Genomic DNA, 54570 nt, shown 5'->3' on the forward strand with positions numbered 1-54570 from the left:
CGTGGACCCGGCCCTCACGCATGAACCGATCAGTACGTGCCGTCGAGCTGGCCGCGCAGCTTGGTCAGCGCCCGGGCCAGCAGCCGGGAGACGTGCATCTGCGAGACGCCGATCTGGTCGGCGATCTGCGACTGGGTCAGGTTGCCGTAGAACCGCAGGGTGAGGATCTTCTGCTCCCGCTCGTCGAGCGTGGCAAGCGCGGGGCCGAGGGCGACGCGCAGCTCGGCCAGCTCGAACTCGCTGTCCTCGCCGCCGAGCATGTCGCCCAGCTCGGTGGCCCGGTCGCCGTCGCCGGTCGGGGTGGACAGGGACACCGCGTTGTACGCGCGGGCACCCTCCAGGCCCTCCAGGACCTCTTCCTCGGTGAGCTTGAGGTGGGCGGCGATGTCGGCAACCGTCGGCGAGCGGCCGAGGGTCTGCAGGAGCGAGCTGTTGGCGTCGGAGATGGCCAGCCGCAGCTCCTGGAGGCGACGCGGCACCCGGATGTCCCAGGTGCGGTCGCGGAAGTGCCGCTTCAGCTCACCGATGATGGTGGGGATCGCGTAGCCGGCGAAGTCGACGCCGCGGGACGGGTCGAACTTGTCGATGGCCTTGATGAGGCCGACGGCGGCGGTCTGCGCCAGGTCGTCGGTCGGCTCGCCCCGCCCGCTGTAGCGGTGGGCGAGGTGGTTGGCCAGTGGCAGCCAGGCCTCGATCGCGCGGTCGCGCAGTGCGGCGCGCGACGGGTGGTTGGCCGGCAGCGCGGCCATGGCGTTGAGCAGATCGGCGGCGCTGTCGGTGAGCGCACGCGGGTCGAGCTTCGTGGTGGTGCTCGTCTGCGCGGCAGCGGTGGTGCTCGGCTGCTCGGTGATCGTTGGCGCGGTCATGGGTGGTCCTCCCTGCACCTCGTCCGCGGATAAAAGACGTGACGCTTTGGTTTAGCTTCGAATGGGCCGTTCGGGACTCACCTTAGCCTGATCGGCTCCCGGAAATCCAGCCGAAAGGCTGATGTACTTAAGGTGTGTTGGACCACAAATCGGGTGCAAGCGGACAAGGGTTTGCACTGCCATGACGTCTCTTACCCCGAAACTCGGAGGATGTGCCGGGGGCTAGCCGTCCCGTTCCTGCCCGCTCGGCCGGTTCGTCGGGTCCGCCGAACGGTCAACATGGAATCCGACATCCGGGCGGGAGTGTCGCCTATCCGTCGTTGTCCCGTCGACGGGACTGGCCGTAGCGTCGGTGTACCTATCCGGTTCGGAGGCACCGTGCTCGATCCAGCCGCTCCCCACCTCGTCGTGAACAGCCGCACGCTCTTCTTCAGCTGGGTGCCGGCGGACCCGGACGCGGTCGCCGCCCTGGTTCCGGCCGGGCTGCGTCCGCGCCCCGACCGCCAGGTGTTCCTCAACCAGTACGTCGTCGACGACGAGACGCAGACCTCAGGCTTCGGTGCCTACTCGCTGACGTACCTCGGTGTCTCGCTGATGGACGTCGACGCCCCCGGCGGGCTCAGCCCGGGCGGCTGGTGGACGCACTACGTGGCCTCCAGCCGGGTGGTCCGGGACTACGCCACCGCGCGCGGCGCCCCGACATTCGCCGGCCAGACCCGGATCGAGGCGGACGGCGAGGCACTGTTCTCCGAGACGGAGATCGACGGGACGCCGCTGGTCCGAGCGCGTTGCCGGGTGGGGCAGACCGGCCACCTCATCAGCAGTGGACATCACCGCTACTTCACCAACCGCAACGGTCAACTCCTCAGCTCCGTCTACCCGTACGTGGCGGAGCCCGTCGCGCCGTTCGAGATCGAGTCGGTGGAGTTCCTGCCCGGGCACCCCATGTACGCGCTGCGCCCGGCCAACCCGCTGATCATCGGCTTCGGTTACTACTCGCCGCGCTCATCGTTCGCCTACCCCGGCGGGCTCACCGTCTACCCGGGCGGCGGCATGCCCGAGCCGGCGCGGCAGGTTCACCAGGTGCCGGCGAGCCTGGCCCGCAGCGGCCTGCCGTCGGGGTCGTAGACCAGGCGGTACACGGGCAACGCCCAGGCGCGGGTGTACCACGGCAGGCGCTCCGGGCGGTGTGGGCGCAGCCGGCCGGGCGGCCGATCGCCCACCTGGCCGTCGTCGTACCACCGTTGAAGCGCGTCGGCAGCGGCCGTGACGGCCGCGACGGCGGCCGCTGGCTCGAGCAGGTCGGCGTCGTCCGCGTCGTCCGCGTCGCGGTCCAGGTGCTCGCGCCACAGGCGCAGCCGCAGGTCCCGGGCGAACACCCGCGCCCCGTCACCTCGGCCCGCCGGGTCGGTGGGCTCCCGTCCGTCGCGCGTGTCGTCGAGCACCGCGCAGGACAGCTCGCTGTCGTGCGTCCAGGACCGCCTGTTGAAGTTGTCGCTGCCGACGCTTGCCCAGACGTCGTCGACCACGCAGACCTTCGCGTGCACGTAGACCGGGCCGCCGTCGTGGTTCTCCACGTCGAACACGTGCACCCGGTCCGGAGCGGCGCGCTCGCACAGCGACAGTGCCTGCTCCCGGCCGACCATGTTCGGTGGCAGCGCCAGGGTGCCGTCCACGTCCGGATGCCGGGGCACCACGGCCACCAGGTGCAACTCGGGGTTGTCCCGCAGTGCCTGTGCGAAGAGGTTCGCCACCTCGGTCGACCAGAGGTACTGATCTTCCAGGTAGATGAGCCGGCGGGCGCGGCGTACCGCCTTGGTGTAGCCCCGGGCCACCGTGCGCTCGCCGTCGGGCGCGAAGGAGTAGCGCGGCCGGACCGCAGGGTAGGTGCGCAGCACCTGGATCTGGTGCGGCCCGCACTCGGGCGGGTCGGGCGGCTGCGCGGGCAGCGGATCCGGGCGCAGGTCCGCGCCGCGCAGCCGGTCCCGCAGGTACGCCATCGGGTTCTCCGAGTCCAGCGGCATCGGGTCGGTCCAGCGCTCCCGGAACAGGGTGTCCAGCGCGCCGACCACCGGGCCGCGCACCGCGAGCTGCACGTCGTGCCAGGGTGGGCGGGGACCGTAGCGGGGGGACATCAGCACCGGCTGCGGATCGCCGTGGTGCGCCGCGTCGTCTCGGCGGCTGTGGCACAGGTCGATGCCACCGGCGAACGCGATGTCGCGCTCCGGGGCGTCCGGGTGCCGCAGCACCACGAGCTTCTGGTGGTGCGAGCCGCCGCGCCGGACCCGCTGGTCAAGCAGGACCTCGCCGCCGGCCGCGGAGACCGCCTCGCTGAGGGTGCGGTTCTCCGCCTCGCTGTAGGCAAGCACGTCGAGGTGCGAACGCCAGATCAGCCCCTTGACCACCACGCCGCGCTGGGCGGCCTGGGCGAAGAGTTGAGCCACAGTCGGGCCGCCCGGACGCAGCAGTTGGTCCGGGTCGCCCCGCCAGTCGGTGAAGAACAGATGGTCACCGGCGGTCAGGGCCTGCACCTCGTCGACGAGCCTGTCGAAGTACGCGACACCGTGAATCAGCGGCTCAGCGAGGTTTCCCGTGGTCCAGACGGGTAACTCAGAGACCGGGTTGGCACGTTCCTGCGCGGTGAGGAACCAGTCCTGCAACGGCACGGTCCAGCCCTCCCCGAGGTCGACAACGTCCTCACGGTAGGACCCCGGCGGTGCGTACGCACGCCGGGCCGACGGACCGGTCCACCGGACCGCGCCGCTATCCGTTGACGCGACAACCGAGGAGGCCACACCATGCCCCGCGAGACGACGAGCCCCGTGACCGAGCACCGCGAGCCGGCGGTGGAGAGCGAAGGGGGTGCGCTGGTAGCGGTGTTGGTGATGGTGATTCTGGGAGTCGCGGGGATCTTCGCGGTCTCCTGAGGTGGCGCCGGCGCCCGGTATGTCCCGGGGCGCCAGCGCCGAACCCAGGAGCCGACCGGGGTCAGGGCCGTGAGCCCTGGCCGTCGGTGTGCGGCACCCGCTCGCTGGGGACAACGCCGAGCCTGCCGGCCTGGAAGTCCTCGAACGCCTGGATCAGCTCGTCCCGGGTGTTCATGACGAACGGGCCGTACTGTGCCACCGGCTCACGGATCGGCTGCCCGCCCATGATGTAGAGGTCCAGCGCCGGGGTGTTGCTGTCCTGCCCGGCGTTCGCGTCGAAGCGCAGCGCGTCACCCGGCCCGTGCACGGCGAGCTGACCGGTGCGGATCGGCCGGCGGTCGGTGCCGACGGTGCCGCGCCCGCCGAGGACGTACACCAGGGCGTTGAAGTCGGGCTGCCAGGGCAGGTCGACCTGCGCCCCGGGCTGCACCGTGACGTGCGTGATGGTGATCGGCGTGAAGGTCGAGCCCGGACCCCGGTGCCCGGCCACCTCACCGGCGATGACCCGGATCAGCGCGCCGCCGTCCGGCGTGGTGAGCAGCGCCGACTCCCGACCCCGGATGTCCTGGTAGCGGGGCGGGTTCATCTTGGCCGCCCGAGGCAGGTTGACCCACAGTTGGGTGCCGTGGAACAGCCCACCGCTGAGCACCAGATGCTCCGGCGGTGCCTCAATGTGCAACAGGCCACTACCGGCTGTCATCCATTGAGTGTCGCCGTTGGTGATGGTGCCGCCGCCACCGTGCGAATCGTGGTGATCGAAGACCCCGTCGATGATGTAGGTGACGGTCTCGAAACCGCGGTGTGGGTGCCACGAGGTGCCCCTCGGCTCGCCCGGCGCGTAGTCCACCTCGCCCATCTGGTCGAGGTGGATGAACGGGTCCAGGTCGGTGGTCGACACCCCGGCGAAGGCCCGGCGGACGGGGAAGCCCTCGCCCTCGAAGCCGCTGGGTGCGGTGGTCACCGTACGGACCTTGCGGAAGGCGGTGGTCTCGTCGAGCCGCGGCAGGCGCGGCAGGACGAGGACGTTGTCAACGGTGATCGCGGGCATCGGTGGCTCCTTGACTCGTGGTGTGGGTGGTCGAGGTGGACCGGGCCGCCCGCAGGCGGTGGCCGAGCCGTTCGAAGACCCGGGTGAGGCAGGCGACCTCGGCGTCGTCGAGGTCGTCCATCAGATGGGTACGCACCGACGCCAGATGGTGAGGCGCGGCTTCGGCGAGGGCGAGCAGCCCGGCGGCGGTGAGCACCGCCTCGCTGCCGCGCCGGTCGTCCGGACACGCCTCCTTGCTGACCAGCCCGCGCCGCTGCATGGAGGAGATCTGGTAGGTGAGGCGGCTGGGGGAGAAGACCAGCCGGCCGGCCAGCTCACCCATCCGGAGCCGCTGCCCCGGCGCCTCGGAGAGCAGGACCAGCACGTGGTAGTCGGCGAAGCTGAGGTCGCTGTCGGCCCGCAGATCGTCTTCCAGTTGGGTGACCAGGCGCTGGCTCGCCTCGATGTAGGCACGCCAGGCGGCCGCTCGGGTGCGGTCCAGGCTCTCTGTCACGACGCCCACGATAGCACTAGTTCAAAATTTAACTAGTCTCGTTCGACGTCGCCCACGTCACCTTGATGCCGGCCTGCGGCGGAGGTCGTGCAGCTTTGAAGGAATCCTGCGGAAATGGGGCGGCGGAGCTGAAGCGGGGTGTGCCAGACTCCCGCCTCGTGGAAAACGTCGAGCTCACCGTCGCCGACCTGCTGCTGCGCCCCTGGTCGGACGAGGACGCCCCGGCGGTGCGCGACGCCCTGAACGATCCGGCCATCGTCCAGTGGAACCCGCAGGGTGGCGGCCCGATCGACGACGGGGCCGCCCTGCTCTGGGTCCGGCGACGGGCCGACTGGTCGGCCGGCGACCACGCTTCCCTGGCGGTGACCGCCGCGAACGGTGGTGAACTGCTGGGCTCGGTCTCGCTGCACCACATCCGCCACGGCGACGCCTCCATCGGCTACTGGACGGTGCCGGCGGCGCGGGGCCGTGGAGTGGCGGTGCGCGCCGTCGGCCGGCTCACCGAATGGGCGTTCGCCGACCTCCGGCTGCACCGGGTGGAGTTGTGCCACGCGGTAGCCAACAGGGCCTCCTGCCGGGTCGCCGACCGGGCCGGCTACCTCGCCGAGGGAACGCTTCGCGAGTCGTACCGGTACGGCGACGGCCGCCGCCACGACGAGCACCTGCACGCCCGCCTGGCGACCGACCGCTAGGCGGCGACCGGCGTCACTCGGTCACCCTGCGCAGGAACGCCGCGAGGTGTCCGGTGGTGCGTTCGACCTTCTCGTCCAGGGTGATGGTCTCGTCGATGCGCCGACCGGCGTCCTTCTTGCCCCGCAGATACAGCGAGCAGCCCAGGTCGGAGCAGATGTACGCGCCCACCGAGTTGCCCTGCCGGCCGCCCGCCCCGGCCTTGCGGGCGGACATCAGCGCGACGCCGTCGCCGGTGTGCGTGGTGAGGCACAGCGAGCACATGCTCCGTCGGGCGCGCCCGGTCTGCTGCACCGCGACCCGCAGCGCCACACCGACGAGCCCACCGTCGGTCTCGGCCACCAGGTAGGCCCGCTGCGTCGCGGCGGGGTCCCGCCAACCGAGGAAGTCCAGATCGGCCCACGGTCGCAAATCAAGATCATTGGGTACGGCCAGCCGCTTCGCCTCGCCCTGAGTGCAGTTGACGAAGGACGCGCGGATGGCGGGCTCGGAAAGGGCTAACATAGGTTGTAGCCTAGCTCTCCTAGGCAAGCGATTAACAAGGCTAGTTTTGGAGGCTGCCGCGTGGCACGTGCAGGGATGACCGCCGAGCGCCTGACGCTTGCCGCCGCCGACCTGGCCGACGAGGTGGGCATGCCCAACGTCACAGTCGCGGCGCTCGCCCGGCACTTCGGCGTCAAGGACGCGAGCCTCTACTTCCACATCAGGAACGCGCAGGAGCTGCGGGTCAGGGTGGCGCTGCTGGCACTCGCGGAGCTGGCCGACCGGGTCGCCGACGCGCTCGCCGGCCGCGCCGGCAAGGACGCGCTCGTGGCCTTCGCCAACGCGTACCGGGCCTACGCCACACAGCACCCCGGCCGGTACGCCGCCATGCAGATCGACCTCGACCCGGACACCGCCGCCGCGAGCGCCGGTGTCCGGCACGCCGCGATGACCCGGGCGATCCTGCGCGGCTACCAGCTCACCGAGCCGGACCAGACCGACGCCGTACGGATGATGCACAGCACCTTCCACGGGTTCGTGAGCCTGGAGAGGACCGGCGGTTTCCGCCACACTCCCCGCAGCGCGGACGACTCCTGGGCGCGTACCCTCGACGCCCTGCACACCGTCCTGAGCAACTGGCCGGCGCGCTCCGACGCCTCGACGCCCACCGCCTAGGCTCGTGGGGTGCGGGATCTGGAGTTGGCCGACTGGCGCGAGCGCGTGGCCCGGCTGTACCTGTCCGACGTCGACCTCGCCGGCTTCCGCGCCGGCCGCGACGACCTCTTCGCCACCCATCCGCAGAGCCCGATCCCGCAGACCGACCGGCCCGGCTTCACAGGGCTGCGCTACTTCCCGCCCAACCCCGAGGCGGTGGTCGAGGCGCCGCTGCGGCCCGCCACCGGCGAGCTGCGCGTCGACACGGCCGGCCCGGACGGGGTCGTGGCCTACCGGCGGGTCGCGGTGGCCGAGACGCCGTGGGGGCCACTGACCCTGTGGTGGATCGAGGCGTACGGGGGCGGGCTGTTCGTGCCCGTACGCGACGGCACCTGCGGGCAGGACACCTACGGCGGGGGCCGGTACCTCACCGACACCGTGAAGGGCACCTTCGGCCGGGGCGTCGAGCTGCTGCCCGGCGACCGGGTCCGGCTGGACGCCAACTACCTCTACAACCCGAGCTGCGCGTACGACGACAGGTGGGCCTGCCCGCTGGCGCCTCCGGAGAACCGCCTCGACGTGCCGCTGCGCGCCGGCGAACTCGCGTACCACGACTGACCGGCCGCCCCGGCGTGCTGCCGGGACGGCCGGTCGACGGCCAGGTGGATCAGTGCGAGTGCGCCGGCTGGGGCATCTGTAGCCGGGACAGCACCTGCCGGGCCTGGTCGGCGAGCTGCGCGTCGACGATCACCGCGTACTGGCCGGCTCGTAGTGAGCTTGCCGAGGTGAAGTCCCGCTGCCCGCCGGTCATGGCGTGCGCGACAGCGCCGAAGACGGCGCCCCAGATCGCACCGATGACCAGGCCCACAAGGATCACCGCGAGCCAGTTGCCGACGGTGAAGATGCCGAACAGCAGGCCGATGAAGAGCCCGAACCAGGCGCCGGTGCCGGCGCCGAGCAGGGCGGCGCGACCGGTGGTCATCCGGCCGAGCACCGTCTCCACGAGCGTGAGGTTGGTGCCGACGATGGCGCTGTGCTCCACCGGGAAGCGGTTGTCGGCCAGATGGTCGACAACCCGCTGCGCGGCCGGATAGTCCGGATACGAGCCGATCGTCACGGTGGGCGGGCCGCTCTCCGGCCCGTGCCCATCACCGGCCAGTGCGGACAGTCGTCCTCCCGGACCGGCCGGAAGCAGGTTGCCGTTCTGTGCGCCGGGCCGCCATGCGGCGGTCGGCCCCGAAGCTGAGGTCATGAGCATCCTCCCTCGTCAGCGAGCCGAATTCCCGCAAGCGTCGAGCGGTAACGCCATCTGGCAGCGGCGATGCCGGCACGCGGTGGGGCATGCGCCAGACCATCCCGGGTAGGTGGCCGGTGTGGAGCGGACAGATCAGCGACCACGGCATCCCCGCCGACGGCCGCTGGGCGGCGCTTGTCGACCGCTCGGGCTCGGTGAACTGGTGCCTGGCTCGCCGACGCGCCCCCGACACGGGAGAATGCCGGAATGCGGTTGGTGCTCACGGCGGACACCCATCTGCCCAAGCGTGCCCGGGACCTGCCCGCGCAGCTCTGGACCGCCATCGAGGCGGTCGACGTGGTCGTACACGCGGGCGACTGGGTCGACGAGTCGCTGCTCGACGCGATGACCGCGCGGTCGCGGCGCCTCGTCGGGGTCTACGGCAACAACGACGGCCCGGCCCTGCGCGCCCGACTGCCGGAGGTGGCGCATGTCGACCTCGACGGGCTGCGGGTCGCCGTGGTGCACGAGACCGGCCCCCGGACCGGCCGCGAACAGCGGTGCGCGGCCCGCTTTCCCGACACCGACCTGCTGGTCTTCGGGCACTCTCACATCCCGTGGGACACGGTGGCCCCCGGCGGGCTGCGTCTGCTCAACCCCGGCTCACCCACCGACCGCCGCGCCCAGCCGCACGCCACGTACCTCACCGCCGAGATCCGTGACGCGCGGCTGACAGCTGTCGAGCTGCACCGGCTGCCCGCCCGCCGCTGAGCCCATCGGCACTACTGGCCGCGACCCGTCTCGGCCTGGAGCTCGTCGATCCGCTTGGAAGCCTCCGCCTTGGTGAGGTCGTCCGGCAGCGCCGCGTCCGCCTCCCGGGCGAGCGTCGCCAGGTACGACTCCTGGGCGGCCGTGGGCGGCTCGTCACCTGTGACCCACTCGTCCGGGTCCTTGATCGCGCCGCGTGGGTCGGCCTGTTCGTTGCTGCGGTCCGTCATCTCATCTCACCCTTTCTTCGAACAGGTGTGCCAGTACCCCGATCGGTCCCGCTTCATGCCGCACCGGACGCCTACGATCGGCCGGTGAGCGTGGACCGGGGTGCGGTGGTGGTCGGTGCAGGCGTCGCGGGGGTGGCCTGCGCGGTGGAGCTGGTCCGGGCCGGCGTGCCGGTGCAGGTCCGCGAGCGGGGGCACGTCTGCGGCGGCCGGATGGCAAGCAAACGCTTCGCGGGGCGACCCGCCGACATCGGCGCCGCGTACTTCACCGTGAGCGACACCGACTTCGCCGCTGTGGTCGACACGTGGCGCGCCGCCGGCCTGGTCCGGGAGTGGACCGACACCTTCCAGTCCTACGACACGAACGGCCGCCACGAGGTGCCCGGCCCGATGCGCTACGCCGCGCCGCGCGGACTGCGGTCGCTCGTCGAACACCTGGCCGCGCCACTGCCGGTGACCGTCGACCGGCTGGTGCTCAGCGTGGGACCCGGGCCGACGGTCGACGGCGAGCGGGTCGGCGCTGTGGCCCTGGCCATGCCCGGCCCGCAGGCCGCCCTGCTGCTCGACCCCGCACTTGCCGACGCCACAAGGGTCGTGCAGGCGCAGACCTGGTCGCCGTCGTTGGCCGCGGTGCTGCGGTTCCGGTCCCGGCACTGGGCCGCCTTCCACGGCGCGTTCGTCAACGACCACCCGGTGCTCAGCCTCGTCTGCGACGACGGCGACCGGCGGGGCGACGACGCGCCAGTGCTTGTCGCGCACACAGTGCCGGAGTTCGCCGCACGACACCTCGCCCAGCCCACCGCGGCCGGCCCGGCGATCGCACAGGCCGTGCGGGACCTGCTCGGCCTGCACGAGGAGGCCGCCGACGTGCACGTGCACCGCTGGACGTACGCGAAGCCGGCCGGCGACACCACCGGCGGCACCTGCCACCTCGACGCCGACGGCATCGGCCTGGCCGGCGACGCGTTCGGCAAGCCCCGGGTGCAGAGCGCGTGGCGGTCCGGCCGCGACCTCGGCCGTGCCCTGGCGGCCCGGCTCGGCTGACTGCTCGCCCGGTCTCAGGCGTGGCCCGCGCCGACGGGTCGGGCGTCGCCGCCACGTTCGGACGGGTCCGCGGTGCGCTCGCCCTCGCGGTCCAACAACTGCATGACCGGGGTCGCCGCGATCCCGTGCACCACCACGGAGACCAGCACCACCAGCCCGACAGTGGCCCACAGCAGCTCCGCCTGCGGAAAGTCCGCCTGCGTGGTGGCGTACGCGAGGTAGTAGAACGAGCCCACCCCGCGGATGCCGAAAAGCGAGATCACCAAGTGCTCGGCCGGCCGGCCCGGCGCGCCGCGCAGCGACAACCAGCCGATGACCGGCCGGATCAGGAAGACCAGCAGCAGCCCGACGGTCGCCGCCTGCCAGGTCAGCGGGGCGAGCAAACCAGTCACGATCGCGCCGCCCAGCAGCAGCAACAACACGAGGGTCAGCAACCGCTCGATCTGCTCGGCGAAGTCGTGCAGCACCGCATGGAACTCGTGGGTCCGCTCGGCGGACCGGATGGCCCGAGCGGCCACGAACACCGCCAGGAAGCCGTACCCGCCGGCCACCTCCACGACCCCGTACGCCAGGAACGTGGCGGCCAGCGCCAGGAAGCCCTCGGCGTGCCGGGCCAGCCGCAACTCGCTTGGCGCCCGGAAGAACAGCTTGCCCAGCAGCCAGCCGATGAGCAGCCCGCCGCCCACCCCGACGCCCACCTTCCAGAGCACGTCGACGGCGAACCAGTGGGCCACCCACTCGCGCGGGGCGAGGCTCGTCGAGGCGATGGCGATGGCCGCGTACACGAAAGGGAACGCCAACCCGTCGTTCAGGCCGGCCTCCGAGGTCAACGCGAAACGGACCTCGTCCTCGGAGTCCTCCACATCGGTCGGCTCGCCGACCTGCACGTCGGCGGCGAGCACCGGATCGGTAGGGGCCAGCGCGGCGGCCAGCAGCAGCGCCGCAGCAGGCACCAGGCCCGCCCACCACCACCCGAGCAGCGCCACCGCCGCGATGCACAGCGGCATCGCGATGGCCAACAACCGCCAGGTCGACGACCAGCGCGCCCAACTCAACGGACGGTCGATCTTCAGGCCGGCGCCCATCAGGGCGACGATCACCCCGATCTCGGTCAGGTGGGTGGCCAGATCCGGATGGGCAAGCGGGTCCGGCGCCGGGAGGTTGATCGGCAGCAGGAACACCACCATGCCCAGGGCGAGGAACGCTATCGGCATGGACAGGGGGCGGCGCTCCAACAGCCGGGGCAGGACGCCCGCCAGCAGAGTTCCCAGACCCACAAGCGCGAACTCGACGTCGACCGGGTCCACGGCAGCACCACCTTTTCGGCGCACCCGCGTGATGCGGGCAGGTGGCGCAGACCTTGCCCCGAACGATTGACGGCTATGCCTGTGTGATGGCCCGATCCGAAAGAGACCTCACCTCGGCCGGGTCAGCGGAGAGTCGGTCAACTCGGCAAGCAGCGCGGCGGGGTCGTCGTACACGGCCACAGCGCCCGCGCCCGCCAGCTCACCCCGGCTGGTGCCACCGCATGTCAACCCCACGCAGGGGATGTCCAGCTTGCCGGCCGCCGCGACGTCCCAGACCGAGTCGCCGACGAAAACGACCCGCTCGGCGGCCAGCCCGGACTGCTCCAGGGCCGCCACCAGGATGTCCGGTGCCGGTTTGCTCTGCTGCGCGTCCGCCGACGAGGTCACGGTGTCGATCACGTCGTCGGCGTTCAGCGCCCGCCGCAACGCACCCACCTCGTGCTCCGCCGCCGAGGTCGCGAGCACCACCCGTAGTCCTCGCTCGGCGCAGGCGCGCAGCAGGTCCGCCGCCCGCGGCAGCGGCGTGAGCCGTTCCCAGTACTCGCCGTACAGGGTGTCGTGCGCGTCGCGCAGCTTCGGGTCCTCGTCGCGGTCCCGCTCCGGGCCGAGCAGGTGATCGAGAAGCTTGTCGGCGCCCATACCGATCGCCCGGTGGACGGTCGCCATCGGCACCTGCTGGTCGGCCTGCCGCAGCGCCTCCCACCAGCTCACAGTGTGCAGGTACGTGGTGTCGACAAGGGTGCCGTCGACGTCGAAGAGGACTCCGGTGGGGCGTTCGGTGGCCATGGGGGCGCTCCTACCCGTTCGTGGCCTGCTGAACCGTGCGAAACCGTGCGGTGCGCGGCGTCAGTGCGGCTCGGATCGTCGGTACGGCTCGGGTCGTCGTGCTGGTCATGGCCGTCAATGCTGCTCGGTGGGGGGAACGAGGATCTCGAACCAGACCGTGTTACCGCGCACCGAAGGATCGGTGCCCCACGCGTCGCTGAGCTCCTCGATCAGGCCCAGGCCACGCCCGCGACTGCTCAACGTGTCGGTGCGTGCCCGGGTCACGGTGCCCCGGGTGCCGGAGTCGGCGACCGAGACCAGCAACCGCTCCGGACTGAGATCGATCTCGACGCGGGCGGCGGTGCCCGCGTGCAGCAACGCGTTCGTGGTCAGCTCGCTCGTGCACAGCACCGCCGCGCCGATCACCGACTCGGCGACCTGCCACTCGGTGAGCTGACCTGTCATCCAGTGCCGGACCCGGCTCGGCGCGGTTGGCTCCGCAGGCACCTCCATGGCCGCCGAACGGCTCGGCTTGAGCGCGTGCTCGACCGCCAGCACGGCAACGTCGTCCTCCGTGCCGCCGGGCACCGAGGCTGTGGCCACCGCGCAGAGCGCGCGGGGATCACTGCTGCCGGCCTTGGCCACGGCATCGCCGAGAGCGTCCAGCCCGGCCGTGAGGCTCTGCCGGCGGCGCTCCACCACACCGTCGCTGAACAGCAGCAGCGTGTCGCCGGGCGGAAACGCGACTGTCGTCGTCGCCGGTCGACCGCCCAGCCCCAGCGGGGGACCGGCCGGCACGTCCACGTACTCGGCGTACGACCGTCCGTCCGGGGTGCAGCGGCGGATCAGCGGAGCGGGGTGACCGGCGCTGGCGAGGGTCAACTCCCGCCGCTGCGCGTCGATGACGCCGAACACCACAGTGACGAACAGTTCGTGCGTGCCGGCCTCCGCGCCGAGGCTCGTCACCAGCCGGTCCAGCCCGGCCAGCACCGCGTCCGGAGCCGGGTCGGACAGGGCCAGCGCCCGCAGTGCCGCCCGCACCTGGCCCATCCGTGCCGCGGCCTGGACGTCGTGCCCGGCGACGTCGCCGAGCACCACCCCGAGGTCGCCGGTGGGCAGTAGGAAGGCGTCGTAGAAGTCGCCGCCGGCCGCGTTGCCGTCCACCCCCGGGTCGTAGCGTGCCGCGACCCGCAGCCGGGGCAGATCCGGGAGGTTCTCCGGCAGCATGCTGCGCTGCAGCAGCTGGGCGGTGCCGTGCTGGGTCTCGAACCGGCGTGCCCGCTCGGCCGCCTGGCCGATCAACTCCGCCGAGGCGGCAAGCAGTGCCCGCTCGGCGGCCGACCAGGCGTGCGGCACCTGGTAGCCGACAGTCAACCCGCCCTGGACCACCGAGGTGCCCAGCGGCAGCACGGCCAGCGAGCGTACCTTCTGGTCATGGCGGTCCGCGGCCGTCTCGCGCAGCGGCTGCCCGTCGCCGGTGAACGACGGCTCGCCGGAGCGGACGGCCTGCGCCACCGTGCCGGACCAGTCCGTCGACGCCCGCCGCCACAGCGGTGGCAACCGCTCGTCGACCTCGTCCAGCAGTTCGCCGCGTACCCGGCGGACCATCCGCCAACCACCGCCGCCCTCGTCGACCACGAACGAGACCCGGTCGGCGTCGAACGTGGTGATCGTGTAGCGCAGGGCGACCCGGGCCACGTCGTCGAGGGTGAGGGTGCCGGCGAGCGCCGCCGCTACCTGGCTGAGGCTCTGCAACTGCTCGGCGACGTGGGTGGTCTCGGCGGCGACGGTCAGGACGCCGATGATCCGGCCGGAGCCGTCACGGACGGCCGAGTGGCCCCTTGTGAAAACCATCTGCTCGGCCACGCCGGACTGGCCACGGACCACGAGAGCCGTGGACTCCTTCTCCAGGAACGACACGCCCTGCCGGTAGACGCGCTCGGCCACCTCACCGAACCCGGGAAGCGTCCAGACCTCGGCGTGCACGTCGCCGGCGGGGCGGCCCAGGGCGGACGGGTGTCGAAGGCCCAGCAACTCGGCGTAGGCGTCGTTGTAGAGCAGGACAAGGTCGTCGCCGTACGCCAGCGCCATCGGCATCGGCGAGGCGAGGATCAGCTCGACCACGGCCCGCAGCGCCGGGTCCCAGCTGTCCCGAGGGCCGAGCGCAGTGGCTGCCCAGTCGTGGGCGAGCACGGCAGCGGTCGCGCCGGGCCCGGTGGCGGCGCCCGGGGCCGGGGTTGCTGGCGTGGGGACTCGCCCGACCGTTCCTGGCATGTTCGCAGCCTAGCCGCCCGCCGGAGAGTCGCATCCGATCATGGCCGCGGGTCGCCAGTGGGCCTGCGGCGATGCCTGTTAAGGCAGGTCAGGGCCACTGTTTATCCACTTGTCGGAAAAATGGCAGCGAGTCGCGCGGACTGCCGCACCGGTGGCCGGGTATGCGCCCGGCGCAGTCCATGCGACAGGAGGGACATCATGCTGAAAACCCTCGCGGTTCGGCAGGCCGACATCGGCGATGCGATCGCCGACACCTGGAGATCGGTGCTGCTCTTCATCCCGAAGGCAGTGGCTTTCATCGTCATCCTCGTGGTCGGCTGGCTGATCGCCAGAGCGGTCCTCAAGATCGTGGACACGGTGCTCGAACGATTGCGCTTCGACGAGGCGGTCGAACGGGGAGGCATCAAACGGGCACTGGAGAGAACGAAGTACGACGCCAGCGACATCCTGGCCAGGTTGGCGTACTACGCCGTCCTGCTGTTCACCCTGCAGTTCGCCTTCGGCGTCTGGGGGCCCAACGCGATCAGTGACCTGATCAGTGGCGTCGTGGCCTGGCTGCCACGGGCGTTCGTCGCGATCATCGTCGTGGTGGTGGCGGCTGCGATCGCCAACGCCGTCCGGGATCTGGTCACCGGGGCGCTGGGCGGTCTCTCGTACGGCAAGGTGCTTGCCGACCTGACGGCGATCTTCATCATCGCGCTCGGCGTGATCGCCGCGCTGAACCAGGTGGGTATCGCCACAACAGTCACCACTCCGGTGCTGATCGCGGTGCTCGCCACGGTGGCCGGCATCCTGATCGTCGGTGTCGGTGGCGGTCTGGTGAAGCCCATGCAGAACCGCTGGGACGGCTGGCTGCACCGGGCAGCCGAGGAAGCCCGGGCGGTTCAGGAGAACCGGCGGGCCAACGCGGCCGGGCGCGGCGACATGGAGCGGCAGATGGCCGACCGTGGCGGCGACCGTACGCAGGCAATGCCCCGGGTCGACGAGCAGTCGACGATGTCCGGTGGGCGCGGCACGTACCAGTCAGGTGCGGCCGACGAGACCCAGCAGTACCGCCCGTAGCGGGGCGAACCAGTACGGCTTGGCAGGGAGGGTGTCCGCGTTGTGGCGCGGGCACCCTCTCGCGCGTACGCCCTCAGGCGCCTGGCAGCGAACGGGCCAGTGCGCACACAGCGACCAGCCGGGCGACAGGCCACTCCGGCTCGCTCCAGTCCACCGGGCCGCTCGGCGGCTCCCACCCGTGCTCCACCGCCGCTGCGCGGACCCCCTCGGCGTAGCCGGCGAGCGCCGCCGCGGTCAGCGGCCGGCGGTCCCCGTCGAGGCTGTCCCGGACGGCGGCCGCGTGCTGGTCCACCAGGGCGAGCAGCCCTGGGCGCGCGGCGGCGGCGGCGAGCCCGGCGGTGCCCACGGACACGGTGAGGGCGGCAAGGCTGGACCGCGCCGAGTCGACGGCGGTACGGGAAGCGACCCGGTTGAACGTCACACGCATGGTGACCGAGGCTAACCGATAGGTGAGCGGATCGGCCTCGGCCGCCCGGCGCGTGTGGCTGGTGCCACCGGACGACTCGGGGCTGGCCGCGAGGGTTGATCCGGCACAGACGGGGCAGCAGGAGAGGCACCGGGCACCAGGGCACAGAGCACGGACGCCGAGCACGGCGACACGAGCCACGGCGACACGAGCACGGCGACGCCGAGAACAGGGACACGAGCACGGAGGTACCGATGGCGCGACAGGCGGACGGGCCGGACGAGCAGCACCAGCGGCCCGCGGGGGTGAGTGACGCGACGGTGGCTGCGCTCGGCAAGCTCAGCGAGGCGCTGGAGTGCGTGGAGCGGGCCCGGGGGCACCTGTATTCGCTGCACCAGCTGATCGGGCACGCCGACCTGATGCTCGACGACGCTGTGGAGCAGTTCCGCGCCGCGGGTCATCAGCAGATCGCTGAGCGCATCGACACCGAACTGCTGGGCCGCAACGTGATCGCCGGACGGTGGACGTTCCAGATCGTCGAGGACTTCGACGACGGCTACCACGCGCTGTTCCGGGAGTTGGACCGGCAGGCCCGTGACGAGCTGGTGGGTGGGCGGCGGCACCTGTACGAGGCGGAGATGAAGGAGCGCCGCCGTAGCCGGGGCCGGCCGGGGCACGAGGCCCGGCCGGGCGGCGAGGGCTAGTCCCCGGTGGCGGCGCCGGCCGGCCGGCGGCGGGCCGCGTCATCGGCGATGATCACGGTGGCCACCATGAGCGCGACGCAGACACTGAACAGCCACGACTCGTCGGAGACGAGCCAGGCCGACACGGGCGCCTGCAACGCGGCGAGCAGGAAGCCGAGCCAGGCGAAGCGGCGCTGGCGCGGAGAGAGGATTCCGGAGCCTTGATGCATTCCGAAATTCTTACGCGAACCCGCCCGCTTGCCGTCACCCGATCGGCCGATTCTGGATGAGCTGTCCGCTTTCTCGACCGTTCGGACGACAGTTGCCGTCGCGCCCGACGGCCGCCTGCCATCGCCGGTAAACTGCCGCTGCGGCAGGATGGTGCCTCGTGTCTTCCGCGCCCACACCGCCCCGCGCCTCGCTGCTCCTGCTGGCCTATCTCGGGTTCGTCAGCCTCGGCCTGCCCGACGGGCTGCTCGGCGTCGGCTGGCCGTCCATCCGGACGGACTTCGACGTCCCGACCGAAGCCGTCGGGCTGATCCTCACTGCGGGCACCGTCGGCTACCTCACCTCAAGCGTGCTTGCCGGCTTCACGCTGGCCCGGCTCGGCGTGGGCGCGCTGCTGGCCGGCAGCACCCTGCTGGCCAGCCTGGCGCTCACCGGTTATGCGCTGAGCCCCGCCCTGGCCGTGATCGTGGGCTGCGCGCTGCTGCTCGGGCTGGGCTCCGGCGCGATCGACTCCGGTCTCAACGCGTACGCCGCCGGCGCCTTCGGCCCGCGCCACATGAACTGGCTGCACGCCTTCTTCGGCCTGGGCGTGGCGATCGGACCGCTCGTCATGACGGCGGTCCTGAGCGCCGGGTTGAGCTGGCGGTGGGGGTACGGCATCGTGGCGGCCGCCCAACTCGTCCTCGCCACCGCGTTCGCGCTCACAGTGCGGGCCTGGCAGCGCCCCGCCCCGACCCCCACGCCGGGCGACGAGACGTCCGCGCCGGTGGTGCGGGTTCCGGTCCTGGCCACGCTCCGTCTGCCGGCGGTGTGGTCCGGAACTGTCGCCTTCACGCTGTACGTGGCCATCGAGGTGTCCGCCGGGCTGTGGGCGTTCCTGCTGCTGACCGAGGGACGCGGTCTGAGCGCGGCGGTGGCCGGCGGCTGCGTCTCCGCGTACTGGGGAAGCCTGTTCGTCGGCCGGCTGGTGCAGGGCGTGGTGGCCGAGCGGTTGGGGCCTCGGCTGGTCCTGCGGGCCAGCCTGGCCGGCATGGTCGTCGGCGCGGCGCTGATCGCCGTACCCGGGTCGGCCGCGCTCGCCGTCCTCGGTCTGGTCGTTGTCGGCTTCGCCGCAGCGCCGGTGTTTCCGCTGCTCACCCTCACCACGGCCGAACGGGTCGGCGCGGAGCACGCGGACCGGGCCATCGGGCTCCAGATCGGCGCCGCCGGCCTGGGCGCGGCGCTCGTCCCTGCCGGGCTCGGCGTGTTGATCAGCAACACGTCGGTGCAGGCCCTCGGCCCGGCGCTCGTGGTGCTCGCGCTGGCTCTCGTCGTGCTCTACGAGCTGGGAGCCCACGGGCCCCGGGCCGGCGGGAAGCAGACAGCAGCGGGTACGCCCGCCGGGGACTATCCGACGTCGGGGCCGGTGCGGCCGGTGGTCGACGGGCGGTAGGCGCGGTCCGGGTCGGTCGGCTCCCGGCCGGCGCCCTCGGCCTGGCCACCACGGTCCGCTGCCGCCGGCCCGTGCCCGAAAGCGGCCTCCTCGCCGGCGTCGTTGCCTGTCACGTCGTCGGCCTGCCCGTCGATGGAGGAGCCCGCCACGGCGCGCTCCAACTCCTCGAGCGAAAGCCGTTCCTCGTTCCGCCATACCCTGTCGTCGGTCATGCCATCAGCCGTACCCGGGCGTGATGATCGCAAACTGGCCGGCCCGGCCGGAGAGACGGCGATGGCCGCCGGGAAACCCGGCGGCCATCGCGCGAATGCGTCTCACCATCACGGCTGCGGTCGGTCCACCGTGCCGCGCCAGGCGCCGGTCTCGTGACCGCGCCGCTCGATGTACGTCTTGAACCGCTCCAGGTCGCCCTTGGCCCGCCGATCGACGATTCCGAGCTTGTCGCCGGCCTGCTCGACGACCCCGTGCGGCTCGAACTCGAGTTGCAGGGTGACCCGCGTCTTGCTCTCGTCGAGCCGGTGGAAGGTCACCACACCGGCCTGCTGCGTGCCCCCTGTGGAACGCCACGCGACGCGTTCGTCGGGGAGCTGTTCGGTGATCTCGGCGTCGAACTCACGCTTGACGCCGGCGATGTCCACCGTCCAGTGGGTCATCGTGTCGGAGACCTGCCGGACCTCCTGCACGCCCTCCATGAAGTGGGGGAACTCCTCGAACTGCGTCCACTGGTCGTACGCGGTGCGGACGGGTACGGAAACCTCAACGTGTTCGGTAACGCCACTCATCAGAAAACCTCCTTCAGTCGCCGGTCGTCGTCAGGATCGGGGGGCGATCCCTCTTACCAGCGGGTTGTCTCGTTGCGGTGGCCGAGCGCGGCCCAGACCTCGGAGACGGTCTGATACTCGGTGCCTTCGGGCAGCCGTTCCAGCGCCGCCACGATGTCGTCAGGCGCCTCGTTCTCGCGGGCGCTGGCGATGAGCACCAGGCGGTCGCCCGGCAGCGCGCTCATCGAGATGAACCGGCCGAGCCGGCTGCGCTGCTCGACGTCCTCGGAACTCATCCCCTGCGGGGTGCCCGTGCGCAGGTCACCGGCCGGGGCCGTGGTGGCCTCCGGCTGGTCCTCGCCGGCCGGCTCCGGCACCCGGGACTCGTCGACCCGAGAACCACCGGTCCCCGGCCCCTGGACGAGGCCGCTGACCTCCTGGCTCATCTGCTCGTCGATCCTCGGTCCGTGCTTGCTGTTGCCACGCTCCATGCCTTTTGGGCTACCCGGGGCCCCGGCGGGTAAACCGGCACCGGGTCACGAACGTCCCCCGGGGGCCGGCCCTGGCCGGACGTCAGGAGTCGTCGTCGGCCGGCTTGCGTGGCGGCAGCACCGGCTCCTCCGGGTCGGGGTCGCCGGCCTGCAACTGCCGGCCCCGCTGCACCTCGGCGTTGATCTGCACGCCCAGCATCAGGGCCGAGTTGGACAGGTAGAGCCACACCAGGAACGCGATGGCCGCGCCCAGACTGCCGTAGGTCGTGTCGTACGAGCCGAAGTTGGCAACGTAGAGGCCGAAGCCGAAGGAGACCGCCACCCAGGACACCAGGGCCACCGCTCCGCCGGGGGTGAGCCAGCGGAACCGGGGCTGGCGCACGTTGGGGGCGATCCAGAACAGCAGGGACAGCAACGCCATCATGATCATGGCGAGCACGGGCCACTTCGCCACACTCCACACCGTGCGGGCCAGGCCACCCGCATTGACCAGCTCGCCGACCGCGTCGGTCACCGGACCGCTGATGATCAGCCCGAGCGCCACCACCGCGAGCAGCACCAACGTGATCGCGGCCAGCCCGATCTGCAACGGCCGCAGCTTCCACACCGGCCGGCCCTCGGTCACTCCGTAGATCGCGTTCGAGGCGCGGGTGAACGCGCCGATGAAACCCGACGCCGACCAGAGCGCGCCGAGCAGACCGAAGCTCAACAGCGCCTTGGCGTTGCTCTGCTCGACCACCACGGCCCGGATCACCCCGACCACGCCGTCGTCGGCCACCACCGACCCGGCGCCCACCTGCCGGGCCAGGTCCACCACCGTGTCCACCGTCTGTTCGCCGCTGGACACCAGGCCGACAAGGGCCACCACCACGATTGTGGACGGAAAGAGCGCCAACACCCCGTAGTAGGTGAGCGCGGCGGCCCAGTCCGAGCAGTTGTCGGTGACGAAGTTCCGCACGCTGCGGGCCAGCACCCCGCGCCAGGTCCGCAAGCTCAGCTGCCGGATCCGCCGAGGCACCCGAGCGCCGAGTGAGCCGCCGAGCGTCGTACCGGGCTCCGTGGTCGTCATGCCCGCTCCCTGTGCCCCGGCCGCCGGATGACCGATCACCCGGTCGGGCCTGGCCGGTACCCGCGTGGCGAAATCCACAAACCCCGCCGTGCCGACGCCGCCCTCGGTTTGCCGCCCCGGGGTAGGGGAACGGTCACAGAGACCCTGTCCAACACGGAGGAGGACGAGATGCCCGGGCGCGAGGACATGCCCAGCACGCTGCGACGCTCCCCGGACAAGGCGCAGCGCACCTGGGAGAAGACGCACGACTCGGCGGTGGAGACCTACGGCGAGGGGGAGCGGTCGCACCGCACCGCGTTCGCCGCTGTCAAGCACCAGTTCGAGAAGGTCGGCGACCACTGGGAGCCCAAGGGCCGCAAGGGACCGAGCGACAGGCAGGCCGCCGGCGGTGGCCCGGAGCGACGGGCACCCACAGCAGGTGGGGTGGACGCCAACGCCACAAAGGACCACCTGCTGTCGGTGGCCCGCGAGTTGGACGTGGCCGGCCGGTCCAGCATGACGAAGCCGGAACTGGTCAAGGCCATCGAGAAGGCCAACGACCGCGCCACCCGCAAGGCGCGTGGCGGCTAGTTGGCCCGACCGGTACGGGCGGGGGTGCCACCCCTGCCCCCGCCCGTACGCTCACCAGTGGCCGCCGCCCGGCGCCTCGATGTGCACCGCCTTCGTAGCGGTGAACTCGTCGAGCAACTCCGGGCCGTACCCGAAGCCGTGCCCACTGGCCCGGCGTGGGTGCGCAGCACCGCCCGGCGCGCCGCCGAACACCGCGTTGACCTTCACGGTGCCGACCGGCAGCTCCCGCCAGGCGCGCTGGGCATGACTCATCGACCCGGTCAGCACCGTGGCGGCCAGGCCGTACGGTGAGTCCGCCGCACAGCGCAGGGCCTCGTCGAACGAGTCGACGACCACCACCGGCGCGACAGGCCCGAAGGTCTCCTCGCGTACCAGCGGCATGTCGTGGCGGCAGTCCGTGACCACAGTGGCCGGGTAGAACGCGCCCGGCCCGTCCGGCACCTCGCCGCCGACCAGGATCCGCGCGCCGTCGGCAACCGCCGTCGTCACCTGACCGTGCACGTGGTCGCGGTGCCGCCTGTCGACAAGCGGGCCCAGCTCGGTGCCCGGATCCCGGCCCGGCCCGACCCGCAGCGCGTCGGCGTGCCCCACGAGCGCTGCCACGAAATCCTCGGCCACCTGCCGGTGCACGTAGATCCGCTCCACCGCCACGCAGATCTGCCCGGCGTTGGCGAACGCACCGAGCGCGGCCTGACCGGCCGCCCACAGCGGGTCGACGTCCGCGTCGACGATCAACGGGTCACTGCCACCGTTCTCCAGCAGCACCTTCGCGCCGGTGCGGGCCGCGGCGGCGGCGATCGCCCGTCCGGTAGCTGTGGAACCCACGTGCGCCACCACGTCGACGTCCTGGGCGGCAAGCGCCGCGCCGACCTCCGGGCCGCCGGTGAGCAGCGACAGCACACCCGCCGGCAGCGCCTCGTCCAGGGCGCGGGCCAGCAGCCAGCCCGTGGCGGGCGTCCGCTCGCTGGGCTTGTAGAGCACCACGTTGCCGGTGACCAGTGCCGCGCCGAGCAGCCCGCAGGACACCGCCACCGGATCGTTCCACGGGGTGATCGCGGCCACGACACCACGCGGCTGCGGGGTCATGAAGTCCATCGCGTCCACCGCGCCGTGCAGGGTCCGCCCGCCGCGCAGCGGGGCCAGCTCCGCGTACTGTCGGAGGGTGCCGATGCCCGCCTCGACCCCGCCCCGCGCGTCCGCGAGAGGCTTGCCCATCTCGGCGGTCACCGCCGCCGCCAGCTCGTCGATGGCAGCCGCCACCGCGTCCGCCGCCCGATGCAGCGCCGCCGCCCGTTCGGCCGGCGCGGTCGCCGCCCACTCGGCCGCCGCCTCACGCGCCGCCTGCGCCGCCTTGCCCACCTCGTCGGCGGTGGCCACCGGCACCGAGCTGACCGGGGAGCCGTCCGCCGGATCGTGGACGACAAGTTCGCCGCCCGCACCGCCGGTGCCCCACACTCCGCCCACCAACTGCGCAACCGTGTACATGCGGCGCTGCATGCCCCGGCCCGGGGGAGGCAAACGCGTTTCGCCCGGTTGCCCGCCGGGTAGGCGGATCCGATGACCACCACCGGCGCGCAGAGCGCGGACGCCGTCGTCGTCGGGGCCGGCCACAACGGTCTCGTCGCGGCCAACCTGCTCGCCGACGCCGGATGGGACGTGGTGGTGCTGGAGGCCACAGCGGTGCCCGGCGGCGCGGTCCAGTCCGCCGAGGTGACAGCGCCGGGCTACCTCAGCGACCTCTACAGCTCGTTCTACCCCCTCGGGTACGCGTCACCAGTGCTGCACGAGCTCGGCCTGGACCAGTACGGGCTGCGCTGGCGTCACGCCCCCGACGTGCTGGCGCACCTGCTCCCCGACGGCCGGGCCGCGGTGGTCAACAGGGATCCGGACGTCACTGCCGCGTCGCTGGAGCAGTTCGCCCCCGGCGACGGCAAGCGCTGGCTCGACGCGTACGGCGACTGGCTCGACGTGGCCGACCCGATGCTCACGACCATCACCACCCCGTTCCCGCCCGTGCGCGGTGGGCTCGGCCTGCTGCGCCAACTGCGGATCGCGGGCGCCCTGCGGCTGGGCCGGCGCCTTGTGGTGCCGGTCCGCAAGCTCGGCGACGAACTCTTCGACGGCCCCGGCGGGCCCGCGCTGCTCGCCGGCTGCGCCCTGCACACCGACCTGTCGCCCGAGGAGGCCGGCTCCGGCGTGTACGGCTGGCTGCTGGCCATGCTCGGGCAGCAGGTCGGCTGGCCGGTGCCCGACGGCGGCGCACGGCGCATCACCGACGCGCTCGTGGCCCGGTTGCAGGAGCGCGGCGGCCGCATCCTCTACGGCGCCCGCGTCGACCGGGTTCTCACCGCCCGGGGTCGGGCCATGGGCGTACGCACCGACGGCGGCTCGCTCTGGCGTGCCCGCCGGGCCGTCCTCGCCGACGTGCCGGCACCGGCGCTCTACCTCGACCTCGTCGGGGCGGCAGTGCTGCCGAGCCGGCTGGTGGAGGACCTGGCGCACTTCCGGTGGGACGGCTCGACACTGAAGGTGGACTGGGCGCTCTCCGCGCCGGTGCCGTGGACCAACCGGCAGGTCGCCGGCGCGGGCACCGTGCACCTCGGCGCGGACCTGAACGGGTTGACCTCCTACGCCGGTGAGCTGGCCCGCGGCGAGCTGCCCCGGGACCCGTTCCTGCTGGTCGGGCAGATGTCGGTGGCCGACCCCAGTCACTCCCCGCCGGGCACCGAGTCGCTGTGGGCGTACACCCATCTGCCGTTCCGGCGGGACTGGCGGGCCGAGGACATCGCCGGGCACGTGGGCCGGATGGAGGACGTGCTGGAGGCGGCGGCGCCGGGCTTCCGGCAGCTCGTCGTCGGCCGGCACGTGGCCGGGCCCGCCGACCTGGAGAAGGGCAACCCGAGCCTTGTCGGCGGCGCGCTCGGTGGCGGCACCGCCGCCGCGTACCAGCAGCTGTTCCTGCGCCCGATCCCCGGCCTGGGCCGCGCGGACACCCCGGTGGACAGGCTCTTCCTGGCCAGCGCGTCGGCGCACCCCGGCGGCGGGGTGCACGGCGCTCCGGGCGCGAACGCGGCCCGTGCCGCGCTGGCCCGCGACCGCGCCCTCACCGGGCGGGCGTACGCGGCGGCCATCGCCACCGCCCATCGCGCCGTCTACGCAGACTGAACAACCCGGCCGGCCCGCCTCGCGGTGGTGCCGGTCGGGCGTGGTGCCGGTCGGGCGTGGTGCCGGTCGGGCGTGGTGCCGGTCGGGCGTGGGTCAGCCGGTGATGTTGCGGTGCTTGCTGCGCAGCCGGAACGGCATCAACGCGCTCTCGACCTTTGTCGCGGTGGTCATCTTGGAGACGCCGTCGCGCCGCTCCTCGAAGCGGATCGGCACCTCAAGGATGGTGTGCCCGAGCTTGGTGGCCAGGTAGTGCATCTCCACCTGGAAGCTGTAGCCGTTCGACTGCACCCGGTGCAGGCCGATGTCCTTGAGCGCGTCGGCCCGCCAGATCTTGAAGCCGGCCGTGAGGTCCCGGATCCGCACCCGCAGCAGCGTGTGCACGTAGAGGTTCGCCCAACCGCTGAGCGCCCGGCGGTACAGCGGCCAGTTCTCGTCCAGTTCGCCACCGGGCACGTACCGGGAGCCGATCACCACGCCCGCCTGGGTGGAGAGCAGCGCGCCGAGCATTCCCGGCAGCGCCTCCGGCGGGTGCGACAGGTCGGCGTCCATCTGCGCCACGAACTCCGCGCCGCCTTCCAACGCCCTGGTCATCCCGTCCACGTACGCCCGGCCCAGGCCCTCCTTGCCGGCCCGGTGCATCACCTCGATCCGCTCCGGGTGCTCGATGGCCAGCTTGTCGGCCACGTCGCCGGTGCCGTCGGGGGAGTTGTCGTCGGCGACGAGGATGCGCAGACCCGGCAGCGGCAGTGCGAGCAGCCGCTCGACCAGCGCCGGGAGGTTGCCCGCCTCGTTGTAGGTCGGCACCACGACGGTCAGGTGTGCGTCTCGCCACGGCGACGGCAGCTGGACGGGTTCGATCATGTCGGACATCCTCGGTTTGCGGACACGGCTACCCCAGAGGGTAGCCAGTTACCCGATCCGGATTGAAAAGGCTCCCCGCCCGGACACCGTCGCGCTGGCCGCGGGGCGTGGCGCGGGTACGCCCCTCGTCACCGCGACCGCGTCACTGCGGCCCCTTCTGCCGGGTGGCGATGTCGGAGAGCCGGTCCAGCGTCTCCCGGTTACGCAGGTGCAGCACGAGGTCGTTGACCTTCGTACGGACCCAGCGCAGCGGGCCGGCGGCGAAATCCTCCCCGAGACGGACCCGGGTGGTGGCGCCACCGTCGACCGGCTCCAAGGTGAACGCCACGATCGCCTCGCCGGCGGGCCAGAGCCCGGCCCGCAGCACCAGGCGGTGCGGGGGCTCGCAGACAAGCACCGTCGAGGCGTCCTGCAACGAGAACGGCCACGGCCCCGCCCGGTGGTGCAGTTGGCTGCCCACCCGCGGCCAGGCGTCGTCCACGTCGCGGACGTGTGCCGTCCCGACCACCCAGTCGCTGTACGTCCACCCGTCGGCAAGTACGTCGAACACCTGCTGCGGGGGAGCGTCGATCACTTTCTCCACTATCGCCACTGGATTCCCATACCCGCGCCGCGACAGGGGCTAACGGGCAGGTCGGGTTAGCTTCTCCGGGGCTGCGGGTAAGGCCGACGCGGGCACCGCGCAGTCGCCGCCCCACCGTGCCGGCGACGACGTTTACTCCTGAAGGCGTCGGGAACCCGCCGGCTGTGCGACAGGACCAGGATGATCCGTATCAGCGCAGGTCAGCCCGGGTTTATGCGGGTGCTGGCCGGGTCGCTTCCGGGTCTGTCGGGTCCCCCTCAGGCACTGTCGGGTCCTTTCCGGGCGTCCTGTACGACGCGGTGCTGCTGGACCGCGACGGCACCCTGATCGAGGACGTGCCGTACAACGGCGACCCGGAGAAGGTGCGGCCGGTGCCCGGAGCGCGGGCGGCGCTGGACCGATTGCGGGCCGCCGGGCTGCGCCTGGCCGTGGTGACCAACCAGTCGGGCCTGGCCAGGGGCTTTTTCAGCGAGGAGCAGATGCGGGCGGTGCACGCCCGCGTCGAGGAGTTGCTGGGCCGCTTCGACGCCTGGCTGGTCTGCCCGCACGACGACGCGGACGGGTGCGACTGCCGCAAGCCGGCGCCCGGCCTGGTGCACGCCGCCGCCCAGGAGTTGGGCACGAGCGCGTCGCGGTGCGTGCTGGTGGGCGACATCGGCCGCGACGTGGCCGCCGCGCTGGCAGCCGGCGCGGCAGGTGTGCTGGTGCCGACGCCGGTGACCCGACCCGAGGAGATCGCTGCCGCCGGGTGGGTGGCCGGCGACCTGCCGTCGGCCGTGGAGGAGATCCTGCGCCGCCAGGAGGCGGTGCGGCCCGTCCAGGTCGGTGAGCGGGTGGGCACGGCGCTCGTGGTGCGCTCGGACTCGGCCGGCGACGTGCTGGTGACCGGGCCGGCGATCCGCGCCGTCGCGGCCGGCGCGCAGCGGGTGGTGCTGCTGTGCGGGCCACGCGGGCGGGCGGCCGCCGGCCTGCTGCCCGGCGTCGACGAGATCATCGAGCATCCGTTGCCGTGGATCGACCCCGCGCCGGGGCCCGTAGATCCGGCCGCCATGCGGACCCTGACCGACCGCCTCGCCGCCGTCGGCGCCGACCAGGCGGTGGTGTTCACCTCGTTCCACCAGTCCGCGCTGCCGCTGGCGCTGCTGCTGCGGATGGCCGGGATCGCACGGATCGCCGCGATCAGCGACGACTACCCGGGATCCCTCGTGGACATCCGTCACCGGGTGCCGGTGGGCGTACCCGAACCCGAACGCGCGCTCTCCCTCGCCGCCGCCGCCGGATTCCGACTGCCTGCCGGCGACGAACCAGTGCTCCGGCTCCGCTCCGACTCGGTGCCACCACGCCCGGCCGACACCGGCGAACCCGGCTACGTGGTGCTGCACCCGGGGTCCGCCGCGTCGAGCCGGGCGTGCCCGACCGAGCTGGCGACCCGGATCGCCGGGGCGCTTACCGCCGCCGGGCACCGGGTGCTGGTCACCGGCGGCCCCGACGAGCAGGCCGTCACCGCGCGCGTCGCGGCGGCCGGCGGCATCGACCTGGGCGGCCGGACCGACCTCGCCGGGCTGGCCGCGATCGTGGCCGACGCCGGGGCGGTGGTGGTCGGCAACACCGGCCCCGCGCACCTGGCGGCAGCCGCCGGGGTGCCGGTCGTGAGCCTCTTCGCGCCGACTGTCCCCTTCGGGCAGTGGGGGCCCTACCGGGTGCCCACAGTCCGGCTCGGCGACGCCGGCGCGCCCTGCCGCGACACCCGAGCGGCCACCTGCCCGGTCCCCGGGCACCCCTGCCTCAGCGGCGTCGGCCCGGCCGAGGTGGTCGACGCGGTCCGGACGCTCACCGTCAGCGGTGGTGGCGGCCGATGAACATCCTGCTCTGGCACGTGCACGGCTCTTGGACCACGTCGTTCGTGCACGGCGCCCACCGCTACCTGATCCCCACGACACCCGACCGCGGCCCGTACGGCCTCGGCCGGGCCCGCACCTATCCGTGGCCGGACAGCGCCGTCGAGGTCGCCCCCGAGGACCTGCCGGACACCGACGTCGACCTTGTCATCCTGCAACGCCCGGAAGAGGTCGACCTGGCCGAGCAGTGGCTCGGTCGCCGCCCCGGCCGCGACGTCCCCGCCATCTACGTGGAGCACAACACGCCGAAGGGCGACGTGCCCAACACCCGCCACCCGATGGCCGACCGCACCGACCTGCTCATCGCCCACGTCACCGGGTTCAACCAGATCTTCTGGGACACCGGCACCGCCCGCACCAGCGTCGTGGACCACGGCATCGTCGCGCCGGCCGTGTCGTACACCGGGGAACTGGACCGGCTCGCCGTGGTCATCAACGAGCCGGTACGGCGGGGACGGGTCACCGGCACCGACCTGCTGCCCCGCTTCGCCGAGATCGCGCCGCTTGACGTGTACGGCATGGGCGTCGCCGGCCTCGCCGACCACCTCGGGCTGCCCGCCGACCGGATCACCAGCCACGACGACGTGCCCCAGGACCGGATGCACGCCGAATTGGCGCAGCGGCGCGCGTACCTGCACCTGTGCCGCTGGACGTCACTCGGGCTGAGCCTCATCGAGGCGATGGCGATCGGCATGCCTGTCGTCGCGCTCGCCACCACCGAGGCGGTGACAGCGGTGCCCCCGGAGGCGGGGGCCCTCGCCACCCGGATGGACACCCTGCTCGACGCCGCCAGCCGGTTCGTCGCCGAACCGGCCGCCGCACGTCAGGCGGGCGCGGCGGCGCGGACCGCCGCGCGCGACAGGTACGGCCTCGACCGTTTCCTCGCTGACTGGGACCGGCTGCTGGAGGAGGAAGTATGCGGATCGCGATGATCTCGGAGCACGCCAGCCCGCTCGCCATCCTCGGAGGCGAGGATGCCGGCGGCCAGAACACGCACGTCGCGGAACTGTCCGCCGCGCTCGCCGCAGCAGGGCACGAGGTGCGGGTCTACACCCGCCGCGACGCCCCCGACCTGCCGGTGACCGTCCGCACCCCGGACGGGTACGACGTGGTGCACGTACCCGCAGGCCCGGCCGAGCCGGTCGTCAAGGACGCGCTGCTGCCGCACATGCGGGAGTTCAGCCGCTGGCTCGTCGAGCGGTGGCGGGGTGGCGACTGGGTCCCCGAGGTGATCCACGCCCACTTCTGGATGAGCGGTCTGGCGGCGCTGACGGCCGGCCGCCAGACCGGGGTGCCTGTCGTGCAGACGTACCACGCGCTGGGCACCGTCAAGCGCCGCTACCAGGGCGTGCAGGACACCAGCCCGGCCCGGCGCATCTCCTACGAACGGGAGCTGGGTCGTTCGGTGGACCGGGTCGTGGCCCAGTGCCGCGACGAGGTCGGGGAGCTGGTCCGGATGGGCGTACCCCGGTCGCGGATGACAGTCGTCCCCTCCGGGGTCAACCTCACCTCGTTCACCCCGCTCGGGCCGGCCGCCGACCGCGAGCCCGGCCGGGCCCGGATCCTGACGGTGGGCCGGCTTGTCGAACGCAAGGGCTTCCAGACCGTGGTACGCGCCATGGCGCTGGTCCCGGACGCCGAATGCGTGGTGGTCGGCGGGCCGCCCGAAGGGCTGCTGGAGACCGACCCGTACGCCCGGCGGCTGCGGGCGCTCGCCGACTCGTGCGGGGTCGCCGACCGCGTCCACCTCGTCGGGGCGGTGCCTCGGGAGGAGATGGGCCGTTGGTACCGCTCGGCGGACCTGCTGGTCGCCGCACCCTGGTACGAGCCGTTCGGGTTGACCCCGCTGGAGGCGATGGCCTGCGGCGTACCTGTCGTCGGCACCGCCGTGGGTGGCATCCGGGACACGGTGGCCGACGGGACGACAGGTGACCTCGTGCCGGCCCGCGACCCGCACGCCCTGGCCACCGCCATCCAGCGGCTGCTCGACGATCGGATCCGGCGCTTCCGGTACGCCACGGCGGCGAGCGAGCGCGCCAGGTCGCGGTACGCGTGGGCGGCCACCGCGGAACGCCTTGCCGAGATCTACGGCGAGGTGGCGGCGGTACACCGGCCGACGAGGGTGGTGGCCTGATGCCGGCGGGCAGTCTGCTCGACACCCACGTGGGCAACCTCGCCGCGGCGCTGACGCCGTACCGGCGGTGTGAGCCGCAACTGGCGCGCTGGGGCGCGGACCTGGCGCACCGGCTTGCCGGCGGCGGCCGGTTGCTGGTGGCCGGCAACGGTGGCAGCGCCGCCGAGGCCCAGCACCTCACCGCCGAGCTGGTGGGAAGGCTGCACGACGACCGTCAGCCGCTGTCGGCCATCGCCCTGCACGCCGAGACCAGCGCCGTGACCGCCATCGCCAACGACTACGGCTACGACGCCGTCTACGCGCGCCAGGTGCGCGCCCACGGCCGTCCGGGCGACGTCCTGCTGCTGCTCAGCACGAGCGGTGCCAGCCCCAATCTGCTCGCCGCCGCGCGCGCAGCCCGCGAGGTCGGCCTCACCACCTGGGCGCTCACCGGCCCCGTGCCCAATCCCCTCGCGGACGTGTGCGACGAGGCGCTCGCCGTGCCGTCGGCCGACACCCAGGTCGTGCAGGAACTGCACCTGGTCACCAGCCACCTGCTGTGCGAGTACCTCGAACAGGAGCTGCCGGCCGCGCTCGCCGCCGTCGTACCCGCCGGTCCGGTGTCGGTCGAGCCCGCGCCGGCCGGTCGGCTTCCGTCCGGGGGGCCGGTGCGCACCGGTGTCGAGGTGGTACTCGACGGCGGTACGGGACGGCAGGTCGACGCGTGAGGATGAGGAGGAAAGCGTGAGGGGACCCGTGGTGGTGGTCGGGGACACCCTGCTCGACCGGGACGTGGAAGGGGTGGTGAACCGCCTCTGCCCGGACTCCCCGGTGCCGGTGCTGGACGAGACCTCGGCTGTAGATAGGCCGGGCGGCGCCGGCCTGGCGGCGGTGTTCGCCGCCGCGCAGGGCGCCGACGTGGTGCTGGTGACAGCGCTCGCCGACGACGCCGGCGGCGCGCGGCTCAGCGCGCTGCTCGCCGCCGCCGGGGTACGGGTGTATCCGCTGGCGCTGCGCGGCGCGACACCGGAGAAGATCCGTCTGCGGGCGCGGGGCCGGGTGCTGCTGCGCCACGACCGTGGCGGCGCCTCCGGTGAGCCGGGCCAGCCCTCCGACGAGGTGCTGCGGGTGATCGCTGCGGCTTCGGCGGTGCTGGTCAGCGACTACGGCCGAGGTGTGGCACGGCAACCCGCGCTGCGGGCCGCGCTGGCGGCCACCCGTGCGCCGGTGGTGTGGGACCCGCACCCGCGCGGCCCGGCCGCCGTACCCGGTGTGCATCTGGCCACCCCGAACGAGGCGGAGGTACGCGACCTGGTCCCCGCGCTGCCCGGAGCGTCGCGCCTGGCCACCGCGTCCCGGGGTGCCCAGGGCCTGCGGCGGCGCTGGCGGGCCGGCGCGGTGGCGGTGACCCTGGGCGGCGACGGCGCGCTGCTCTGCCACGCCGGCTCGACGCCGCTTGTGGTGCCCACGCCGGGCAGCGCCGAGGGGGACACGTGCGGGGCCGGCGACCGGTTCGCCGCCGCCGCCAGCCTGGCCCTGGCCGAGGGTGCGCTGGTCTCCGAGGCGGTGCAGGCGGCTGTTGCCGAGGCGTCCGCGTACGTGGCCGGCGGGGGAGTGGCGGCCGCCCTGCCGCCGGTGCGACCGGCCGGCGAGACGGCATCGCGGGCACCGAGATCGGCGACGAGCCTGCCCGGCGGCGGTGACCGGGTGGGCGTCGCGGCGGTCGCGGCGCTGCTCGCCGAGGTGCGGGCCGCCGGCGGCACGGTGGTGGCCACCGGAGGGTGCTTCGACCTGCTGCACGCCGGGCATGTGGCCACCCTCCAGGCCGCCCGGCAGTTGGGCGACTGCTTGATCGTGTGCGTGAACTCCGACGCCAGTGTGTCCGGGCTCAAGGGCCCGGACCGGCCGGTGATGGCCGAGGGTGACCGAGCGCGGCTGCTGGCCGCACTGGGCTGCGTGGACGCCGTCCTGATCTTCGACGAGCCGACCCCGGCCGCGGTGCTGTCCTGGGTGCGACCCGACGTCTGGGTCAAGGGCGGGGACTACGCCACCGGCGGCGGGGACTCCACAGCGCTGCCCGAGGCGGAGGTCCTGCGCCGCTGGGGTGGCAACACGGTGGTGGTGCCCTACCTGGACGGTCGGTCCACCACCGACATGATCGCCCGCTCCACGGGGCAGACCACCGAGGCCGCGCCCGCATTCGGGCAGCCGGCCGCGGTGTCGGTGTCGATGACGCGGGAGGGGACCCGATGACCGCCACGAGCCCTGGGGCTGGCCGCACCGTCCTGGTCACCGGCGGGTCCAGCGGTCTCGGCGCGGCGGTGGTCGCCGCTGTGGCCGCGTCCGGTGGCCGTCCGCTGGTGCTGGACCGGCGGCCGCCGGCCGACGGGGTGTCCTGGACGGAGTGCGACCTGGCCGACACCCGGGCCGCCGAGGAGGCCACCCGGCACCTCGCCGAGCAGGCCGGCGGCCTCGACGCGGTGGTCACCGCAGCCGGCATGGACGTGCCGGGTCGCCTCGCCGACGTGCCGGGGGAGACCTGGGACCGGATCGTCGCCGTGGACCTGCTGGCCACCGCCGCCGTGATCCGGGCCGCCCTGCCGTTCCTGCAGACCTCCGGGGGCCGCATCGTCACCGTCGCGTCCACCCTGGGTGTCAAGGCTGTCAGCGACGCCACCGCGTACTGCGCGGCGAAGTTCGGCGTGGTCGGCTTCACCCGTGCTCTCGCCGCCGAGCTGGCCGGTCAGGTCGGGGTCACCCTGCTCATTCCCGGGGGGATGCGGACCGCGTTCTTCGACGAGCGCGACCCGCAGTACAAACCGGGACCGGATGCCAACCTCAACGACCCCGTGGACACGGCGGCGGCGATCATGTTCGCGCTCAACCAGCCGCCCGGCTGCGCGGTCCGCGAGCTGGTGGTCTGCGCCGAGCAGGAGACGTCGTACCCGTGATCCTCGTGCTGCGCGCCCTCGGCGTCGGCGACCTGGTCACGGCGGTGCCCGCGCTGCGCGCGCTGCGGGCGGCGTACCCCGGCCGGGAGGTGGTGCTCGCCGCGCCCGCCGCGCTGGCACCGCTCGTCGACCTGGTCGGCGGCGTCGACAGGCTTGTGGACACGTCCGGGCTGGACGGGCCGGCCCGGCCGGGCCCGGCTCCCGGGGTCGCTGTCAACCTGCACGGACGCGGCCCGCAGTCGCACCGGCTGCTGGCCGCCGCCGGTCCCGCGCGGCTGCTGGCCTTCGCCAACGCCGACGCCGGGTTCGCCGACGGCCCGCGCTGGGTCGACGACGAGCACGAGGTGGACCGGTGGTGCCGGCTGCTGTCCTGGTACGGGATACCTGCCGACCGCACTGACCTCGCGCTGCGCCGGCCCGCGCCGACCGGGCTGCCCGCCGGGGCCACGGTGCTGCATCCCGGCAGCAACGTCCCCGCGAAGCGGTGGCCCGCCGAGCGGTTCGCCGCGTTGGCGCGGGCGCTCACCGACCGGGGGCACCGGGTGCTGCTCACCGGGTCGGCCGACGAGGGGGCGTTGGCAGCCCGGGTGGCCGACGGGGCAGGCCTGGCACCCGACGCGGTGCTTGCCGGCCGTACCGACCTCGGCGCGCTGGCCGGGCTTGTCGCCGATGCCCGGCTGGTGGTCAGCGGGGACACCGGCGTGGCGCATCTGGCCACCGGCTACGGCACACCGTCGGTGGTGCTGTTCGGGCCGGTGCCGCCGGCCCGGTGGGGTCCGCCGCCGGACCGGCCCCGGCACCGTGTCCTCTGGGCCGGCGACCGGGATTGGCCCAGGTGGGACGGGGTAGGAAGCCACCCGACGTTGGCGGCCGTGCACCTCGACGAGGTGCTGGCAGCGGTGGCTGAGGTGGAACGGGTGGTGCGGGTCTCCGGTGCGGTTGCGGCGTAGCGATCCGGGTCGGCCGGGGTACGGCCGTCGGCGGCGTGGCAAGGGCTGGCTCTTCGTCGATCCGACCGGCGCTCCGGTCAAGGACGCCGACGTCCTGGCCCGGCTGCGCGAGCTGGTCATCCCACCGGCCTGGCAGGACGTCTGGATCTCGCCGTACCCGAACGGGCACATCCAGGCGACGGGCGTCGACGCGGCCGGCCGCAAGCAGTACGTGTACCACCCGCAGTGGCGGGAGAAGCAGGACGAGGCGAAGTTCGACCACATGCTGGAGGTGGCCCGCAGGTTGCCGGTGCTGCGCGAGCGGGTGGGGCGCGACCTGGACGGTCGAGGGCTCGGACGCGATCGGGTGTTGGCCACAGTGGCCCGGCTGCTCGACATGGGGATGTTCCGGGTCGGCAGCGACCAGTACGCGGCCGGCGACGAGCCGACGTTCGGTGTGTCCACCCTGCGGCCCGAGCACGCCCGGTCCCGGGGCGGCTGCGTGGTCTTCGAGTTTCCCGCCAAGGGCGGCATCGAGCAGGTACGCCGTATCGAGGACCCGGAGCTGTGCCAGGTGCTCACCAACCTGCGCCGCCGCCGGCGCAAGGCGGACCGGCTGTTCGGTTACTGGGACGGCAGGGAGTGGCGCGACGTGCGCAGTGACGAGGTGAACGGCTACCTGCGTGACGCCAGCGGCGGGGAGATGACGGCCAAGGACTTCCGCACCTGGCACGCCACGGTGCTGGCCGCCACCGAGCTGGCGACCGTCGGCCCGGCGCGTTCGGTGACCGCCCGGCGCAGGGCCGTCGTGGCGGTGATGCGCGAGGTCGCCGAACTGCTCGGCAACACCGCCACCGTGGCACGGACCTCCTACGTGGACCCCCGGGTGGTCGACCTCTACCACGACGGGGTGGTGGCGTCACTTGACCCGGGGGCGCCGCGTGAGGAGGCCGAACGGGTCGTGTTGGAGTTGCTGGAGAAGGTTTGACCGGCCCTGCCGGCGATCCTGGGGAGAAGGCGACAGGGCCGGAGCGCCGGTTCGTGCCGCCGGGGGCCACACCGGGCGGCCGCCCGCCGCCGATTGGCGGCGGGCGCCTCGCCGCGGCCCCCGTTGGCGGTCGACCGTAGGCCCTCCGCTGGGCGGTGTGGGCGTCAGGTCGGCTGCCGTGATTGCCAGTCTGCCAGGGGTACGTTGTCAGTGGATGCCTGCCGATTGACGATCCGCGCCGGATCGGAGTGGGCCTCGCGGTACGCCTGCGGGCTGAGCCCGTGGGCGGCCCGGAACACCCGGCTGAAGTGGGCCTTGTCGGAGAACCCCCAGCGTGCGGCGATGGCCTGCACGGGCTGGGTGCGCAGCGTCGGGTCGGCGAGGTCACGCCGGCACCGCGCCAGCCGCAGGTCCCTGATGTACGACGCGACCGTGGATTCCTCACCTTCGAAGAGCCTGTGCAGTGAGCGCAGCGAGATGTGGTGGGCGTCAGCGACGACCTGCGGGGTGAGCGCCGGGCTGCCGAGGTGCCTGTGGACGTACGCCTGCACCTGGGTGACGAGAGCGCGTCGGCGGACCTCGGTGGGCACCGCGTCCTCGGCGACCAGGTGCCGCCCGAGCATTGTGGTGGCAAGGTCCAGGCCCACAGCGCCGAGCCGGTTGGCGTCGGCGGCGTGGTACTGCTCGGGACGCCCGGTGATCTGGAGCAGGAACTGCGCCAGCAGCGCCCCGATGCCCTCGCTGCCGGACATCCGGCCGCCGTACAGGGTGGCCATCCGCTGCGGCGACAGCGGCAGCGCGGCGTGCGGGATCAGCATGATGGTCGAGCTGGCCCGGTCCCGTTCCGGTTCGGTCGCGTGGTGGCAGACGTCGTGCGGGCGGGACGCGTCGTAGAAGGTGAACTCACCGGTCCGGATCTCGCTGTGGCGACCGTCCTGGCTGGAGGTGCCGACGCCCTCGGTGGTGAGGGCGAGGATGTGCATCTCCGGGTCGGAGCGCCGGATCAGCCGGCGGGTGCGGGTGGCGTCCAGCGACGGGTACTCGTAGTCGATCAGTTGGATCGGGCCGAGGTCGATGAAGGCGGCGCGGGCGGCGAAGTCGGCGCTGTGCGCGGACTGGATCCGCAGCGGCGCCGATGTGCGCGCGACCAGGTCCAGCCACATCCCGAACCGCTCGCCCGGCGGCAGGACTGTGGTGTCGACGGTGTCCCGGTGCAGCATCTGGCCCTCCCTCATACCCGGCATCATCTCGCCCGGCGCGAAGCGGATCCAGAGGCGGTGCCCGACGACGTGCCGGTCGGCGCGGCCGGCACGTCGTCGGATGCGTCGTCGGTCAGTCGTTGAGCACGTGCGCGAGCCGGTCGCGGAAGCGCCGCTCCGAGTCGCTCACCGCCTCGCCGCCGAGGCCGAGCAGCCCGCCGCTGGACGCGGCGCCCACCACCTGCTCGGCGATCTTGACCAGCCAGTGCTTGTACGCACCGGCCTCACCCTCGTCGACCCGGGCGGCCAGCAGCGTGGACGCCTCGCCTGCGCGCGCCAGCACGTCGTCGATCATCGCGCGCGGGTCGGCGGGCGCGATGACCGGCAGTTCCTCGCCGCTCTCCGGGTCGCCGACCCGGGTCACGATCTCGCCGGCCACGGCGGCGACCAGCGGGCTGGCCGACTCCCGGCCGGCGGCGATGGTCTCCAGCCCTGCCGCGTTCTCCGCCATGGTCCGGCGGGTGCCGTCGGACTCGGCGGCGCTCGCCGCGGTCAGCACCGACTGGGGCAGGCCGACAAGCAGCCCCCACTCCCCGTCGGAGAAACCGAAACCGGTGTACGCCGGCTGCTCGATCACGGCAACGCCCCTTCCGCCCTGCTCTGCTCTGGTCAATCGGTTGGCCGGGTCAGGCTAGTCCAGCGTCAGCAGACCCTGCTCGGACACCACGCGCACCGACAGCGTCTTGTACCCGACCTCGTCGAAGAGAACCGTCATCTTGTCGTCCTCGTACGAGAGCACCATGCCGTTCCCCCACTCCGGGTGACGCACCTGACTGTGCACAGGGAAGGGCCCCACCGCGCCCTGGTCGGCCGTGCTGGTGCCGTTGTGGCAGTTGTCGCAGTGCGCACAGACCTTGGTCATCTGCTCGCCGAAGTAGGCGAGCAGTGTCTGTCCCCGGCAGGCGGTGGTCTCGGCGAAGGCCCGCATCATGTCGGTACGGGACCGGGTGACGGTCTGCTGGCGCTCCGCTTCGGCAAGCGCCGCCGCCGCCGCGTCCACCGGAGTGGGGGCGTAGCGGGGTGCGCCGATGCGCTGGCGGGCGCGCGGCTCGGCGGCGCCGACCTGCTCCAACAGGGAGACGTACTGGCCTAGCTTGCGCGGCCCGAGGCCGGTGACCTCGCGCAGTTCGGTCTTGGTGGCCGGCTTGCGGCGCAGCAGCGCGGCCAGGTCCCGCAGCTCGTTCTCGTCCGGCAGGCCGCCGCTGAAGAACCGTTGCAGACCGACGTCCTCGGCCTGCCAGAGCAGCAGCACCCGGGCCGGCTGCCCGTCACGCCCGGCACGGCCGATCTCCTGGAAGTAGCTGTCCGGTGAGTCGGGCAGCGCCATGTGCACCACCCAGGCGATGTTCGGCTTGTCGATGCCCATGCCGAACGCCGAGGTGGCCACCATGATCGGCACCTCGTCGGCGAGGAACGCCTCGTGCAGCTCGTTGCGGGCGCCGGACGCCATTCCACCGTGGTAGAACTGCGCCGGGAAGCCGGCGTCGGTCAACCGGGTGGCCAGCTCCTCGGCCGAGCGGCGCGTCGGCACGTAGATGATCCCGGGCCGCTCGTCGTCCTGGAGCAGCGCGATCAACCGCCGCCACCGGTAGTCCTCGGTGGGGCAGTGCGCCACCTCCAGGAACAGGTTGGGCCGGTCCAACCCGGACACCACGACCTCCGGCTCGCGCAGCCGCAGTCGGGCGATGATGTCGTCGCGTACCGGCGGGGAGGCGGTGGCGGTCAACGCGACAACCGGCGGACGGCCGATGCCCTCGATGAGGTGACCGAGGGCCAGGTAGTCGGGGCGGAAGTCGTGCCCCCACGCCGAGATGCAGTGTGCCTCGTCGATCGCCACCAGCGCCGGCTTGAGGGCGGCGACCTCGGCCATCCGGTCCGGGTTGCTCAGCTGTTCCGGGGTGATGAACAGGAACTCCGCCCGGCCCTCGCGGATCTCGGTGATCGCCTCGGCCTGCTGGGTGGCCGACTCGTTCGAGCTGATCCGCACCGCCCGCAGTTCGGGACGCTGGCGCTCGTTGAGGGCCGCGATCTGGTCCTGTTGCAGCGCCAGCAGCGGGGAGATCACCACTGTCGGCCCGGGGATCAGGCTCGCCGGGATCTGGTAGATGGCCGACTTGCCGGCGCCGGTGGGCAGCACCACCAGAGCGTCACGTCGCTTCATGACCGCGCGCATGGCGGCCAACTGGTTGGGCCGTAGCGCGGTCCAGCCGAAGAGGCTCCGCGCCGCGCGGCGCAACGTCATCGAGTGCGTGGACAGTTTCATCGAGGGCCGGAGGTACCCGAGCCCATGACCGCCGAAACCCTGTTCGACGATCATGGGCTTGCTGGTGCGGGACTCAGCGCAGGCGGGGCAGGACCTCGCGCTGGTACAGGTCGAACAGCCCCTGGAAGTGCGGGCCGGTGTTTGCCACGTACACCTCGTCGAAGCCGGCCTTGGCGTACTGGTCGATCATCTCCAGGTGCGCCTCGGCCTTGTTGCCGCAGACGAACGCGTCCTTGACCATCTCCGGAGTGACAAGCTCCGAGGCCTGCTCGAAGTGGCGGGGCGACGGCAGCACCTGGGACAGCTCACCGGGCACCCCCGCGTTGGGCCACCGCTCGTACGCGATGCGCAGGCCCTCCTCCTCGCTGGCCGCGTACGCCGCCTTGAAGCCGCCCTGGCACGGCTTGTCGCCGCCGCCGTTCTCGCGGAAGCGCCGGACCATGTCGCCGTCGGGCATGGTGCTCACGTAGCCGTCGCCGATGCGGGCGGCCAGGTCGATGGCCTTCGGGCCGAACCCGGAGATGTAGATCGGCGGGGGAGTGTCGGGCAGCGTGTAGATGCGGGCGTGCTCGACGGTGTAGTGCTTGCCGCGGTGGTTGACGAAGCCGCCCTCCCACAGCTTGCGCAGTACCTCGACGGACTCCTCCAACATCTCCAGCCGGACGTCGGCCTGCGGCCAGGCGTCGCCGAAGATGTGCTCGTTGAGCGCCTCGCCGGTGCCGACGCCGAGCACGAACCGCCCGCCGTGCAGCACCGCGCTGGTCGCCGCCGCCTGGGCGATCACGGCCGGGTGGATCCGCACCGTCGGGCAGGTCACCGCCGTGGTGACGGGCAGCGAGCAGACCTGGCTGAGCGCGCCGATCATCGACCAGACGAACGGGCTCTGACCCTGGGCGTCCACCCACGGGTGGTAGTGGTCGGAGATCCACAACGCCTCGAAGCCGGCCTCCTCGGCGCCGCGCGCCTGCGCCAGCAACTCGACAGGCGTGTAGTCCTCACTGGACAAAAAGTAACCGATCTTCATGGCTTCCCCTCCGGCACGCGAGCCTGCTGATGGGAAAGCCGTACCCCGGTCGCGGTCGGTCACACCGGCGGTGGTCGGCGGGCCGCTCAGCGCTTACCGAACATCGCCCGGATCGCGGCGAGCAGCAGCAGGGCGCCGACCACCAGGCCGAGCAGGCGTACGCCGGGGATGTCGGCAGGGCTCGTCGCATCGGCCAGGAGAGCGGGTTCCATCCCCGCACTCTCCCCGGGGACCTGCCGCGGGGCAACTGTAAGGTTTATTGACTATTCCATCGCTCGGTGTGACCATGGCAGCACCGCCTGCCCGTGGCGGTGCGCCGACGGCGCGCGAAGAGATGGGGTACGGGGCCGCATGAGCGAGCGCAACCAGCGGGTCGACGCAACCGCGCCGGCACCGGCGACCGACGCCGACCGCCACGAGGGGGCGGCGTGACCGCGCCGACCGGGCACCTGTCGGAACTCGCCGCAGCCGTCCTGCAACCAGGGTTCGTCGGCACCACCCCGCCACCGTGGGTGTGCCGTTGGCTCGGCGAGGGGCTCGGCTCGGTGGTGCTGTTCGCCCGCAACGTCGTGGACACCGCCCAGGTGGCGGCCCTGACCGCGACGCTGCGCGCCGAGCGGCCGGACGTCATCGTGGCGATCGACGAGGAGGCCGGCGACGTCACCCGGATCGAGTCGGCGCGGGGCAGCTCCCGGCCTGGCAACTTCGCCCTCGGCGCTGTGGACGACCCGGAGTTGACCGAGGCGGTCGCCCGGGACCTCGGCATCGAACTGGCGGCAGCCGGCATCACCCTCGACTACGCCCCGGACGCCGACGTCAACTCCAACCCGGAAAATCCGGTGATCGGCGTCCGCTCGTTCGGGGCCGACCCGCGGTTGGTGGCCCGGCACACCGCCGCCTGGGTTCGCGGCCTCCAGGCCGGTGGCGTCGCCGGGTGCGCCAAGCACTTCCCCGGGCACGGCGACACCCGTGTCGACTCCCACCACGACCTGCCCCGCATCACCGCCGACCGGGAACGGCTGGACGCCTGCGAGCTGGCACCCTTCCGGGCCGCCATCGCCGCCGGAGTACAGGCGGTGATGACCGGCCACCTGCTGGTGCCCGCACTCGACGAGGAGCTTCCGGCCACGCTGAGCCACCGCATCCTGGGCGGCCTGCTCCGCGACGAGCTGGGCTTCTCCGGCGTGGTGGTGACCGACGCGGTGGAGATGCGCGCCGTCGCCGACCGCTATGGCTTCGCCGGGGCCGCGGTCCGGGCACTCGCCGCCGGGGCCGACGCGATCTGCATCGGCGGTGAACGGGCCGACGAGCAGGCCGCCCGCGAGTTGCGCGACGCCATCGTGGCAGCGGTCGTCTCCGGCGAACTGCCCGAGGAGCGCCTCGCCGAAGCCGCCAAACGGGTCGGGCAGCTCGCGGCCTGGACCGTCGCCGCCCGCAACGCCCGCCCCGGCGCACCGCGCGGCGGCAGCGACGTCGGGCTGGTCGCCGCCCGCCGAGCCGTACGCCTCACCACCGCGCCGGCCGGCCGGGAAACACTGCCGCTGACCCGCGCGGCGTACGTTGTCGAGTTCGAGGCACCTCGCAACATCGCCATCGGCGCGGAGACACCGTGGGGCATCGGCGAGCCGCTCGGCGACCTGCTGCCCGGCACGACGACGGTCCGCTACGGCGAGCCCGACGTACCTGCCGACCCGGGCGTCACGGCCGGCGACCGCCCGCTGGTCCTCGTGGTCCGCGACCTGCACCGGCACGAGTGGATGCGCGCCGCCGTGCACCGGGCGCTCGCCGCCCGGCCGGACGGGATCGTTGTCGAGCTGGGCGTACCCGAGCTGGTCACCGGGGCGGTGCACCTGGCCACCCACAGCGGCACCCAGGCCAGCGGGCAGGCCGCCGCAGAGACACTGACCGGCCGCCTCCGCTGACCCCATCCACGCGCCCCCGGCCGTCAGCTCACGGCTGACGGCCCGGGGGTCACGGCGCTTCGGCGACCAGGTCGGCGTACTCGGGGTGCTTGTCGATGAACGCGGCCACGAACGGGCACTGCGGCACCAACCGGCCGCCCCGGGCGCGGACCTGGTCCAGGGTGCCCCGGATCAGCGCGCCACCGACGCCCTTGCCCTGGAAGGCCCGGTCCACCTGGGTGTGCGTGAAGACCAGCACCTCCCCGCGCGGTACGTACGCTGTGAAACCGGCCAGCGCGTCGTCGACCAGGATCTCGAAACGGTTCTTGGCGGGGTTGTCCTCGACGAGGGTGCTCACCTGGCCATTCTCTCCCCGCCGGCGGCCAGCGCGTCCAGTTCGGTGAGCAGCCGGTCCACCTCGTCGGCGGTGTTGTAGTGGTAGATGCTGGCCCGCACCGCGCCACCGCTGTCACGCAGCCCCATCGTCTGGAAGTACTCGTAGGCGTAGTAGTCACCCGACGAGAGGCAGAACCCGGCCGCTCCCAGCGCCTCCTGGGTGGCCAGCGGCGACATCCCGGCGACCCGGAAGGAGATCGTCGGGCAGCGCCGGGCCGGTGAGCCGTACACGGTGATGGCCGGCCGTTCGGCGAGCCCGGCCAGCAGGCGGTCCAGCAACGCAGCCTCGTGTGCCTGCGCGGCGGTCAGCCCGGCACGCAGCCGCGCCCGTCGGTCACCGACCGCGTCCGGGTCCAGCCCGGCCAGGTGATCCACCGCTGCGGCCACACCGGCCAGCAGCGCGAAGCTCGGAGTGCCGTACTCGAAGCGGTCCGGCACCGCGTCGGGCGACGGGATCAGCTTCGCCGGACGCAGCGCCGCCAGCCGGGCCGGGTCGGCCGCCACCATCGCCGCCAGGTGCGGCCCGGACCACTTGTAGGCGCTGGTGACAAGCACGTCGGCGCCGAGCGACGCCAGGTCGGTCGGCCCGTGCGGCACCGCGTGCACCCCGTCGACGTAGACAAGCGCGCCGACCGCGTGCGCCACCTTGGCGATCGCCGGCACGTCCGGCACGGTGCCGATGGCGTTGCTGCCCCCGGTCACCGCCACCACCCGCGTCCGCTCACCCACGAGATCGGCGTACTGGCCGACGGGCAGCTCACCGGTGGTCCTGTCGAACTCGGCCCAGCGCACCGTCGCACCGGCCGCCTCGGCGGCCTGCACCCACGGGCGCACGTTCGCGTCGTGGTCGAGCCGGGAGACCACCACCTCGTCACCCGGCCGCCAGCCCGCGCCGAGCGTCCGGGCCAGGGTGTACGTCAGCGCGGTGGCGCTCGGGCCGAGCACCACCCCTGCCGGGTCGGCGCCGAGCAGGTCGGCCACCGCCGAGCGGGCAGCCGCCACCATGTCCAGGGAACGGCGGCCCGGTACGAACGCCGCGCTGCGGTTGCCGAGAGCCGTACGCATGGCGTCGGTGACCGCGTCGATCACGCCGGCCGCTGTCTGGGTGCCTCCGGCGCCATCGAAGTGGACGAAGCCCTCGGCCAGGGCGGGATATGCGGCCCGGGTGCGGGCGATGTCGAAGGCCATGCCGGGACCCTAGCCGGTGCCCTCGCGTCGCCGGTCGGCCACCGTGTTGATCGACGGAGGTGGTGGCCTCGCGGCGGTCTCGTACGCTTGGCGGCGTGACGAACAGAGCCGCCACCAAACCGATTCCGCCCATCCGCCGCGCCGCCGGCCTGTTCGCCGGTCTGGCGCTCGGCCTCGCCGTGCTGGCCGGCTGCAGTTCCCAGGGCGCCTCCACCGACTGCGGGCTCGACGCCTGCACCGTCACCTTCGAGCGGGGTGTCGAGGCGAGCGCCACGATCCTCGGCGTCGAGGCCAAACTGATCGGCGCCGAAGGAGACCAGGTGACCATCGAGGTCGCCGGCGAGCAGCTCACCCTCACCACCGGCCAGCAGGCCACCGAGGCAGGTGGCTTCGCGGTCACCCTGGACAGCGTCACCGACCAGCAGGTCAAGATTCGCGTTTCGCGTAACCCGGGCAACTGACCTGGGGCGGGCGGCGGTGGCCGACGTTTGAGAATCTTCGGAATCGGAGATTGTGGCGCCATGTCACTTACTCGTAACGCCGAAGCCACCGCCTCCCGCACGGCGGACAGCAGGTGGCTGGAACTCCTCGCCCGGGCCGGCTTCATCGGCTACGGCATCGTGCACCTGCTCTTCGCCTGGCTGGCGTTGCAGATCGCGTTCGGCTCGCCGTCCGAGGACGGCGACCAGTCCGGTGCGCTGCGAACGCTCTCCGAGCAGCCGCTGGGCAAGTTCCTGGTCATCGCCATCGCTGTCGGTCTGCTCGCCATGGCGATCTGGCAGGGGCTGGAGGCTGCGGTCGGGCACCGCGCCGAGCGGGACAAGGAACGGGTCATGGAGCGGGTCGCCTCGGCCGGCCGGACCATCGTCTACCTCTACTTCGCCTGGACCGCGTTCAAGGTCTTCTCTGACGCCGACTCGAACAGCGCCGACAAGCAGGAGGCGCTCACCGGCCAGCTGATGACCTCCACCGGTGGCCGCTGGCTGGTCGGCATCGCCGGGCTGGGGCTCGCCGCGCTCGGTGTCGGCCTCGTGATCTACGGCGCCCTCAAGAAGTTCGAGAAGCGCCTGAAGACCGGCGAGATGAGCCCGAAGACCCGCCAGTTGGCCCGTCGCCTCGGCATGGCCGGCTACGTCGCCAAGGGCGTCGCGTTCGGGATCTCCGGTCTGCTGATCATCGTGGCGGCGGTCAACTACGACCCGGAGAAGGCCCGCGGACTGGACGCTGCGCTGCACACGCTGCGCGAGCAGTCCTACGGCACGTTCCTGCTGACCCTTGTCGCACTCGGCATCGCCGCGTTCGGCTTCTTCTGCTTCCTGCAGTCCCGGTACCGCAAGGTCTGAACTGGTCGATCCCGGGGGAACCGGGCACTATTGGGCTTTTGCCCGAGATCCGTCCCCCTGGTCGAAGGGAAGCACCACACCCGTGCAGAGCTATCTCGTTACGGCCGTCGTCGCGCTCGCCGCGGCGGCGGTCGCTCTCTTCCTGGCCGCGATCACCCACCGCCTCATCCGGCGGTTCGGTCGCCGGTCGCTGCTGCTGACCGAGCTGACCGACCACGCGCACCGCCCGTTCCAGGTCGCGGTGACCGTCCTGGCCGTGCAACTCGGCGTCCGGTTCAGCACCGGGTACGCGATCGGCACCCCCTGGCGCAAGGTGCTGCTGCACTTTCTGGTGCTCTGCGCCATCGCCACCGCGGCCTGGCTCGTGGCGTCGCTGCTGGTGGTCGTGGAGGACACCGCGCTGGCCCGGTTCCGGGTCGACGTACCCGACAACCGGCACGCCCGACGGGTGCGTACCCAGGTGGTGATGCTGCGCCGGCTGACCATCGCGGTGATCGTCATCCTGACCGTCGGCGTCATGCTGATGACCTTCCCCAGCGTGCGCGGCATCGGCGCCGGTGTGCTGACGTCCGCAGGTGTGGTCGGTGTCGTCGCCGCGCTTGCCGCGCAGAGCCTGCTCGGCAACGTCTTCGCCGGCCTGCAACTCGCCTTCAGCGACGCGGTCCGCCTCGACGACGTGGTGGTCGTCGAGGGGGAGTGGGGGCGGATCGAGGAGCTGACCCTCAGCTACGTCGTCGTGCAGATCTGGGACGACAGGCGGCTGATCCTGCCCACCTCGTACTTCACGAGCAAGCCCTTCCAGAACTGGACCCGGACCGAGGCGGCGGTGCTCGGCACCGCCGAGTTCGACGTGGACTGGGCGGTGCCGGTGCAGATCATGCGGGAGGAGCTGCGTCGCCTGGTCGAGGGCACCGAGCTGTGGGACGGCCGGGTCTGCGTCCTTCAGGTCACCGACGCCACCGGCGGAACGGTGCGGCTACGCGCCCTGGTCAGCGCCGCCGACGCGGGCAGCCTGTGGGACCTGCGCTGCCTGGTCCGCGAACACATGGTGGCCTGGGTCCGCGACAACCGCCCCACCGCGCTGCCCCGGATGCGCACCGAACTCGGCGACGCCGACAGCAACCTGCCCTGGCAGTGGGTGCAGCCGCGCCGCCCGACCCGCCGTACCAGCGACGCCGAGGTGCCCGACGACGCGCGCGTCTTCGGCGGGAGCGACGACGGCGACGCCCGAAGCGAAGCCTTCGTCGGCCCAGAGGAGACCCGCCCCTGAAGCCCCGCGACCCGATCCCGCCCGTCCCGCCCCGGTTCCTCCCGGAGCTGAGGGCCGGGCCGGGTTGGGAGGTTTGGTTGGGCTTGGGTTGGGGATGTGCTGCCGGGTGTCTCTTGCGCCCTCGGGCGACTGCCGTCGGAATGGCGGCGCGCCGTCCGGACAACGCGGACAGCCACTCGCCCGGTGCGCTCTAGGATTGACGAGCGGCAACTCCGGGCATACAGCGCGGTGATGAGGAAAGGAGGACAGCATGGCTGACGTGACGAATTCCCGCACGTCCCGCAATGGGAGTGAGCCCTCCACCGCCGAGTTGGTGCAGCGGGCCACCGAGCAGGTTTCCCGCCTGGTACGGGACGAACTGGCGCTGGCCCGGGCGGAGTTGACCCAGAAGGGCAAGCACGCCGGCATCGGGATCGGCCTGTTCGGCGGCGGGGGCGCACTGGCGTTCTACGGGCTTGGCGCGTTGGTCGTCACGGCGATCCTGCTGCTCGACCTGGTGCTGCCCGCCTGGGCTGCCGCGCTGATCGTGGCGGTGGCGCTCTTCCTGGTGGCCGGCATCCTTGCCCTGGTGGGCAAGAAGCAGGTCAGCCGTGCGGTCCCGCCGATGCCGGCGGCAACGGTCCGCAGCCTCCGGGCTGACGTGGACACCGTCGCCGCCGCCGTGAAGGACGGACGAGCCGCGGTGCGGGACAGGGGACGGGCATGACGGGCAACGGGACAGGTGACACGGAGGCGCTCCGTGAGGAGATCCGCCGCACCCGGGTCGAGCTGGGCGAGACGGTGGAGGCGCTGGCCGCCAAGGCGGACGTCAAGGCCCGCCTGAAGGAGTCCGCCGACCAGGCTCGGGCGCGCATGCGGGAGCAGGCGGCGCAGACCGTGGCCCGGGTCCGCGGGCAGGCCGCGCGCGGCGCCGAGGTGGCCCGCGCGCAGGCGCACGACAAGGGTGAGTTGGTGCGCGCACAGGCGCACGAGAAGGGCGAGTTGGTTCGACGCAACCCGGCGCCGTGGGCGGCGATCGCCGCCGGCGCGGTGGTCACCGTGGTGGTGCTGATGATCGTGCGGGGGAGGCGTAGGTGAGCAAGAGCATCGGCAGGACCGCGTACCGGCCGGTCGGCGTGCTACTGGGAATCGCGGCGGGAACGGTGGCCGGCGCGATCTTCCGACAGGTCTGGAAGGTCACGGCGGGCGACGGTGAGGCGCCCAACGCGACCGACGAGGACCGCCGCTGGGGCGAGATCCTGGCCGCCGCCGCGTTGCAGGGGGCCATCTTCGCTGTCGTCCGGGCCGCAGTGGACCGGGGCGGGGCGGTGGGCGTCCGCCGGATGACCGGCCACTGGCCGGACTGATCGGCGCATGACTCGAAAGCCCCCTTTCCGCAACAGCGGGAAGGGGGCCTTTCGCATACCTTGGCGGACCGCCCAGCGATGTCAGGCATCCGTCAGGTCACATGTCGGAGAAATTCGTCGGACAGGTCGTGCAGACTTTTTGCGTACGTGATTTGCTGTTCCACGCTGTTGCGAGATGGCGTGGGTTGAGAGAAGTCTCCTTCGTGGGGCCGCCTCAGACGCCGCTGCTCGAAAACGGCCAATCGGCCGCACGGCGTGCACGGCCGCCAGTTTTAGAAGGAGATACACATGGCGCAGGGAACCGTGAAGTGGTTCAACGCTGACAAGGGCTTCGGCTTCATCACCGTCGACGGCGGGGGTGCTGACGTGTTCGTCCACTTCTCGGCCATCCAGACCAGCGGGTACCGCACGCTGGAGGAGAACCAGCGGGTGGAGTTCGAGATCGCTCAGGGTCAGAAGGGCCCGCAGGCCGAGCAGGTCCGTCCGCTCTGACAGAGCTGGCCGGCCCCCACCGGCCAGTAAGACGATCCGACCAGGGGTCTTGTGAAGCCCCGCATCCCGCCCGGGATGCGGGGCTTCCACTCCAGAGGCGACCGGGTCGACCGATGGCCGCGACGCTCGACACTGTGGACGGCGGCGCGGAATCAGCGGCGCCGGGAGCGCAGACCCCACCAGAGCGTCGCCAGCCCGAGCACGGCCACGATCGGGCCGAGTACGGCCCAGAGCGGCTCGTCGGTCATCACGCTGCCGCTGACGTACCCGAGGCCCTGCACCGTCCACAGGGCACCGACCACAAGCGCGAGCAGGCCGAGGGTGAGCGTCAACCAGCCCCTCATCGTGCTCCCTCCACACCGGATCCGGCCGTACGTGGTCGGGACGCCCCAGCCTGGCCGTTCGAGCCGGACGGCGCGAGCATCCCCGGTGCGCGGGTCACCACCGGTCGTGCACCTGCGGGCGGATCAGTTCGTCGTAGACCTCGCGTACCCCGGTCAGTTGTGCGGCCGTGAGGGGCGGCAGGTCGGCGGCGGCAGCGTTGCGCCGGGCCTGCTCGGCGTCGCGGGCGCCGGGGATGACGACTGTGACGCCGGCCTGGTCGAGCACCCAGCGCAGCGCGAACTGCGCCATCGTGCGGTCGGAGTCGACCAGTGGCGCGAGCCGACGTACCGCGGCCAGGCCCTGCTCATAGTCGACCCCGGAGAACGTCTCGCCGACGTCGAACGCCGCGCCGTGCCTGTTGAAGTTGCGGTGGTCGTCGGCCGGGAACTCGGTGTTCTCGTCGTACCGCCCGGAGAGCAGGCCGCTGGCCAGTGGCACCCGGGCGATGATGCCGACCCCGGCCTGCGCCGCCGCCGGAAGCACCTGCTCCAGTGGCTTGTGCCGGACCGCGTTGAGGATGATCTGGACGCTCGCCACACCGGGCCGGGCGATGGCCGTGAGCGCCTGGTCGCAGGTCTCCACGCTGACGCCGTACCCGGCGATGGCCTTCTCGGCGACGAGGGTGTCCAGGGCGTCGAAGACCGCATCGTCGGCGAAGACGGCGGTGGGCGGGCAGTGCAGCTGGACCAGGTCCAGGGTGTCCATGCCGAGGTTGGCCCGGGACCGGTCCGTCCACTGCCGGAAGTTGGCAAGGGTGTACGCCTCCGGGCGCTGCTCGACCCGCCGGCCCATCTTGGTGGCAACGGTCAGACCGGCGTCGGGACGGGAGCGCAGGAAGCGGCCGATGAGCTGCTCGCTGCGGCCGTCGCCGTACACGTCGGCGGTGTCCAGGAAGGTGACCCCGGCGTCGACGGCGGCCGTCAGCACCGCCATGGCGTCGGCCTCGCTGACGGTGCCCCAGTCGGCACCGAGTTGCCAGGCACCCAGGCCGACCACTCCGACGGTCCGGCCGAGCCGGTTGAAGCTGCGCTGTTCCATGCCCTGAGCCTAGTGATCGGGTTGCCGGCCTGCCACGGGAGCCATATTGTCAAACAAGACGGACGTACGGTTTGGGAGGCTGCGATGTGGGATCCGACGACGTACCTGCGCTACGGCGACGAGCGCTCACGCCCGTTCCACGACCTGGTGGCCCGGGTCGGGGCGACCCGCCCCCGCGCGGTAGTGGACCTCGGCTGCGGCCCCGGCCAGCTCACCGCGACCCTCGCCGAGCGGTGGCCCGCCGCCCGGGTCCTCGGGCTCGACTCCGCACCCGAGATGATCGACCAGGCCAGGGCCCTGCCGACGCCCGTCGAGTTCGCCGTCGCCGACCTGTGCGACTGGCGGCCGACAGGCGACGAGGACGTGGTCGTCACCAACGCGGCGTTGCAGTGGGTGCCCGGCCACCAGGAACTGCTGCGACGGTGGGCCGCCGACCTGCCGGCCGGCGCCTGGCTCGCCATGCAGGTCCCCGGCAACTTCGACGCGCCATCGCACCGGGCGCTGCGCGAGGTCGCCAACCGGCAGGCGTGGCAGGCCGAGCTGGCCCCGCTGCTGCGCGCCGACCCGGTCGACGACCCTGCCGACTACGCGCAACTGCTGACCGCCGCGGGCTGCTCTGTGGACGCCTGGGAAACTACCTATGTGCATCTGTTGCCGGCCGCGCCCGCCAACGACCATCCGGTGCTGGCCTGGATGGAGGGCACCGCGCTGCGCCCCGTCAGGGCCGCGCTGGACGCCGCCGGCTGGTCGGCCTTCCGGGCCGAGTTGGGGGTACGGCTAGCCGCCGCGTACCCGGTGCGGCAGGGTCAGGTGTACTTCCCGTTCCGTCGTGTCTTCGTCGTCGCCCGCACCGGCGACCGTGCCCAGGAGAATCCGTGACCGACCTGTCCACCTTCATCGCCGGCCTGCCCAAGGTGGAGCTGCACGTGCACCACGTCGGCTCCGCCTCGCCCCGGATCGTCGCCGAGCTGGCCGCCCGGCACGAGGGACGCACGCCGGTGCCGGCCGACCCCGAGGCGCTCGCCGACTACTTCGAGTTCCGCGACTTCGCGCACTTCATCGAGGTCTACCTGAGCGTCGTCGACCTCATCCGTGACCCGGAGGACGTCTGGATCCTCACCCACGAGGTGGCCCGGGAACTGGCCCGCCAGCACGTCCGCTACGCCGAGCTGACCATCACCCCCTACTCGCACGTGAGCAGGGGCATCCCCGCGCCGGCGTTCTGCGAGGCGATCGAGGACGCCCGCAAGCGCGCCGCCGCCGACTTCGGCCTCGACCTGCGCTGGTGCTTCGACATCCCCGGTGAGGCAGGCCTGCCGGCGGCCGAGGAGACGCTGCGCGTCGCACTCGACGAGCGCCCCGACGGGCTGATCAGCTTCGGGCTGGGCGGCCCGGAGATCGGCGTACCCCGGCCGCAGTTCCGGCCCTTCTTCGACCAGGCCCGCGCGGCCGGCCTCCGCTCGGTGCCGCACGCCGGGGAGACCACAGGCCCGCAGACCGTCTGGGACGCGCTGCGCGAGCTGGGCGCCGAGCGGATCGGGCACGGCATCTCCGCCGCACAGGACCCGGAACTGCTCACGTACCTGGCCGAGCGGCAGATCGGGATGGAGATCTGCCCGACGTCGAACGTACGGACCCGGGCCGTGGCGAGCCTCGACGAGCACCCGCTGCCCCGGCTCGTCGAAGCCGGGCTGCTTGTCACAATCAACTCCGACGACCCGCCGATGTTCGGCACCACCCTCAACGACGAGTACGCGGTGGCGGCCCGACTGCTCGGGGCAGGTCCGCGGGAGCTGGCCGGGCTGGCCCGCAACGCGGTGACCGCGTCGTTCCTCGACCCCGCCGGCAAGCAGCGGATCATCGCCGAGATCGACGCCCACCTCGCCACCGCGAGCTGAGCCCATTGCGCGGGCCGGACGGGCTCGCGTGGCGGGGGAGCAGGGCGCGCGGCGGGAGCGTGGGGTGTGGGGGGACCTGGACTCCCGCCGCGCGCGCGGCTCCACCGGCCCGTGGGTGCGCGATGCGCTGACCGGTGGAACTGGTGGGTTCGTTTACTGATCCTGGCAGCCCGCGACCGCTTCATCACGCTCGTTAATTGCGATCTAAGGAAGACTTGCGCCAGCGCACAGCCCGCGCCCGTCAGCCGCCCTCGGGAGGGCGCCGATCAGGTGTCGGTGGGGCGCTGCCGGGGCCAGCGCCGGCCGCTCGTCTTCGGGTCCCGGGCGTCCCGCGCCATCCGACCGACCAGGCCGAACCGGCTGACCTGACGGGGCGTAGCCTCCGGGTCGGCGAGCAACATCACCACGCTGGCACCACCGAGCCGCGCCCGGTCGATGCTCACCGATCCGTTGGCCTGCAACGACACCCGCTTGGCGATGTCCAGGCCGAGCCCTGTCGAGCCCTGGTCGCTGGTGCCCCGGCGCAGCGCCCGGTCCGGGTCGGGGATGCCGGGGCCCGCGTCGTCCACCCGGATCGCCACGTACCCGTCGCGGCGGGACACGGCCACCTCGAACGCCGTCCCCTGCGGGGTGTAGCGGAAGACGTTGCCGATCACCGCGTCGAGCGCGGCGGCCAGTTCGGCACGCGGCACCGGAGCGGGGATGCGCAGCTGCGCCCCGATCACTCGATGCGGCCGGTTCTGGTCGCCGGCCAGCGCGGCCCAGAAGACCATCCGGTCCCGCACCACCTCGCTGACGTCACACATCGCCGGCCCGGCCTCGTGCGCCACCGCCTTGCGGGTGGTCTTGATCAGCACGTCGATCTCACCTTCAAGGGTGACGATCGCCTGCCGGATCCGCCGGATGCCCCGCAGCCGGTCCAGCTCCGCCTGACTGAACGAACCCACGCTCGTGTCGTCGGACTCCAACGCCTCAGCGTCCAGCCGGAGCACTGTCAACGGGGTACGCAGCCGGTGTGACAGGTCCGCCACCAACTCCCGCTCGTCGGTGCGGGCGGCGTCCAGCCGATCGGCCATCCGGTTGAACGCGTACCCGGCCTCGGCCAGCTCGCGGGGGCCGGTCGGCTCCACGCGTACGCCAAGGTCGCCGTCGCCGATCGAGAGCGCCGCCTTGACCAGACCCCGCGTCGAGTCCACCGCGCGGGCGGCGACCCGGTCGACCACGATCACCGCCGCGCCGACCATCGCCGCGCCGACGGCGAACAGCAGCAACCACGTGCCGCCGGCGCCCTCGCCCAGCCGCGAGTCCGGTACGAAAACCTCGACCACCGCCGTCTGGTCGCCCAGGACCACAGGGTCCAGTCGGACCACCCCGCCGTCGACGTCGGCGACAAGCGAGCGCAGGTCGGCGCGGGCCCGCGCCAGGTCGCTGTCGCTTGCCCGGCCGGCGGACTCGTCCAACCCGAGCCCGTGCACCACCGGCCGGGTCGGGGCGCCCTCGGCGCTGGCCACCACGGCCCGCTCGACCACCGCCGGGTCGGTGCTCACCGCCAGCGCCCCGGTCACCAGCGCGCTGCGGCGGGCCGCGTCGGCGATCGCCTCCTCGCGGGTCTGCTCACGCAGACTCAACCCCAGTGGAACCAGGAAGACGAGCGCGACGAGGCTGCACATGCCGGCCGTGAGAAGGGCCAGCGCTGTCCTCAGTCCGGTGCCACCAGCCGGAACCCGACCCCCCGCACGGTGCGCAGGTAGCGCGGCTTCGCCGCGGACTCGCCCATCTTTCGGCGAAGCCAGTACAGGTGAACGTCGATGGTCTGATCCTCGCCGACCGATGGCTGCCGCCATACCTCCTCCAAGAGTTCGCGGCGGGACACTACCCGCCCGGGTCGTGCGGCGAGATAGGCCAGTAGGTCGAATTCCTTGCGGGTCAGCGCCAGCGGCTCCCCGTCGAGGACCGCGCTGCGCTCACCGACGTCCACCCGCAGCCCGCCCACGACGTGCACCGCCGGCTGCACCGTCCGGCTGGCCCGCCCGGCCCGACGCAGCACCGTGGTGATCCGGGCATCCAGGTGGGCACCGGTGAACGGCTTCACCATGTAGTCGTCGGCACCGGCGCGCAGCAGCTTGACCACGGACTGCTCGTCGTCGCGAGCGGTGGCGATGATGATCGGGATGTCGGTGATGCCACGCAGCATCCGCAATGCGTCCGAGCCGTCCAGGTCGGGCAGGCCCAGGTCCAGGACGACCAGGTCAGGTGTCTCCGCGGCGACCCGGCGCAGCGCGTCCAGCGCTGTGCCCACGGCGTGCACCGCGTGCCCCCGGTCGGCGAGGGACCGCAGCATCGCGCCGCGTACGACGTGATCGTCTTCGACCAGGAGCACGGAGGCCACGACAAGACCGTACTTTGCCTGGCAAGTTGATCGCGTTGCGACGTACCTGGGAACGGGGCAAGCTGGTACAGCGATGTCCTTCACCCTGTTTGCCGACGCCCGCCTGGCGCTCGCCCGGGACAGCCTCGCCGGCCTCTCCACCGGCGACGCGCTCGGCGCGCAGTTCTTCCTGTCGGGGCCGGCACCGGAGCAGCTCACCGAGGCGACCCTGCCGCCGCCGCCCTGGGAGTGGACCGACGACACCGAGATGGCCTGCTCGGTGGTCGCCGAGCTGGCCGCGTCCGGCAGCATCGACAGGGACCGGCTGGCACTGGCGTTCGCCGAGCGTTGCGCCGCGCAGCGGGGCTACGGCCCCGGCGCGATGTTGATCCTGCGGCTGATCCGCACCGGCACCCCGTGGCCGGTGGCCGCCGCGTCCGCCTTCGACGGGCAGGGCTCCTGCGGCAATGGCGCGGCGATGCGGGTCGGCCCGCTCGGCGCGTACTTCGCCGACTCCACGGCCCGTGCCGCAGCGCAGGCCCGCGCCTCGGCCGAGGTGACCCACGCGCATTCCGAGGGGATCGCCGGCGCGGTCGCCGTGGCCGTCGCCGCCGCGCTCGCCGCCCGGGCCCGCCTCGACGGCCACCGGCCCGCACCGGACCGGCTGCTCGCCGGCATCGCCGCCGCCATCGACCCGGGCACCGAGGTGCACCGCTGTGTGCAGCGGGCCATCGGGCTGCTCGGCCGGCCGCTGCCCCGGGTGGTGGCGGCGCTCGGCAACGGCTCGCGCGTGACCGCCCAGGACACCGTCGCGTTCACCCTCTGGGTCGCGGCCACGTACCTCGACGACTACCCGGCGGCGATCCGGGTCTGCGTTCAGGCCGGCGGGGACGTGGACACCACGGCCGCCATCGCCGGCGCGGTAGTGGCCGCGTACACCGGCGTCGGCACGCCCGGGGGAGTGCCCGAGGCATGGCTGGCGGCCCGCGAGCCGCTGCCATCCTGGCTGCCCTGACCGCCGGGCCGCGGGGTGCTCTTACTGACCGGCGTCCTGCCCGCGTGGCGGCCCGGCCTCACCGGCTGCGCGCGACAGCCCGCCCTCCCGGGGGTGGGTCACGTCACGCACGGAGGGCGCCTCGCTCGGGCAGGGGGAAAGGTCCGTCGGTGGAGGGCGCGGTGGGCCTCAGCCGCTGCGGGCAGGAGTCGCTGCCGAGGCCAGTTCTGCGGCGGCGGTCGGCAGCGTCGACGCGGCCGGGCTCTCCGGCAGCGCAACTGCCGCCTCCGTGGATGCTGCCGGGCTGTCGGGCGGCGTAGCTGCCGACACCGATTCGGCCTCCGTAGCGCCGGTCACCTCGGCCAGCGCCGTGCGTTCGGCCGGGTCGCGGCGGCGCAACCGGCTGACCAGCCAGCCGATCGCCGCGCCGCCGCCC

Annotated in this window: 62 protein-coding genes (1 of these 62 cut by a window edge); 31 read left to right on the top strand and 31 right to left on the bottom strand. The window is 72.7% G+C overall.

Annotation, left to right across the window (positions count from 1 at the left end):
* Positions 1-29 precede the first annotated feature (29 nt).
* Positions 30-866 carry a SigB/SigF/SigG family RNA polymerase sigma factor gene (locus ADK66_RS08790; protein ID WP_053653423.1) on the bottom strand — a complete coding sequence of 279 codons (837 nt, stop codon included), beginning with the start codon at positions 864-866 and terminating at the stop codon, positions 30-32.
* 378 nt (positions 867-1244) lie between these two features.
* On the opposite strand from ADK66_RS08790, the gene ADK66_RS08795 reads away from it, so the two are divergent.
* On the top strand, positions 1245-1994 hold the full coding sequence (locus tag ADK66_RS08795) for a hypothetical protein (protein ID WP_053653424.1): 750 nt from the start codon (positions 1245-1247) through the stop codon (positions 1992-1994).
* Here ADK66_RS08795 and ADK66_RS08800 read toward each other — a convergent pair.
* Positions 1943-3532: a phospholipase D-like domain-containing protein gene (locus tag ADK66_RS08800; protein WP_053653482.1), complete on the bottom strand. Its 1590-nt coding sequence runs from the start codon at positions 3530-3532 to the stop codon at positions 1943-1945. The two genes, ADK66_RS08795 and ADK66_RS08800, sit on opposite strands and share 52 nt — an antisense overlap.
* Before the next feature lie 132 nt (positions 3533-3664).
* Here ADK66_RS08800 and ADK66_RS32555 point away from each other — a divergent pair, with 132 nt between their 5' ends.
* A complete protein-coding gene (locus ADK66_RS32555; protein ID WP_255353023.1) occupies positions 3665-3793 on the top strand; it encodes a hypothetical protein in 129 nt (42 codons plus the stop codon).
* A gap of 61 nt (positions 3794-3854) precedes the next feature.
* Here ADK66_RS32555 and ADK66_RS08805 read toward each other — a convergent pair whose 3' ends face one another.
* Complete coding sequence (locus ADK66_RS08805; protein ID WP_053653425.1) at positions 3855-4841, bottom strand: pirin family protein; 987 nt, start codon at positions 4839-4841, stop codon at positions 3855-3857.
* On the bottom strand, positions 4822-5334 hold the full coding sequence (locus ADK66_RS08810) for a MarR family winged helix-turn-helix transcriptional regulator (protein WP_053653483.1): 513 nt from the start codon (positions 5332-5334) through the stop codon (positions 4822-4824). Before ADK66_RS08810 ends, ADK66_RS08805 begins: the two co-directional genes overlap by 20 nt.
* Positions 5335-5492: 158 nt before the next feature.
* On the opposite strand from ADK66_RS08810, the gene ADK66_RS08815 reads away from it, so the two are divergent.
* Positions 5493-6026 (top strand): GNAT family N-acetyltransferase, encoded by a 534-nt coding sequence (locus ADK66_RS08815; RefSeq protein ID WP_053653426.1) that lies wholly within the window; start codon positions 5493-5495, stop codon positions 6024-6026.
* Positions 6027-6039: 13 nt separating this feature from the next.
* Here the strand turns inward: ADK66_RS08815 and ADK66_RS08820 are convergent, their stop codons facing one another.
* Entirely contained in the window at positions 6040-6528 is a 489-nt protein-coding gene (locus tag ADK66_RS08820) for an FBP domain-containing protein (RefSeq protein WP_053653427.1), read from the bottom strand.
* 75 nt (positions 6529-6603) lie between these two features.
* On the opposite strand from ADK66_RS08820, the gene ADK66_RS08825 reads away from it, so the two are divergent.
* Together ADK66_RS08825 and ADK66_RS08830 are read left to right on the top strand one after the other, a co-directional pair.
* Positions 6604-7182 (top strand): TetR/AcrR family transcriptional regulator, encoded by a 579-nt coding sequence (locus tag ADK66_RS08825; RefSeq protein WP_209273315.1) that lies wholly within the window; start codon positions 6604-6606, stop codon positions 7180-7182.
* 9 nt (positions 7183-7191) lie between these two features.
* Positions 7192-7779, top strand: coding sequence for a DUF1684 domain-containing protein (locus ADK66_RS08830; protein WP_053653429.1), 588 nt, complete (start codon positions 7192-7194; stop codon positions 7777-7779).
* A 49-nt stretch (positions 7780-7828) separates the two neighbouring features.
* On the opposite strand, the gene ADK66_RS08835 is transcribed toward ADK66_RS08830, so the two are convergent.
* Positions 7829-8413, bottom strand: coding sequence for a general stress protein (locus ADK66_RS08835; protein ID WP_053653484.1), 585 nt, complete (start codon positions 8411-8413; stop codon positions 7829-7831).
* Positions 8414-8662: 249 nt separating this feature from the next.
* Here ADK66_RS08835 and ADK66_RS08840 point away from each other — a divergent pair, with 249 nt between their 5' ends.
* On the top strand, positions 8663-9166 hold the full coding sequence (locus ADK66_RS08840) for a metallophosphoesterase (protein ID WP_053653430.1): 504 nt from the start codon (positions 8663-8665) through the stop codon (positions 9164-9166).
* A gap of 11 nt (positions 9167-9177) precedes the next feature.
* On the opposite strand, the gene ADK66_RS08845 is transcribed toward ADK66_RS08840, so the two are convergent.
* A complete protein-coding gene (locus ADK66_RS08845) occupies positions 9178-9393 on the bottom strand; it encodes a DUF3072 domain-containing protein (RefSeq protein ID WP_053653431.1) in 216 nt (71 codons plus the stop codon).
* 84 nt (positions 9394-9477) lie between these two features.
* Between ADK66_RS08845 and ADK66_RS08850 the strand changes: the two genes are divergently transcribed.
* Complete coding sequence (locus ADK66_RS08850) at positions 9478-10434, top strand: NAD(P)/FAD-dependent oxidoreductase (RefSeq protein ID WP_082377335.1); 957 nt, start codon at positions 9478-9480, stop codon at positions 10432-10434.
* A 14-nt stretch (positions 10435-10448) separates the two neighbouring features.
* Here ADK66_RS08850 and ADK66_RS08855 read toward each other — a convergent pair whose 3' ends face one another.
* From ADK66_RS08855 to ADK66_RS08865, 3 genes are all read right to left on the bottom strand, one after another.
* Complete coding sequence (locus ADK66_RS08855) at positions 10449-11741, bottom strand: sodium:proton antiporter (protein ID WP_053653432.1); 1293 nt, start codon at positions 11739-11741, stop codon at positions 10449-10451.
* 108 nt (positions 11742-11849) lie between these two features.
* Complete coding sequence (locus ADK66_RS08860; RefSeq protein WP_053653433.1) at positions 11850-12527, bottom strand: HAD family hydrolase; 678 nt, start codon at positions 12525-12527, stop codon at positions 11850-11852.
* A gap of 114 nt (positions 12528-12641) precedes the next feature.
* Entirely contained in the window at positions 12642-14780 is a 2139-nt protein-coding gene (locus tag ADK66_RS08865) for a SpoIIE family protein phosphatase (protein WP_053653434.1), read from the bottom strand.
* 198 nt (positions 14781-14978) lie between these two features.
* On the opposite strand from ADK66_RS08865, the gene ADK66_RS08870 reads away from it, so the two are divergent.
* On the top strand, positions 14979-15842 hold the full coding sequence (locus ADK66_RS08870; RefSeq protein ID WP_053653435.1) for a hypothetical protein: 864 nt from the start codon (positions 14979-14981) through the stop codon (positions 15840-15842).
* Between the two features lie 73 nt (positions 15843-15915).
* On the opposite strand, the gene ADK66_RS08875 is transcribed toward ADK66_RS08870, so the two are convergent.
* A complete protein-coding gene (locus tag ADK66_RS08875; protein ID WP_053653436.1) occupies positions 15916-16269 on the bottom strand; it encodes a DUF6401 family natural product biosynthesis protein in 354 nt (117 codons plus the stop codon).
* Positions 16270-16502: 233 nt separating this feature from the next.
* Here ADK66_RS08875 and ADK66_RS08880 point away from each other — a divergent pair, with 233 nt between their 5' ends.
* The gene (locus tag ADK66_RS08880) at positions 16503-16952 is read left to right on the top strand and encodes a hypothetical protein (RefSeq protein WP_053653437.1); all 450 of its coding nucleotides are present in this window, start codon (positions 16503-16505) and stop codon (positions 16950-16952) included.
* Here ADK66_RS08880 and ADK66_RS08885 read toward each other — a convergent pair.
* On the bottom strand, positions 16949-17161 hold the full coding sequence (locus ADK66_RS08885) for a hypothetical protein (RefSeq protein ID WP_053653438.1): 213 nt from the start codon (positions 17159-17161) through the stop codon (positions 16949-16951). The genes ADK66_RS08880 and ADK66_RS08885 overlap by 4 nt on opposite strands.
* Before the next feature lie 158 nt (positions 17162-17319).
* On the opposite strand from ADK66_RS08885, the gene ADK66_RS08890 reads away from it, so the two are divergent.
* Positions 17320-18591 carry a sugar MFS transporter gene (locus ADK66_RS08890; protein ID WP_053653439.1) on the top strand — a complete coding sequence of 424 codons (1272 nt, stop codon included), beginning with the start codon at positions 17320-17322 and terminating at the stop codon, positions 18589-18591.
* On the opposite strand, the gene ADK66_RS08895 is transcribed toward ADK66_RS08890, so the two are convergent.
* The 4 genes from ADK66_RS08895 to ADK66_RS08910 form a co-directional block, all read right to left on the bottom strand.
* Positions 18546-18803, bottom strand: a complete 258-nt coding sequence (locus ADK66_RS08895) for a hypothetical protein (RefSeq protein WP_053653440.1) — start codon at positions 18801-18803, stop codon at positions 18546-18548. The genes ADK66_RS08890 and ADK66_RS08895 overlap by 46 nt on opposite strands.
* A gap of 108 nt (positions 18804-18911) precedes the next feature.
* Positions 18912-19373 carry an SRPBCC family protein gene (locus ADK66_RS08900; protein WP_053653441.1) on the bottom strand — a complete coding sequence of 154 codons (462 nt, stop codon included), beginning with the start codon at positions 19371-19373 and terminating at the stop codon, positions 18912-18914.
* A 53-nt stretch (positions 19374-19426) separates the two neighbouring features.
* Entirely contained in the window at positions 19427-19843 is a 417-nt protein-coding gene (locus tag ADK66_RS08905; RefSeq protein ID WP_053653442.1) for a DUF2795 domain-containing protein, read from the bottom strand.
* Between the two features lie 82 nt (positions 19844-19925).
* A complete protein-coding gene (locus tag ADK66_RS08910; protein WP_053653443.1) occupies positions 19926-20912 on the bottom strand; it encodes a YihY/virulence factor BrkB family protein in 987 nt (328 codons plus the stop codon).
* A gap of 168 nt (positions 20913-21080) precedes the next feature.
* Here ADK66_RS08910 and ADK66_RS08915 point away from each other — a divergent pair, with 168 nt between their 5' ends.
* Positions 21081-21482, top strand: a complete 402-nt coding sequence (locus ADK66_RS08915; RefSeq protein WP_053653486.1) for a ChaB family protein — start codon at positions 21081-21083, stop codon at positions 21480-21482.
* 51 nt (positions 21483-21533) lie between these two features.
* On the opposite strand, the gene ADK66_RS08920 is transcribed toward ADK66_RS08915, so the two are convergent.
* The gene (locus tag ADK66_RS08920; protein ID WP_053653487.1) at positions 21534-22967 is read right to left on the bottom strand and encodes an aldehyde dehydrogenase; all 1434 of its coding nucleotides are present in this window, start codon (positions 22965-22967) and stop codon (positions 21534-21536) included.
* Positions 22968-23039: 72 nt separating this feature from the next.
* Between ADK66_RS08920 and ADK66_RS08925 the strand changes: the two genes are divergently transcribed.
* Positions 23040-24647, top strand: coding sequence for an NAD(P)/FAD-dependent oxidoreductase (locus ADK66_RS08925; RefSeq protein WP_053653444.1), 1608 nt, complete (start codon positions 23040-23042; stop codon positions 24645-24647).
* Positions 24648-24740: 93 nt separating this feature from the next.
* Here the strand turns inward: ADK66_RS08925 and ADK66_RS08930 are convergent, their stop codons facing one another.
* Together ADK66_RS08930 and ADK66_RS08935 are read right to left on the bottom strand one after the other, a co-directional pair.
* Positions 24741-25508, bottom strand: coding sequence for a polyprenol monophosphomannose synthase (locus tag ADK66_RS08930; RefSeq protein WP_053653488.1), 768 nt, complete (start codon positions 25506-25508; stop codon positions 24741-24743).
* Between the two features lie 142 nt (positions 25509-25650).
* Entirely contained in the window at positions 25651-26100 is a 450-nt protein-coding gene (locus ADK66_RS08935) for an SRPBCC family protein (RefSeq protein ID WP_053653445.1), read from the bottom strand.
* A gap of 155 nt (positions 26101-26255) precedes the next feature.
* Here ADK66_RS08935 and ADK66_RS08940 point away from each other — a divergent pair, with 155 nt between their 5' ends.
* The 8 genes from ADK66_RS08940 to ADK66_RS08975 are packed head-to-tail and all read left to right on the top strand — an operon-like array spanning position 26256 to position 34970.
* Positions 26256-27950: an HAD-IIIA family hydrolase gene (locus tag ADK66_RS08940; protein ID WP_053653446.1), complete on the top strand. Its 1695-nt coding sequence runs from the start codon at positions 26256-26258 to the stop codon at positions 27948-27950.
* Entirely contained in the window at positions 27947-28921 is a 975-nt protein-coding gene (locus ADK66_RS08945) for a glycosyltransferase (RefSeq protein ID WP_053653447.1), read from the top strand. The genes ADK66_RS08940 and ADK66_RS08945 overlap by 4 nt, the downstream gene beginning before the upstream one ends.
* Positions 28906-30123 carry a glycosyltransferase gene (locus ADK66_RS08950; RefSeq protein ID WP_053653448.1) on the top strand — a complete coding sequence of 406 codons (1218 nt, stop codon included), beginning with the start codon at positions 28906-28908 and terminating at the stop codon, positions 30121-30123. The genes ADK66_RS08945 and ADK66_RS08950 overlap by 16 nt, the downstream gene beginning before the upstream one ends.
* Positions 30120-30830 carry an SIS domain-containing protein gene (locus tag ADK66_RS08955; RefSeq protein ID WP_053653489.1) on the top strand — a complete coding sequence of 237 codons (711 nt, stop codon included), beginning with the start codon at positions 30120-30122 and terminating at the stop codon, positions 30828-30830. Before ADK66_RS08950 ends, ADK66_RS08955 begins: the two co-directional genes overlap by 4 nt.
* Before the next feature lie 16 nt (positions 30831-30846).
* Positions 30847-32355 (top strand): PfkB family carbohydrate kinase, encoded by a 1509-nt coding sequence (locus tag ADK66_RS08960; protein WP_053653449.1) that lies wholly within the window; start codon positions 30847-30849, stop codon positions 32353-32355.
* Positions 32352-33053 (top strand): SDR family oxidoreductase, encoded by a 702-nt coding sequence (locus ADK66_RS08965; RefSeq protein WP_053653450.1) that lies wholly within the window; start codon positions 32352-32354, stop codon positions 33051-33053. The genes ADK66_RS08960 and ADK66_RS08965 overlap by 4 nt, the downstream gene beginning before the upstream one ends.
* Entirely contained in the window at positions 33050-34003 is a 954-nt protein-coding gene (locus tag ADK66_RS08970; RefSeq protein WP_053653451.1) for a glycosyltransferase family 9 protein, read from the top strand. Before ADK66_RS08965 ends, ADK66_RS08970 begins: the two co-directional genes overlap by 4 nt.
* On the top strand, positions 33987-34970 hold the full coding sequence (locus tag ADK66_RS08975; RefSeq protein ID WP_053653452.1) for a DNA topoisomerase IB: 984 nt from the start codon (positions 33987-33989) through the stop codon (positions 34968-34970). The genes ADK66_RS08970 and ADK66_RS08975 overlap by 17 nt, the downstream gene beginning before the upstream one ends.
* A gap of 164 nt (positions 34971-35134) precedes the next feature.
* On the opposite strand, the gene ADK66_RS08980 is transcribed toward ADK66_RS08975, so the two are convergent.
* The 5 genes from ADK66_RS08980 to ADK66_RS32560 form a co-directional block, all read right to left on the bottom strand.
* Complete coding sequence (locus ADK66_RS08980; protein WP_053653453.1) at positions 35135-36205, bottom strand: helix-turn-helix domain-containing protein; 1071 nt, start codon at positions 36203-36205, stop codon at positions 35135-35137.
* A 97-nt stretch (positions 36206-36302) separates the two neighbouring features.
* Positions 36303-36806 carry a hypothetical protein gene (locus ADK66_RS08985; RefSeq protein WP_053653454.1) on the bottom strand — a complete coding sequence of 168 codons (504 nt, stop codon included), beginning with the start codon at positions 36804-36806 and terminating at the stop codon, positions 36303-36305.
* Between the two features lie 54 nt (positions 36807-36860).
* Entirely contained in the window at positions 36861-38492 is a 1632-nt protein-coding gene (locus ADK66_RS08990) for a RecQ family ATP-dependent DNA helicase (protein WP_053653490.1), read from the bottom strand.
* 73 nt (positions 38493-38565) lie between these two features.
* Positions 38566-39516, bottom strand: coding sequence for a TIGR03557 family F420-dependent LLM class oxidoreductase (locus ADK66_RS08995; RefSeq protein ID WP_053653455.1), 951 nt, complete (start codon positions 39514-39516; stop codon positions 38566-38568).
* Positions 39517-39602: 86 nt separating this feature from the next.
* Positions 39603-39728 (bottom strand): hypothetical protein, encoded by a 126-nt coding sequence (locus tag ADK66_RS32560; RefSeq protein WP_255353024.1) that lies wholly within the window; start codon positions 39726-39728, stop codon positions 39603-39605.
* A 216-nt stretch (positions 39729-39944) separates the two neighbouring features.
* Here ADK66_RS32560 and ADK66_RS09000 point away from each other — a divergent pair, with 216 nt between their 5' ends.
* On the top strand, positions 39945-41438 hold the full coding sequence (locus tag ADK66_RS09000; protein WP_053653456.1) for a glycoside hydrolase family 3 protein: 1494 nt from the start codon (positions 39945-39947) through the stop codon (positions 41436-41438).
* Between the two features lie 49 nt (positions 41439-41487).
* On the opposite strand, the gene ADK66_RS09005 is transcribed toward ADK66_RS09000, so the two are convergent.
* Both ADK66_RS09005 and ADK66_RS09010 read right to left on the bottom strand, forming a co-directional pair.
* Positions 41488-41775 (bottom strand): GNAT family N-acetyltransferase, encoded by a 288-nt coding sequence (locus ADK66_RS09005; RefSeq protein ID WP_053653457.1) that lies wholly within the window; start codon positions 41773-41775, stop codon positions 41488-41490.
* Positions 41772-43001: a cysteine desulfurase-like protein gene (locus ADK66_RS09010; RefSeq protein ID WP_053653458.1), complete on the bottom strand. Its 1230-nt coding sequence runs from the start codon at positions 42999-43001 to the stop codon at positions 41772-41774. Before ADK66_RS09010 ends, ADK66_RS09005 begins: the two co-directional genes overlap by 4 nt.
* A gap of 95 nt (positions 43002-43096) precedes the next feature.
* Between ADK66_RS09010 and ADK66_RS09015 the strand changes: the two genes are divergently transcribed.
* The 7 genes from ADK66_RS09015 (at position 43097) to ADK66_RS09045 (ending at position 47452) form a co-directional block, all read left to right on the top strand.
* On the top strand, positions 43097-43462 hold the full coding sequence (locus tag ADK66_RS09015) for a hypothetical protein (RefSeq protein WP_053653491.1): 366 nt from the start codon (positions 43097-43099) through the stop codon (positions 43460-43462).
* A 60-nt stretch (positions 43463-43522) separates the two neighbouring features.
* On the top strand, positions 43523-44344 hold the full coding sequence (locus ADK66_RS09020; RefSeq protein ID WP_053653459.1) for a DUF1206 domain-containing protein: 822 nt from the start codon (positions 43523-43525) through the stop codon (positions 44342-44344).
* 82 nt (positions 44345-44426) lie between these two features.
* Positions 44427-45614 (top strand): mechanosensitive ion channel family protein, encoded by a 1188-nt coding sequence (locus ADK66_RS09025; RefSeq protein WP_053653460.1) that lies wholly within the window; start codon positions 44427-44429, stop codon positions 45612-45614.
* A 250-nt stretch (positions 45615-45864) separates the two neighbouring features.
* Positions 45865-46320 carry a phage holin family protein gene (locus ADK66_RS09030; protein ID WP_053653461.1) on the top strand — a complete coding sequence of 152 codons (456 nt, stop codon included), beginning with the start codon at positions 45865-45867 and terminating at the stop codon, positions 46318-46320.
* Positions 46317-46691, top strand: a complete 375-nt coding sequence (locus ADK66_RS09035; protein ID WP_053653462.1) for a DUF3618 domain-containing protein — start codon at positions 46317-46319, stop codon at positions 46689-46691. Before ADK66_RS09030 ends, ADK66_RS09035 begins: the two co-directional genes overlap by 4 nt.
* Positions 46688-46960 (top strand): DUF4235 domain-containing protein, encoded by a 273-nt coding sequence (locus tag ADK66_RS09040; RefSeq protein WP_053653463.1) that lies wholly within the window; start codon positions 46688-46690, stop codon positions 46958-46960. Before ADK66_RS09035 ends, ADK66_RS09040 begins: the two co-directional genes overlap by 4 nt.
* A gap of 288 nt (positions 46961-47248) precedes the next feature.
* The gene (locus ADK66_RS09045; RefSeq protein WP_011905669.1) at positions 47249-47452 is read left to right on the top strand and encodes a cold-shock protein; all 204 of its coding nucleotides are present in this window, start codon (positions 47249-47251) and stop codon (positions 47450-47452) included.
* A gap of 152 nt (positions 47453-47604) precedes the next feature.
* On the opposite strand, the gene ADK66_RS09050 is transcribed toward ADK66_RS09045, so the two are convergent.
* On the bottom strand, positions 47605-47796 hold the full coding sequence (locus ADK66_RS09050) for a hypothetical protein (RefSeq protein ID WP_053653464.1): 192 nt from the start codon (positions 47794-47796) through the stop codon (positions 47605-47607).
* Positions 47797-47890: 94 nt separating this feature from the next.
* A complete protein-coding gene (locus tag ADK66_RS09055) occupies positions 47891-48874 on the bottom strand; it encodes an aldo/keto reductase (RefSeq protein WP_053653465.1) in 984 nt (327 codons plus the stop codon).
* Between the two features lie 84 nt (positions 48875-48958).
* Between ADK66_RS09055 and ADK66_RS09060 the strand changes: the two genes are divergently transcribed.
* Positions 48959-49753, top strand: a complete 795-nt coding sequence (locus ADK66_RS09060) for a trans-aconitate 2-methyltransferase (protein WP_053653466.1) — start codon at positions 48959-48961, stop codon at positions 49751-49753.
* A complete protein-coding gene (locus ADK66_RS09065) occupies positions 49750-50772 on the top strand; it encodes an adenosine deaminase (RefSeq protein ID WP_053653467.1) in 1023 nt (340 codons plus the stop codon). The genes ADK66_RS09060 and ADK66_RS09065 overlap by 4 nt, the downstream gene beginning before the upstream one ends.
* A gap of 266 nt (positions 50773-51038) precedes the next feature.
* Here the strand turns inward: ADK66_RS09065 and ADK66_RS09070 are convergent, their stop codons facing one another.
* Both ADK66_RS09070 and ADK66_RS09075 read right to left on the bottom strand, forming a co-directional pair.
* Positions 51039-52442, bottom strand: coding sequence for a HAMP domain-containing sensor histidine kinase (locus ADK66_RS09070; protein WP_197281465.1), 1404 nt, complete (start codon positions 52440-52442; stop codon positions 51039-51041).
* A gap of 29 nt (positions 52443-52471) precedes the next feature.
* On the bottom strand, positions 52472-53161 hold the full coding sequence (locus ADK66_RS09075; RefSeq protein WP_053653468.1) for a response regulator transcription factor: 690 nt from the start codon (positions 53159-53161) through the stop codon (positions 52472-52474).
* 73 nt (positions 53162-53234) lie between these two features.
* Here ADK66_RS09075 and ADK66_RS09080 point away from each other — a divergent pair, with 73 nt between their 5' ends.
* Positions 53235-54155 (top strand): ADP-ribosylglycohydrolase family protein, encoded by a 921-nt coding sequence (locus tag ADK66_RS09080; protein WP_053653469.1) that lies wholly within the window; start codon positions 53235-53237, stop codon positions 54153-54155.
* Between the two features lie 168 nt (positions 54156-54323).
* Here ADK66_RS09080 and ADK66_RS09085 read toward each other — a convergent pair whose 3' ends face one another.
* A protein-coding gene (locus tag ADK66_RS09085) for a DUF1775 domain-containing protein (protein WP_053653470.1) crosses the window boundary here: on the bottom strand, positions 54324-54570 show its final stretch. Its footprint extends 761 nt past the window's final position; 247 of the gene's 1008 nt are visible here — the last part of the coding sequence; its start codon lies beyond the right edge, outside the window — the gene reads right to left on this strand; it ends in the stop codon at positions 54324-54326.

It is taken from the genome of Micromonospora sp. NRRL B-16802 (assembly GCF_001279555.1).
GTDB classification, from domain to species: domain Bacteria; phylum Actinomycetota; class Actinomycetes; order Mycobacteriales; family Micromonosporaceae; genus Micromonospora; species Micromonospora profundi.

Excerpts from the sequence above, each read along its gene's own strand:
- ADK66_RS08910 (WP_053653443.1), bottom strand. The coding sequence starts at position 20,912 with ATGACGACCACGGAGCCCGGTACGACGCTCGGCGGCTCACTCGGCGCT.
- ADK66_RS08840 (WP_053653430.1), top strand. The coding sequence starts at position 8,663 with ATGCGGTTGGTGCTCACGGCGGACACCCATCTGCCCAAGCGTGCCCGG.
- ADK66_RS08925 (WP_053653444.1), top strand. The coding sequence starts at position 23,040 with ATGACCACCACCGGCGCGCAGAGCGCGGACGCCGTCGTCGTCGGGGCC.
- ADK66_RS32560 (WP_255353024.1), bottom strand. The coding sequence starts at position 39,728 with ATGGAACCCGCTCTCCTGGCCGATGCGACGAGCCCTGCCGACATCCCC.
- ADK66_RS09035 (WP_053653462.1), top strand. The coding sequence starts at position 46,317 with ATGACGGGCAACGGGACAGGTGACACGGAGGCGCTCCGTGAGGAGATC.
- ADK66_RS08930 (WP_053653488.1), bottom strand. The coding sequence starts at position 25,508 with ATGATCGAACCCGTCCAGCTGCCGTCGCCGTGGCGAGACGCACACCTG.
- ADK66_RS08965 (WP_053653450.1), top strand. The coding sequence starts at position 32,352 with ATGACCGCCACGAGCCCTGGGGCTGGCCGCACCGTCCTGGTCACCGGC.
- ADK66_RS08920 (WP_053653487.1), bottom strand. The coding sequence starts at position 22,967 with ATGTACACGGTTGCGCAGTTGGTGGGCGGAGTGTGGGGCACCGGCGGT.
- ADK66_RS08870 (WP_053653435.1), top strand. The coding sequence starts at position 14,979 with ATGCTGAAAACCCTCGCGGTTCGGCAGGCCGACATCGGCGATGCGATC.
- ADK66_RS09020 (WP_053653459.1), top strand. The coding sequence starts at position 43,523 with ATGTCACTTACTCGTAACGCCGAAGCCACCGCCTCCCGCACGGCGGAC.
- ADK66_RS08885 (WP_053653438.1), bottom strand. The coding sequence starts at position 17,161 with ATGCATCAAGGCTCCGGAATCCTCTCTCCGCGCCAGCGCCGCTTCGCC.
- ADK66_RS09070 (WP_197281465.1), bottom strand. The coding sequence starts at position 52,442 with ATGTGCAGCCTCGTCGCGCTCGTCTTCCTGGTTCCACTGGGGTTGAGT.
- ADK66_RS08805 (WP_053653425.1), bottom strand. The coding sequence starts at position 4,841 with ATGCCCGCGATCACCGTTGACAACGTCCTCGTCCTGCCGCGCCTGCCG.
- ADK66_RS08900 (WP_053653441.1), bottom strand. The coding sequence starts at position 19,373 with ATGAGTGGCGTTACCGAACACGTTGAGGTTTCCGTACCCGTCCGCACC.
- ADK66_RS09030 (WP_053653461.1), top strand. The coding sequence starts at position 45,865 with ATGGCTGACGTGACGAATTCCCGCACGTCCCGCAATGGGAGTGAGCCC.
- ADK66_RS08845 (WP_053653431.1), bottom strand. The coding sequence starts at position 9,393 with ATGACGGACCGCAGCAACGAACAGGCCGACCCACGCGGCGCGATCAAG.
- ADK66_RS08790 (WP_053653423.1), bottom strand. The coding sequence starts at position 866 with ATGACCGCGCCAACGATCACCGAGCAGCCGAGCACCACCGCTGCCGCG.
- ADK66_RS09060 (WP_053653466.1), top strand. The coding sequence starts at position 48,959 with ATGTGGGATCCGACGACGTACCTGCGCTACGGCGACGAGCGCTCACGC.
- ADK66_RS08950 (WP_053653448.1), top strand. The coding sequence starts at position 28,906 with ATGCGGATCGCGATGATCTCGGAGCACGCCAGCCCGCTCGCCATCCTC.
- ADK66_RS09010 (WP_053653458.1), bottom strand. The coding sequence starts at position 43,001 with ATGGCCTTCGACATCGCCCGCACCCGGGCCGCATATCCCGCCCTGGCC.
- ADK66_RS32555 (WP_255353023.1), top strand. The coding sequence starts at position 3,665 with ATGCCCCGCGAGACGACGAGCCCCGTGACCGAGCACCGCGAGCCGGCG.
- ADK66_RS08860 (WP_053653433.1), bottom strand. The coding sequence starts at position 12,527 with ATGGCCACCGAACGCCCCACCGGAGTCCTCTTCGACGTCGACGGCACC.
- ADK66_RS08825 (WP_209273315.1), top strand. The coding sequence starts at position 6,604 with ATGACCGCCGAGCGCCTGACGCTTGCCGCCGCCGACCTGGCCGACGAG.
- ADK66_RS08865 (WP_053653434.1), bottom strand. The coding sequence starts at position 14,780 with ATGCCAGGAACGGTCGGGCGAGTCCCCACGCCAGCAACCCCGGCCCCG.
- ADK66_RS08915 (WP_053653486.1), top strand. The coding sequence starts at position 21,081 with ATGCCCGGGCGCGAGGACATGCCCAGCACGCTGCGACGCTCCCCGGAC.
- ADK66_RS09055 (WP_053653465.1), bottom strand. The coding sequence starts at position 48,874 with ATGGAACAGCGCAGCTTCAACCGGCTCGGCCGGACCGTCGGAGTGGTC.
- ADK66_RS08990 (WP_053653490.1), bottom strand. The coding sequence starts at position 38,492 with ATGAAACTGTCCACGCACTCGATGACGTTGCGCCGCGCGGCGCGGAGC.
- ADK66_RS08835 (WP_053653484.1), bottom strand. The coding sequence starts at position 8,413 with ATGACCTCAGCTTCGGGGCCGACCGCCGCATGGCGGCCCGGCGCACAG.
- ADK66_RS09045 (WP_011905669.1), top strand. The coding sequence starts at position 47,249 with ATGGCGCAGGGAACCGTGAAGTGGTTCAACGCTGACAAGGGCTTCGGC.
- ADK66_RS09050 (WP_053653464.1), bottom strand. The coding sequence starts at position 47,796 with ATGAGGGGCTGGTTGACGCTCACCCTCGGCCTGCTCGCGCTTGTGGTC.
- ADK66_RS08820 (WP_053653427.1), bottom strand. The coding sequence starts at position 6,528 with ATGTTAGCCCTTTCCGAGCCCGCCATCCGCGCGTCCTTCGTCAACTGC.
- ADK66_RS08980 (WP_053653453.1), bottom strand. The coding sequence starts at position 36,205 with ATGAGGGAGGGCCAGATGCTGCACCGGGACACCGTCGACACCACAGTC.
- ADK66_RS08880 (WP_053653437.1), top strand. The coding sequence starts at position 16,503 with ATGGCGCGACAGGCGGACGGGCCGGACGAGCAGCACCAGCGGCCCGCG.
- ADK66_RS08875 (WP_053653436.1), bottom strand. The coding sequence starts at position 16,269 with ATGCGTGTGACGTTCAACCGGGTCGCTTCCCGTACCGCCGTCGACTCG.
- ADK66_RS08945 (WP_053653447.1), top strand. The coding sequence starts at position 27,947 with ATGAACATCCTGCTCTGGCACGTGCACGGCTCTTGGACCACGTCGTTC.
- ADK66_RS08895 (WP_053653440.1), bottom strand. The coding sequence starts at position 18,803 with ATGACCGACGACAGGGTATGGCGGAACGAGGAACGGCTTTCGCTCGAG.
- ADK66_RS08995 (WP_053653455.1), bottom strand. The coding sequence starts at position 39,516 with ATGAAGATCGGTTACTTTTTGTCCAGTGAGGACTACACGCCTGTCGAG.
- ADK66_RS08905 (WP_053653442.1), bottom strand. The coding sequence starts at position 19,843 with ATGGAGCGTGGCAACAGCAAGCACGGACCGAGGATCGACGAGCAGATG.
- ADK66_RS09080 (WP_053653469.1), top strand. The coding sequence starts at position 53,235 with ATGTCCTTCACCCTGTTTGCCGACGCCCGCCTGGCGCTCGCCCGGGAC.